Annotated in this window: 59 protein-coding genes and 1 riboswitch (2 of these 60 running past the window's edge); of the genes, 28 read left to right on the top strand and 31 right to left on the bottom strand. The window is 74.0% G+C overall.

Annotated elements, in window-relative coordinates:
* The 4 genes from ACZ7KX_RS31505 to ACZ7KX_RS31490 form a co-directional block, all read left to right on the top strand.
* Positions 1–210 carry the 3' end of an MFS transporter gene (locus tag ACZ7KX_RS31505; protein WP_470329434.1) on the top strand. 1,143 nt of this gene lie to the left of the window's left edge, so only the last 210 of its 1,353 coding nucleotides appear in the window; its start codon lies beyond the left edge, outside the window; its stop codon occupies positions 208–210.
* A 71-nt stretch (positions 211–281) separates the two neighbouring features.
* Positions 282–812, top strand: a complete 531-nt coding sequence (locus ACZ7KX_RS31500) for a hypothetical protein (RefSeq protein WP_470329424.1) — start codon at positions 282–284, stop codon at positions 810–812.
* A gap of 10 nt (positions 813–822) precedes the next feature.
* Positions 823–1,641: a futalosine hydrolase gene (locus tag ACZ7KX_RS31495; protein WP_470329423.1), complete on the top strand. Its 819-nt coding sequence runs from the start codon at positions 823–825 to the stop codon at positions 1,639–1,641.
* On the top strand, positions 1,634–2,488 hold the full coding sequence (locus ACZ7KX_RS31490; protein ID WP_470329422.1) for a 1,4-dihydroxy-6-naphthoate synthase: 855 nt from the start codon (positions 1,634–1,636) through the stop codon (positions 2,486–2,488). The genes ACZ7KX_RS31495 and ACZ7KX_RS31490 overlap by 8 nt, the downstream gene beginning before the upstream one ends.
* 25 nt (positions 2,489–2,513) lie before the next feature.
* Here the strand turns inward: ACZ7KX_RS31490 and ACZ7KX_RS31485 are convergent, their stop codons facing one another.
* Positions 2,514–2,897, bottom strand: a complete 384-nt coding sequence (locus ACZ7KX_RS31485) for a cold-shock protein (protein WP_402225251.1) — start codon at positions 2,895–2,897, stop codon at positions 2,514–2,516.
* Positions 2,898–3,371: 474 nt separating this feature from the next.
* On the opposite strand from ACZ7KX_RS31485, the gene ACZ7KX_RS31480 reads away from it, so the two are divergent.
* Positions 3,372–3,602: a hypothetical protein gene (locus ACZ7KX_RS31480; protein WP_350525124.1), complete on the top strand. Its 231-nt coding sequence runs from the start codon at positions 3,372–3,374 to the stop codon at positions 3,600–3,602.
* Between the two features lie 75 nt (positions 3,603–3,677).
* Here ACZ7KX_RS31480 and ACZ7KX_RS31475 read toward each other — a convergent pair whose 3' ends face one another.
* Positions 3,678–4,301 carry an HAD family hydrolase gene (locus tag ACZ7KX_RS31475; RefSeq protein WP_470329421.1) on the bottom strand — a complete coding sequence of 208 codons (624 nt, stop codon included), beginning with the start codon at positions 4,299–4,301 and terminating at the stop codon, positions 3,678–3,680.
* A gap of 99 nt (positions 4,302–4,400) precedes the next feature.
* On the opposite strand from ACZ7KX_RS31475, the gene ACZ7KX_RS31470 reads away from it, so the two are divergent.
* The 5 genes from ACZ7KX_RS31470 to ACZ7KX_RS31450 all read left to right on the top strand — a co-directional run bounded on the left by ACZ7KX_RS31470 (position 4,401) and on the right by ACZ7KX_RS31450 (position 9,236).
* The gene (locus ACZ7KX_RS31470) at positions 4,401–5,438 is read left to right on the top strand and encodes a FecCD family ABC transporter permease (RefSeq protein WP_470329420.1); all 1,038 of its coding nucleotides are present in this window, start codon (positions 4,401–4,403) and stop codon (positions 5,436–5,438) included.
* Complete coding sequence (locus tag ACZ7KX_RS31465) at positions 5,435–6,502, top strand: FecCD family ABC transporter permease (protein ID WP_470329419.1); 1,068 nt, start codon at positions 5,435–5,437, stop codon at positions 6,500–6,502. Before ACZ7KX_RS31470 ends, ACZ7KX_RS31465 begins: the two co-directional genes overlap by 4 nt.
* A gap of 1 nt (position 6,503) precedes the next feature.
* A complete protein-coding gene (locus ACZ7KX_RS31460) occupies positions 6,504–7,316 on the top strand; it encodes an ABC transporter ATP-binding protein (protein WP_470329418.1) in 813 nt (270 codons plus the stop codon).
* Positions 7,317–7,398: 82 nt separating this feature from the next.
* Positions 7,399–8,391 (top strand): ABC transporter substrate-binding protein, encoded by a 993-nt coding sequence (locus tag ACZ7KX_RS31455; protein ID WP_470329417.1) that lies wholly within the window; start codon positions 7,399–7,401, stop codon positions 8,389–8,391.
* Between the two features lie 113 nt (positions 8,392–8,504).
* A complete protein-coding gene (locus ACZ7KX_RS31450) occupies positions 8,505–9,236 on the top strand; it encodes a VC0807 family protein (protein WP_470329416.1) in 732 nt (243 codons plus the stop codon).
* 1 nt (position 9,237) lies between these two features.
* Here the strand turns inward: ACZ7KX_RS31450 and ACZ7KX_RS31445 are convergent, their stop codons facing one another.
* Entirely contained in the window at positions 9,238–10,035 is a 798-nt protein-coding gene (locus tag ACZ7KX_RS31445) for an AraC family transcriptional regulator (protein WP_470329415.1), read from the bottom strand.
* A 65-nt stretch (positions 10,036–10,100) separates the two neighbouring features.
* On the opposite strand from ACZ7KX_RS31445, the gene ACZ7KX_RS31440 reads away from it, so the two are divergent.
* Positions 10,101–10,688 carry a TIGR03086 family metal-binding protein gene (locus tag ACZ7KX_RS31440; RefSeq protein WP_470329414.1) on the top strand — a complete coding sequence of 196 codons (588 nt, stop codon included), beginning with the start codon at positions 10,101–10,103 and terminating at the stop codon, positions 10,686–10,688.
* Here the strand turns inward: ACZ7KX_RS31440 and ACZ7KX_RS31435 are convergent.
* On the bottom strand, positions 10,685–11,566 hold the full coding sequence (locus ACZ7KX_RS31435; RefSeq protein WP_470329413.1) for a LysR family transcriptional regulator: 882 nt from the start codon (positions 11,564–11,566) through the stop codon (positions 10,685–10,687). The genes ACZ7KX_RS31440 and ACZ7KX_RS31435 overlap by 4 nt on opposite strands.
* Positions 11,567–11,636: 70 nt before the next feature.
* Here ACZ7KX_RS31435 and ACZ7KX_RS31430 point away from each other — a divergent pair, with 70 nt between their 5' ends.
* The gene (locus ACZ7KX_RS31430) at positions 11,637–12,005 is read left to right on the top strand and encodes a nuclear transport factor 2 family protein (protein ID WP_350525134.1); all 369 of its coding nucleotides are present in this window, start codon (positions 11,637–11,639) and stop codon (positions 12,003–12,005) included.
* A gap of 307 nt (positions 12,006–12,312) precedes the next feature.
* On the opposite strand, the gene ACZ7KX_RS31425 is transcribed toward ACZ7KX_RS31430, so the two are convergent.
* Entirely contained in the window at positions 12,313–13,362 is a 1,050-nt protein-coding gene (locus tag ACZ7KX_RS31425; RefSeq protein WP_470329412.1) for a fatty acid desaturase family protein, read from the bottom strand.
* A 156-nt stretch (positions 13,363–13,518) separates the two neighbouring features.
* Here ACZ7KX_RS31425 and ACZ7KX_RS31420 point away from each other — a divergent pair, with 156 nt between their 5' ends.
* Positions 13,519–14,247, top strand: coding sequence for a dienelactone hydrolase family protein (locus ACZ7KX_RS31420; protein WP_470329411.1), 729 nt, complete (start codon positions 13,519–13,521; stop codon positions 14,245–14,247).
* Positions 14,248–14,393: 146 nt separating this feature from the next.
* Here the strand turns inward: ACZ7KX_RS31420 and ACZ7KX_RS31415 are convergent, their stop codons facing one another.
* Complete coding sequence (locus tag ACZ7KX_RS31415) at positions 14,394–15,002, bottom strand: TetR/AcrR family transcriptional regulator (RefSeq protein WP_470329410.1); 609 nt, start codon at positions 15,000–15,002, stop codon at positions 14,394–14,396.
* Positions 15,003–15,083: 81 nt separating this feature from the next.
* On the opposite strand from ACZ7KX_RS31415, the gene ACZ7KX_RS31410 reads away from it, so the two are divergent.
* On the top strand, positions 15,084–15,956 hold the full coding sequence (locus ACZ7KX_RS31410; RefSeq protein ID WP_470329409.1) for an alpha/beta fold hydrolase: 873 nt from the start codon (positions 15,084–15,086) through the stop codon (positions 15,954–15,956).
* A gap of 493 nt (positions 15,957–16,449) precedes the next feature.
* Here ACZ7KX_RS31410 and ACZ7KX_RS31405 read toward each other — a convergent pair whose 3' ends face one another.
* Positions 16,450–17,058 (bottom strand): TetR/AcrR family transcriptional regulator, encoded by a 609-nt coding sequence (locus ACZ7KX_RS31405; protein WP_470329408.1) that lies wholly within the window; start codon positions 17,056–17,058, stop codon positions 16,450–16,452.
* Between the two features lie 125 nt (positions 17,059–17,183).
* A complete protein-coding gene (locus tag ACZ7KX_RS31400) occupies positions 17,184–17,957 on the bottom strand; it encodes an SDR family NAD(P)-dependent oxidoreductase (RefSeq protein ID WP_470329407.1) in 774 nt (257 codons plus the stop codon).
* 157 nt (positions 17,958–18,114) lie between these two features.
* Here ACZ7KX_RS31400 and ACZ7KX_RS31395 point away from each other — a divergent pair, with 157 nt between their 5' ends.
* Positions 18,115–18,750: an NAD(P)-dependent oxidoreductase gene (locus ACZ7KX_RS31395; RefSeq protein ID WP_470329406.1), complete on the top strand. Its 636-nt coding sequence runs from the start codon at positions 18,115–18,117 to the stop codon at positions 18,748–18,750.
* A gap of 108 nt (positions 18,751–18,858) precedes the next feature.
* On the opposite strand, the gene ACZ7KX_RS31390 is transcribed toward ACZ7KX_RS31395, so the two are convergent.
* Entirely contained in the window at positions 18,859–19,674 is an 816-nt protein-coding gene (locus ACZ7KX_RS31390; RefSeq protein WP_470329405.1) for a hypothetical protein, read from the bottom strand.
* A 372-nt stretch (positions 19,675–20,046) separates the two neighbouring features.
* Between ACZ7KX_RS31390 and ACZ7KX_RS31385 the strand changes: the two genes are divergently transcribed.
* The gene (locus tag ACZ7KX_RS31385) at positions 20,047–22,548 is read left to right on the top strand and encodes a helicase-associated domain-containing protein (RefSeq protein ID WP_470329404.1); all 2,502 of its coding nucleotides are present in this window, start codon (positions 20,047–20,049) and stop codon (positions 22,546–22,548) included.
* Positions 22,549–22,596: 48 nt separating this feature from the next.
* On the opposite strand, the gene ACZ7KX_RS31380 is transcribed toward ACZ7KX_RS31385, so the two are convergent.
* A complete protein-coding gene (locus tag ACZ7KX_RS31380; RefSeq protein WP_470329403.1) occupies positions 22,597–22,848 on the bottom strand; it encodes a hypothetical protein in 252 nt (83 codons plus the stop codon).
* Between the two features lie 100 nt (positions 22,849–22,948).
* Here ACZ7KX_RS31380 and ACZ7KX_RS31375 point away from each other — a divergent pair, with 100 nt between their 5' ends.
* Positions 22,949–23,350, top strand: a complete 402-nt coding sequence (locus tag ACZ7KX_RS31375) for a hypothetical protein (RefSeq protein WP_470329402.1) — start codon at positions 22,949–22,951, stop codon at positions 23,348–23,350.
* A gap of 82 nt (positions 23,351–23,432) precedes the next feature.
* Positions 23,433–25,070, top strand: coding sequence for a DNA repair helicase XPB (locus ACZ7KX_RS31370; protein WP_470329401.1), 1,638 nt, complete (start codon positions 23,433–23,435; stop codon positions 25,068–25,070).
* A 39-nt stretch (positions 25,071–25,109) separates the two neighbouring features.
* Here the strand turns inward: ACZ7KX_RS31370 and ACZ7KX_RS31365 are convergent, their stop codons facing one another.
* Positions 25,110–25,271, bottom strand: a complete 162-nt coding sequence (locus ACZ7KX_RS31365) for a hypothetical protein (protein ID WP_350525159.1) — start codon at positions 25,269–25,271, stop codon at positions 25,110–25,112.
* 314 nt (positions 25,272–25,585) lie between these two features.
* Between ACZ7KX_RS31365 and ACZ7KX_RS31360 the strand changes: the two genes are divergently transcribed.
* Positions 25,586–27,688, top strand: a complete 2,103-nt coding sequence (locus tag ACZ7KX_RS31360) for a HelD family protein (protein WP_470329400.1) — start codon at positions 25,586–25,588, stop codon at positions 27,686–27,688.
* A gap of 88 nt (positions 27,689–27,776) precedes the next feature.
* Here the strand turns inward: ACZ7KX_RS31360 and ACZ7KX_RS31355 are convergent, their stop codons facing one another.
* From ACZ7KX_RS31355 to ACZ7KX_RS31345, 3 genes are read right to left on the bottom strand one after another with little or no spacing between them, the layout of a single operon-like run.
* On the bottom strand, positions 27,777–28,463 hold the full coding sequence (locus ACZ7KX_RS31355) for a copper homeostasis protein CutC (RefSeq protein WP_396549354.1): 687 nt from the start codon (positions 28,461–28,463) through the stop codon (positions 27,777–27,779).
* A gap of 54 nt (positions 28,464–28,517) precedes the next feature.
* The gene (locus tag ACZ7KX_RS31350; RefSeq protein ID WP_470329399.1) at positions 28,518–29,498 is read right to left on the bottom strand and encodes a hypothetical protein; all 981 of its coding nucleotides are present in this window, start codon (positions 29,496–29,498) and stop codon (positions 28,518–28,520) included.
* Positions 29,495–29,878 carry a PadR family transcriptional regulator gene (locus ACZ7KX_RS31345; RefSeq protein ID WP_350525163.1) on the bottom strand — a complete coding sequence of 128 codons (384 nt, stop codon included), beginning with the start codon at positions 29,876–29,878 and terminating at the stop codon, positions 29,495–29,497. Before ACZ7KX_RS31345 ends, ACZ7KX_RS31350 begins: the two co-directional genes overlap by 4 nt.
* Positions 29,879–29,941: 63 nt before the next feature.
* On the opposite strand from ACZ7KX_RS31345, the gene ACZ7KX_RS31340 reads away from it, so the two are divergent.
* Positions 29,942–30,577 (top strand): HD domain-containing protein, encoded by a 636-nt coding sequence (locus ACZ7KX_RS31340; RefSeq protein WP_470329398.1) that lies wholly within the window; start codon positions 29,942–29,944, stop codon positions 30,575–30,577.
* 64 nt (positions 30,578–30,641) lie between these two features.
* Here ACZ7KX_RS31340 and ACZ7KX_RS31335 read toward each other — a convergent pair whose 3' ends face one another.
* The 5 genes from ACZ7KX_RS31335 to thrC all read right to left on the bottom strand — a co-directional run bounded on the left by ACZ7KX_RS31335 (position 30,642) and on the right by thrC (position 35,438).
* Positions 30,642–30,998 (bottom strand): hypothetical protein, encoded by a 357-nt coding sequence (locus ACZ7KX_RS31335; RefSeq protein WP_350525165.1) that lies wholly within the window; start codon positions 30,996–30,998, stop codon positions 30,642–30,644.
* A 112-nt stretch (positions 30,999–31,110) separates the two neighbouring features.
* Positions 31,111–32,733: a chaperonin GroEL gene (gene groL, locus ACZ7KX_RS31330; protein WP_045692318.1), complete on the bottom strand. Its 1,623-nt coding sequence runs from the start codon at positions 32,731–32,733 to the stop codon at positions 31,111–31,113.
* A gap of 335 nt (positions 32,734–33,068) precedes the next feature.
* Positions 33,069–33,272 (bottom strand): cold-shock protein, encoded by a 204-nt coding sequence (locus ACZ7KX_RS31325; protein ID WP_030289665.1) that lies wholly within the window; start codon positions 33,270–33,272, stop codon positions 33,069–33,071.
* A gap of 538 nt (positions 33,273–33,810) precedes the next feature.
* The gene (locus ACZ7KX_RS31320) at positions 33,811–34,089 is read right to left on the bottom strand and encodes a MoaD/ThiS family protein (protein WP_470329397.1); all 279 of its coding nucleotides are present in this window, start codon (positions 34,087–34,089) and stop codon (positions 33,811–33,813) included.
* Positions 34,090–34,157: 68 nt separating this feature from the next.
* Positions 34,158–35,438, bottom strand: coding sequence for a threonine synthase (thrC, locus tag ACZ7KX_RS31315; RefSeq protein WP_350525168.1), 1,281 nt, complete (start codon positions 35,436–35,438; stop codon positions 34,158–34,160).
* 16 nt (positions 35,439–35,454) lie between these two features.
* Positions 35,455–35,590: riboswitch (SAM riboswitch) on the bottom strand.
* Between the two features lie 147 nt (positions 35,591–35,737).
* On the opposite strand from thrC, the gene ACZ7KX_RS31310 reads away from it, so the two are divergent.
* A complete protein-coding gene (locus ACZ7KX_RS31310) occupies positions 35,738–36,766 on the top strand; it encodes a glucosyl-3-phosphoglycerate synthase (RefSeq protein ID WP_470329396.1) in 1,029 nt (342 codons plus the stop codon).
* Positions 36,767–36,804: 38 nt separating this feature from the next.
* Positions 36,805–38,289 carry an alpha,alpha-trehalose-phosphate synthase (UDP-forming) gene (locus ACZ7KX_RS31305; RefSeq protein ID WP_470329395.1) on the top strand — a complete coding sequence of 495 codons (1,485 nt, stop codon included), beginning with the start codon at positions 36,805–36,807 and terminating at the stop codon, positions 38,287–38,289.
* On the opposite strand, the gene otsB is transcribed toward ACZ7KX_RS31305, so the two are convergent.
* Both otsB and ACZ7KX_RS31295 read right to left on the bottom strand, forming a co-directional pair.
* A complete protein-coding gene (gene otsB / locus ACZ7KX_RS31300) occupies positions 38,276–39,115 on the bottom strand; it encodes a trehalose-phosphatase (protein ID WP_470329394.1) in 840 nt (279 codons plus the stop codon). The two genes, ACZ7KX_RS31305 and otsB, sit on opposite strands and share 14 nt — an antisense overlap.
* Before the next feature lie 39 nt (positions 39,116–39,154).
* Positions 39,155–39,382, bottom strand: coding sequence for a DUF3263 domain-containing protein (locus ACZ7KX_RS31295; RefSeq protein ID WP_350525172.1), 228 nt, complete (start codon positions 39,380–39,382; stop codon positions 39,155–39,157).
* Positions 39,383–39,483: 101 nt separating this feature from the next.
* Here ACZ7KX_RS31295 and ACZ7KX_RS31290 point away from each other — a divergent pair, with 101 nt between their 5' ends.
* Complete coding sequence (locus ACZ7KX_RS31290) at positions 39,484–39,834, top strand: cupin domain-containing protein (RefSeq protein ID WP_350525173.1); 351 nt, start codon at positions 39,484–39,486, stop codon at positions 39,832–39,834.
* Positions 39,835–39,911: 77 nt separating this feature from the next.
* On the opposite strand, the gene ACZ7KX_RS31285 is transcribed toward ACZ7KX_RS31290, so the two are convergent.
* Positions 39,912–41,192 (bottom strand): extracellular solute-binding protein, encoded by a 1,281-nt coding sequence (locus tag ACZ7KX_RS31285; protein WP_470329393.1) that lies wholly within the window; start codon positions 41,190–41,192, stop codon positions 39,912–39,914.
* A 314-nt stretch (positions 41,193–41,506) separates the two neighbouring features.
* On the opposite strand from ACZ7KX_RS31285, the gene ACZ7KX_RS31280 reads away from it, so the two are divergent.
* Together ACZ7KX_RS31280 and nagA are read left to right on the top strand one after the other, a co-directional pair.
* Positions 41,507–42,454: an ROK family protein gene (locus tag ACZ7KX_RS31280; protein WP_470329392.1), complete on the top strand. Its 948-nt coding sequence runs from the start codon at positions 41,507–41,509 to the stop codon at positions 42,452–42,454.
* Entirely contained in the window at positions 42,451–43,647 is a 1,197-nt protein-coding gene (gene nagA / locus ACZ7KX_RS31275; protein ID WP_470329391.1) for an N-acetylglucosamine-6-phosphate deacetylase, read from the top strand. Before ACZ7KX_RS31280 ends, nagA begins: the two co-directional genes overlap by 4 nt.
* A gap of 107 nt (positions 43,648–43,754) precedes the next feature.
* Here the strand turns inward: nagA and ACZ7KX_RS31270 are convergent, their stop codons facing one another.
* Both ACZ7KX_RS31270 and ACZ7KX_RS31265 read right to left on the bottom strand, forming a co-directional pair.
* Positions 43,755–44,756, bottom strand: a complete 1,002-nt coding sequence (locus ACZ7KX_RS31270) for a carbohydrate-binding protein (protein ID WP_470329390.1) — start codon at positions 44,754–44,756, stop codon at positions 43,755–43,757.
* A gap of 190 nt (positions 44,757–44,946) precedes the next feature.
* On the bottom strand, positions 44,947–46,746 hold the full coding sequence (locus ACZ7KX_RS31265) for a GGDEF domain-containing protein (protein WP_470329389.1): 1,800 nt from the start codon (positions 46,744–46,746) through the stop codon (positions 44,947–44,949).
* A gap of 363 nt (positions 46,747–47,109) precedes the next feature.
* Between ACZ7KX_RS31265 and ACZ7KX_RS31260 the strand changes: the two genes are divergently transcribed.
* Positions 47,110–47,637, top strand: a complete 528-nt coding sequence (locus tag ACZ7KX_RS31260; RefSeq protein WP_470329388.1) for a flavin reductase family protein — start codon at positions 47,110–47,112, stop codon at positions 47,635–47,637.
* Between the two features lie 35 nt (positions 47,638–47,672).
* Here ACZ7KX_RS31260 and arfB read toward each other — a convergent pair whose 3' ends face one another.
* Positions 47,673–48,107: an alternative ribosome rescue aminoacyl-tRNA hydrolase ArfB gene (gene arfB, locus ACZ7KX_RS31255; protein ID WP_350525664.1), complete on the bottom strand. Its 435-nt coding sequence runs from the start codon at positions 48,105–48,107 to the stop codon at positions 47,673–47,675.
* A gap of 114 nt (positions 48,108–48,221) precedes the next feature.
* Here arfB and ACZ7KX_RS31250 point away from each other — a divergent pair, with 114 nt between their 5' ends.
* Together ACZ7KX_RS31250 and ACZ7KX_RS31245 are read left to right on the top strand one after the other, a co-directional pair.
* Entirely contained in the window at positions 48,222–48,719 is a 498-nt protein-coding gene (locus ACZ7KX_RS31250; protein ID WP_402807475.1) for a hypothetical protein, read from the top strand.
* Between the two features lie 136 nt (positions 48,720–48,855).
* The gene (locus ACZ7KX_RS31245; RefSeq protein WP_350525666.1) at positions 48,856–49,431 is read left to right on the top strand and encodes a TerD family protein; all 576 of its coding nucleotides are present in this window, start codon (positions 48,856–48,858) and stop codon (positions 49,429–49,431) included.
* A gap of 79 nt (positions 49,432–49,510) precedes the next feature.
* Here the strand turns inward: ACZ7KX_RS31245 and ACZ7KX_RS31240 are convergent, their stop codons facing one another.
* The 6 genes from ACZ7KX_RS31240 to folP form a co-directional block, all read right to left on the bottom strand.
* Positions 49,511–50,659, bottom strand: a complete 1,149-nt coding sequence (locus ACZ7KX_RS31240) for a hypothetical protein (protein WP_470329387.1) — start codon at positions 50,657–50,659, stop codon at positions 49,511–49,513.
* Positions 50,660–50,781: 122 nt separating this feature from the next.
* Positions 50,782–51,270: a DUF3180 domain-containing protein gene (locus ACZ7KX_RS31235; RefSeq protein ID WP_350525668.1), complete on the bottom strand. Its 489-nt coding sequence runs from the start codon at positions 51,268–51,270 to the stop codon at positions 50,782–50,784.
* 172 nt (positions 51,271–51,442) lie between these two features.
* A complete protein-coding gene (gene folK, locus ACZ7KX_RS31230; RefSeq protein WP_470329386.1) occupies positions 51,443–52,042 on the bottom strand; it encodes a 2-amino-4-hydroxy-6-hydroxymethyldihydropteridine diphosphokinase in 600 nt (199 codons plus the stop codon).
* Positions 52,043–52,085: 43 nt separating this feature from the next.
* Positions 52,086–52,445: a dihydroneopterin aldolase gene (gene folB / locus ACZ7KX_RS31225; RefSeq protein ID WP_030059580.1), complete on the bottom strand. Its 360-nt coding sequence runs from the start codon at positions 52,443–52,445 to the stop codon at positions 52,086–52,088.
* A gap of 245 nt (positions 52,446–52,690) precedes the next feature.
* Positions 52,691–53,170, bottom strand: a complete 480-nt coding sequence (locus ACZ7KX_RS31220) for a nuclear transport factor 2 family protein (protein WP_470329385.1) — start codon at positions 53,168–53,170, stop codon at positions 52,691–52,693.
* A 28-nt stretch (positions 53,171–53,198) separates the two neighbouring features.
* A protein-coding gene (gene folP, locus ACZ7KX_RS31215; protein WP_402808578.1) for a dihydropteroate synthase crosses the window boundary here: on the bottom strand, positions 53,199–54,009 show its 3' portion. It continues 62 nt past the right edge of the window; only the last 811 of its 873 coding nucleotides appear in the window; its start codon lies beyond the right edge, outside the window — the gene reads right to left on this strand; the stop codon is at positions 53,199–53,201.

Genomic DNA, 54,009 nt, shown 5'->3' with positions numbered 1-54,009 from the left:
GCGGTGCGGACCTCGGCCTTCGCCCGCTCGGAGACGCTGATGCAGCTGTCCTGGGTGGCCGGCGGCGCGGTCGGCATCCTGCTGCCGCTGAACGGGGTGCTGGGCCTGTCGATCGCCGCCGCGGTGGTCGGCCTGGTGCTGTTGTGGACGCTCCGCTCGCTCTTCCGGGTGGGTCTGCGACGGCATCCCGCGGCGCCCCGGGTGGCCTGAGCGGGGTGCGGCAACACGCGGTGGCCGACCCCCGCGTAGCGTGATCGGCCAGGCCCGGTAGATTCTGACCCATGAGCCTCAATTCCCGTGCCATCGCCGCCCTCGGCGCCGTCGTCGTGGTCGGCGCCGCCACGGTGGGCACCTCCGTCGCCATCGCGGCCGGCCAGACCGAGCACAACTCGCACCGTGCCACCCTCACGGTCGGCAACTCCTCGACGGTCGCGGACCCGCTGTGCTGGAACAACGGCAGCCCGATCACCGAGGACCTCCAGGACAAGTGCCAGGAGGACGCCAACACCGCCCTGAAGAACGGCACGCTGCCCACCATGGACGTGGTGGCGAGCGACCGGGTCGGCGTCGGCGTCTCCCCGAACGTGGCCGAGTCGGGCTGGTGGGCCTTCAGCAACGGCGGCTCGACCGCCTCCGGCGGGCGCACCAGCCTCTCGGCGTACGCGAAGGGCCCGACCTGGTCGGGTTCCCAGCAGGCGAACAAGATCCTCAACGCCAGCGGCAAGACGCTGATCACGGTGGTCGAGGGCGACAAGAACTCGGACAACCCGATCGCCGTCTGGTACTTCCAGCTGAACACCCAGGACAGCTGACGGTCCTGCGATGACCGCGCACGACGCCGGTAACGGCGCGCACGAGCAGTCGGGCCCCGCGCGGGCCCGACTGCTCGTCGTCGTCGCGGTGCCCGCCGAGGCCGAGGCCGTGCTGCGCGGCCTCCCGGGCGGCGCCACCGCCCTGCCGCTGCCCGGCGGCACGCTGCACCGGTCCGTCGGCGCTCCGGTGGACGTGCTGGCCGCCGGGGTCGGCCCGGCCGCCGCCGCGGCCGCCGCCTCCGCCGCCCTGGCCGCCCACCCGTACGCCCTGGCCGTCTCGGCCGGGATCGCGGGCGGCTTCGCCCCGCACGCCCCGGTCGGCGCCACCGTGGTGGCCGACGCGATCGTGGCCGCGGACCTCGGCGCGGAGACCCCCGAGGGCTTCGCGGACGTCACCGAACTGGGCTTCGGCACCGTCCGGCACACCCCGCCCCCGGCCGCCGTCGCGCTCGTCACGGGGGCCCTGGAAGGCCGGGACGGCACCACCGGCCCGGGCGCCGTCGTCGGCCCGGTGCTGACCGTCTCCACGGTCACCGGGAGCGCCGAGCGGGCCGCCGTGCTGGCCGCCCGCCACCCGGGCGCCGCCGCCGAGGCGATGGAGGGCTTCGGCGTCGCCGAGGCCGCCGCCCGGTACGGCGTGCCGGCCCTGGAACTGCGCACCGTGTCCAATCCGGTCGGCCCGCGCGACCGGGCCGCCTGGCGGATCGGCGAGGCCCTGGCCGCCCTGGAGCGGGCCTTCGCGGTGCTGCCCGTCCACGAACTGGCTGCGCGGCACGCACCGGAACCGGCCGCGCGGCACGAACCGATCGAGGAGGCCGGCCGTGGCTGAACGGCTGAGCATCGCGTACTCGCCCTGCCCGAACGACACCTTCGTCTTCCACGCCTGGGCGCACGGCCTGGTACCCGGGGCGGACGCCCCCGAGGTGACCTTCGCCGACATCGACGTCACCAACGGCCTGGCCGAGCGCGGCGGGCTGGACGTGCTGAAGATCAGCTACGGCGCGCTGCCGTGGGTCCTGGACGAGTACGCCCTGCTGCCCTGCGGCGGTGCGCTCGGGCGCGGCTGCGGGCCGCTGGTGCTCACCCTGCCGGGCGTGGAGTCCCCCGCCGACCTCGCCGGGAAGACCGTCGCGGTGCCCTCCGAGCGCTCCACCGCGTACCTGCTGTTCCGGCTCTGGGCGGCGAAGGCGGTGCCGGGCGGCTTCGGCGAGATCGTCGTGCTGCCCTTCCACGAGATCATGCCCGCCGTCCGGGACGGCCGGGTGGACGCCGGCCTGGTGATCCACGAGGCCCGCTTCACCTACCGGCAGTACGGCCTGCACAGCCTGGCCGACATGGGCGAGGCCTGGGAGGCGGAGACCGGCCTGCCGATCCCGCTGGGCGCGATCGTCGCCAAGCGCTCGCTCGGCGCCGAGCGGCTGCGGGCCGTCGCCGACGCGATCCGCGCCTCCGTCCGGCAGGCCTGGGCGGACCCCGGGGCGAGCCGCGGGTACGTGCTGGAGCACGCCCAGGAGATGGACCTGGACGTCGCGGAGCAGCACATCGGGCTGTACGTCACCGAGTTCACCGAGGACCTCGGCGAGGAGGGCTACGCGGCCGTCCGCGCGCTGCTCACCCGGGCCGCCGCGGAGGGGCTGGTGCCCCCGCTCGACCCGGGTGCGCTCGCGTTCGGGTAGTCCTCCCCCGCTCCGCCCCGCCGCCCTACACGTCGAACTGGTCGGCCACCGCGCGCAGCAGGCCGGCCAGCTTCTGGCCGGTCGGCTTGGCGGGGTAGCGCCCGCGCTGGAGGCCGGGCAGCACCGCGTCCAGGGTGGTGATCAGGTCCTGGACGATCGGGGCCATGTCGTCCGCGCTGCGGCGCTGGGCGGCGGCCACCGAGGGCAGTGCCTCCAGCAGCTGCACGGCCATCGCCTGGTCACCGCGGTGCCCTGCGACCACGCCGAACTCGACCCGCTGGCCCGGCTTCAGCGCGGTGACACCGGCGGGCAGCGCCTTGGTGTGGACGAAGACGTCGCCGCCGTCGTCGCGCGACAGGAAGCCGAAGCCCTTCGTCTCGTTGAACCACTTGACCTGGCCGGTGGGCATCTCGAACAGTCCTCGAATGGGTGTGAGGGATCCCGGCCCTGGCCGGGGATCACTGGGTGGTGGGAAAGATGCTGCCGACCTCGACTCGGCGCCCGCGGGCGCTCATGGTCAGCACACTGTCAGGAGCAGACTAACGGTCCGTGACTGCCTCATCCGCGTTCCGCGAAGGATCCGCGTTCCGCGGCCCGATCGGGGCGGTCGGGGTGCGGCGATCTCGCGGCCACGGGCAACCCGGTACTGGCACGGCCGGGTCGCGGCGCTGCGCGGTCCATCGGCTCACACCCCCGGGTCTGAGGACGCGGGGCGCACCTGTAGCGCCCCTCGGCACACCCTCCATACCCCCGCTCAGCAGGGATCAAAACGTTGAGCTGCCGGGAAACTGCGCAACGTGACGAAGCCGCTCCGGTGGGCGGCCCCGCGGGCCGCTCTGCCAGACTGGGGGCGGTCCGGCCCAGCCCCGAGGAGTGAGCAGACGTGAGCAGCCAGAGCGCCGATCCCGGCGACGTGTACGTCAAGGCCGGGGCGATCGTCTTCGGTCTCGGTGCACTCGCCACCCTGGTCACCTTCGTCCCGCTGTTCCTGCACCTGACGCCGCTCCCGACGGCCGCGTACTGGCTGAGCATGCTGATGCCGGCCGGTTTCCTGGCCGCGCTGACCGGACTGTTCCTGAACGCCCGCGACCAGCGCCGCCGCGTCGAGTCCTGAGCCGAGCCCTGAGCCGAGCCCTGACGGGTCGGGTTCCCCGGCCGGGCGGCGGGGCCCGGGGGCAGGCGCCGGGCCCTAGGCCAGGTGGCGGGCCAGCCAGTCCGGGAAACCGGTGAGGTCCGCCAGGACCACGTCCGCCCCGGCCTCGCGCAGCTCGTCCGCCCCGTACGGGCCGGTGGCCACCGCGACCGCGACCGCGTCCGCGATCCGGGCGCCCAGGATGTCGCCGAGGTGGTCGCCGACGTAGATGCTCGCGCCCTGCTCGCGCAGGGCCTCGCCCTTGGTCTCGGCCCAGAGGTCGCCGATCAGCACGTCCGCCGGCAGGCCGGCGTGCTCCAGGTGGAGGCGGGCGTTCGGCTCGTACTTCCCGGTGATCACGGCGACCCGGCCGCCGTGGGCGCGGACCGCCTCGACTGCGGCGTGCGCGCCGGGCAGGGCCACGGTCGGGGCGAAGGCGTGGTCGCGGTAGAGCTCGCGGTAGCGCGTCGCGGCCCGTTCGACCTCCTCCTCCGGGAACCAGTTGCGGATCTCGTCGAGCAGCGGCGGGCCGAGCCTGGTGACCGCCAGGTCGGCGTCGATCGGAGTGCCGGTCTCGGCGGAGAGCGCCAGGTAGGTGGCGTGGACACCCGGCCGGGTGTCCAGCAGCGTCATGTCGAGGTCGAAGCCGACGGTGAGCGGGGCCTGTGGGGTCGCGGGCATGCCGCCAGGCTATCCAACGGGCGGCCGGGGCCACGAGGCAATTTGCCCCGCCTTCGCGGCGGAACTTAGGTTTACCTGAGTTGTCTGCGGAGAGGGCCCATGACCGACGACACCACCGCACCGCCCGGTGCGCCGCACCGGGCGCCCCGGCGCCGAACGGCGTGGCTCGCCGCCGCCCTGGGCGTCCTGGCCGCCGCGGTGCTGCTGAGCCTCGCGGTCGGCAGCCGGACCGTCCCGTTCGGCGAGACCCTCGACGCCCTGCTGCACGGCGGCAGCACCCCGAACGCCGTGGTGATCCGCGAACTCCGGGTGCCGCGCACGGTCGTCGGCCTGGCCGTGGGGGCGGCGCTCGGCCTCGCCGGGGCCGTCATGCAGGGCCTGACCCGCAACCCGATCGCCGACCCCGGCATCCTCGGCGTCTCCCAGGGCGCGGCGGCCGGCGTGGTGGCCGCCATCTCCGGCTTCGGCGTCTCCACCCTCACCGGGTACGTCTGGTTCGGCTTCGCGGGCGCGGCGATCGCCACCGTCCTGGTCCACGGGCTCGCCGGGCGCGGCCGGGGCGGGGCGACGCCGGTCAAGCTGGCGCTGGCCGGCTCGGCGATGTCGGCCTTCATCGCCTCGCTGAACACCCTCGTGCTGACCACCGACGCGGCCACCATGGACCGGTTCCGCTTCTGGCACGTCGGCTCGCTCTCCGGGCGGACCTCGGACGTGGCCTGGCAGCTGCTGCCCTTCCTGGCCGTCGGCACGGTGCCGGTCGTCGCGGTGGCGCGCGGGCTGGACGCGCTGGCGCTCGGCGACGACACGGCGAAGGGGCTGGGCGCGAGGACCGGCACCGTCCGGGCGCTCGGCGCCCTCGGCGCGACCGTCCTCACCGGCTCGGCGGTCGCGGCGGCCGGCCCGATCGCCTTCATCGGCCTCGCCGTCCCGCACGCGGCCCGCGCCGTCGCCGGCGCCGACCACCGCTGGATCCTCGCATTCTCCGCCGTCCTCGGCCCGGCCCTGCTGCTGCTCGCCGACACCCTCGGCCGGGTCCTGTTCCCGCCGTCCGAGGTCCCGGCGGGCGTGATGACGGCCCTGGTCGGCGTCCCGGTGCTGGTGGCCCTGGTCCGTCGCCGGAAGGTGGTCGCCGCATGAGCGCCGTCTCCTCCGGCGCGGGCCGCGTGCCGCTCCGCGGCTACTCCGTGGTGCGGGCCGGGCGGACCTCCTTCCTGTTGCACCGGCGCTCGGCGTTCGTCGCCGCCGGGCTGCTGCTGGCGGTCGCCGGGGCGGTGGTGGCCTCGCTGTGCCTGGGCGAGTCCACCGTGTCGCCGGCCGAGGTGGTCGAGGTGCTGCTCGGGCGGCCGAGCCCGGACGAGCTGGTGGTCGGCGAGTTCCGGTTGCCGCGGGTGGTGGTCGGACTGCTGGTCGGCACGGCGCTCGGTCTGGCCGGCGCGCTGATCCAGACCGTCGCCCGCAATCCGCTGGCCAGCCCCGACGTGGTGGGCGTGACCTGGGGCGCGACCGCGACGGTGGTCGGCCTGACGGCGTACGGCGTGGTCGGCTCGACCGGTCAGGCGCCGTACGCGGCGGTGGCCGGCGGCCTGGTGGCCGGGCTGCTGGTGTACGCACTGGCCTGGCGGCGCGGGCTGCACGCGCAGCGCTTCGTGCTGGTCGGCATCGGGATCAGCGTCGCCCTGTCCTCGCTCACCTCCGTCTTCCTCACCAAGGGCGACGGCTTCCAGGCGCAGGCCGCGAAGGTCTGGATGACGGGCAGCCTGAACGGCGCCGGCTACGACCAGGCCGGCTGGCTCGCCCGGGTGCTGCTCGCGGCCCTGCCCGTCGCGCTGTGGGCGGCGCGCGCCCAGCGGTCGATCTCCTTCGACGACGCGACCGCCGTGGGCCTCGGCCTGCGACTGGACCGGATCCGGCTGGGCATGGCGCTGCTGGGCATCGTGCTGGCCTCCTGCGCGGCCGGGGCCGCCGGGCCGGTGGACTTCGTCGCGCTGATGGCCCCGCAGATCGCGCTGCGGCTGGCCCGCTCGGCGCAGGTCCCGCTGTTCTGCTCGGCGCTGACCGGCGCGCTGGTGGTCGTCCTCGCCGACCTGATCGCCCGGCGGCTGCTGGCGCCGACCGAGCTGCCGGTGGGCGTGGTGACCGGCATGGTCGGCGCGCCGTACCTGATGTGGCTGCTGATCCGATCCCGCCGTGGAGGTTCCTGAGATGTCCGCCCACCGTCTGGAGGCCCGGGGCCTCACCCTGGCCTACGAGACGCGCACGGTCGTCGAGGGCCTGGACGTCCGCATCCCCGACGGCCGGGTGACGGTGATCGTCGGCCCGAACGCCTGCGGCAAGTCGACCCTGCTGCGGGCGCTCGGCCGGCTGCTGAAACCGGTCCGGGGCGCGGTCCTGCTGGACGGCGAGGAGCTGGCGCGGATCCCGACCAAGCGGATCGCGCAGCGGCTGGGCCTGCTGCCGCAGTCGCCGACCGCCCCGGAGGGCATCTCGGTGGCGGACCTGGTCTCGCGCGGACGCCAGCCGCACCAGAGCTGGTGGCAGCAGTGGTCGCCGGAGGACGAGGCGGCGGTCTCGGAGGCGCTGGAGCGCACCTCGACCGCGGAGCTGGCCGAGCGCAGCATGGACGAGCTGTCCGGCGGCCAGCGCCAGCGCGCCTGGATCGCGATGGCGCTGGCCCAGGGCACCGACATCCTGCTGCTGGACGAGCCGACCACCTACCTGGACATCGCGCACCAGGTGGAGGTGCTGGACCTGGTCCGCCGGCTGAACGTGGAGCGCGGGCGGACGGTCGTCGCCGTGCTGCACGACCTCAACCAGGCGGCCCGGTACGCCGACCACCTGGTGGCGATGCGGGACGGCCGGGTGGTGGCGCAGGGCGCCCCCGGGGAGGTGGTGACGGCGGAGCTGGTGCGCGAGGTGTTCGGGCTGGACTCGGTGGTGGTGCCGGATCCGGTGACGGGCACGCCGTTGGTCGTCCCGGGAGCTCCGTGGGCGGCGACGGCGGTGGTGGACGCCTGATCGCACCCCAAACCGCACTTCGACTGCCATTTCGGACATAATCGACGGCGCCCCGACCACACCCGTCTCCCGAGGACCGCCGATGCCCCGGATCACCCGCCGCACCCTCCTCACCGGCCTCGGCGGGGCCGCGCTCGCGGCCTGTACGGGCGGCACCGAGCAGGCCCCGGCGCCGGGCCCGGCGGCCGCCGGCGGCCTCGACCCGAGCGCCTCGCCGACCGCCGCCCCGGCGCCGCCGGTCACCGTGAACACCGCCACCGGGCCGGTGCTGGTCCCGGCCGAGCCGATGCGGGTGGTCGTGCTGGACACCGACGCCCTCGACTCGGCGCTGACCCTCGGCATCACCCCGGTCGGCGCCGCGCTCCCCGCCCGCGACACCCGCTACCCCGACTACTGGCCGGCCTCCCGGACCACCGGGATCCGGCTGGTCGGCCCCGCCGGTGCGCCCGACCTGCCGACCGTACGGGCGCTGCGGCCGGACCTGATCCTCTCCAACCAGGCGCGCGACGGCGACCGCTACGACCAGTTGCGCGAGCTGGCCCCCACCGTGCTCACCCAGACCACCGGCGCGCCCTGGAAGGCCGACTTCGAGCTGCACGCCCGGGCGTTGGGGCGGGTGGCCACCGGGGAGGCCTTCGCCGACGCCTACCAGAAGCACGCCGGGCAAGTGGCGCAGGCGCTGTCGACGGCCAGACTGTCCGGGCGCCGGGTGAGCCTGGTGCGGTTCGTGGAGGGCGGCGGGGTCCGGCTGTACGGCCGGCAGAGCTTCCCCGGGACGGTGCTCGCCGACGCCCAGGTGGGGCGGCCGGACGCGCAGAACGTCGACCAGTCGGACTTCGAGGTCCCGCCGGACCAGATCGCGAAGGCGGACGGCGACCTGCTGCTCTACGCGACGTACGGCGATCCCGAACAGGCGGGCCTCGACGCGGTACTGGCGAGCCCGGGCTGGCAGGCGCTGGGGGCGGTCAGGGCGCACCGGGCGTTCCCGGTGGACGACCAGTTGTGGTTCCAGGGGATCGGTTACACCGGGGCCAACTACGTGCTGGACGAACTGCAGCGCTTCCTCGGCGCGTGAGCAGCGGCCCGCTCGGGCACGATCGATCACGATTCGGTCCGACGTTAGGCGCTTGACCTGCCGCTCCGTCAGAATGAGCCGAAAAATCACGGCTCACTCCGGGGGACGACACAGTGTCAACTACCGCACCCACCAACGCAGCTCCACAGGCTCCGGCCCGCAAGGGGAAGGCGGCCGCCCTCGGCTGGCTGATCAGCATCGGCTTCAACGTCGTCGCGCCGATCATGATCTACAACCAGCTGCACGACCACGGCTACAGCGAATCCACCGCCATCCTGCTCTCGGGCCTGGGGCCGGTGATCGACACCCTGATCTACCTCGTCTGGCACCGCCGGATCGACGAGTTCGCCGTGGTCTCCCTGGTCTTCGTCGCCCTGACCCTGGTCGTCGCACTGATCGGCCCGCAGGACCCGAAGATGCTGCTGGCCAAGGACTCCTTCGTCTCCGGCCTGCTCGGCGTGCTCTACCTGGTCTCGCTCGCCGCCCCGAAGCCGATCATGTTCTACTTCGGGCGCAAGTTCGCCACCGACGGCACGCCGGAGATGGTCGCCTGGTGGAACTCCATGTGGCAGTACCCGGGCTTCCGCAAGGTCCAGCGCAACCTGACCATCGTGTGGGGCGTGGCCTTCGTCCTGGAGGCCGTGCTGCGGATCGTGCTGGTCTACACCCTGTCGCACGGCACCGTGGTGACCGTCAACAACATCCTCCCGTACGTGGTGCTCGGCGGGCTGGTCTACTTCACCATCGCCTACGCCAAGCGGGCCAGCGCCAAGGGCCGGGCCGCTGCGGCCGCCGCTGCCGCTGCCACCGGGGCCGCCTCCGCCGAGGCCACCGCGGCGGTGTGAGTCAGCGGGCGCCCGCGTAACGGGCCGGGGAGACACCGACCGCGGCGGTGAAGTCGCGGGTGAGGTGGGCCTGGTCGGCGTAGCCCAGCTCGGCGGCGAGTGCGGACAGGTCCAACTCGCCGCCGAGGCGCGCTCGTTCGGCCGCCTCGTGCAGCCGGGCGCGGCGCAGCACCCACTTCGGGGAGGCGCCGACGTACTCGGCGAACAGGCGCTGCAGACGCCGGACGCCGAGGCCGAACTCCCCGGCCAGGTCGGCCACCCGGCACAGGTCCGGCCGGCCGGTGATGCGCTCCACCATCGCCGCGACCTCCTCGGCCACCGGGTCCGGCGCGGGCAGCCGGGGCAGCAGGAAGGCGTCCGCGAGGGCGGCCGGGTCCGCCGCGTCGCCCAACAGCACCGGGTTGAGCCGGTCGGCCGCGGGCCCGAAGAACTCGGCGGCCGGCAGGGTGCGGTCGGCCAGCTCGCCCACCGGGCAGCCCGCGAACGGCCGGAAGGCACCCGCGCGGAACCGGACGCCCAGCACGTGCCCGGCGCCCTCCAGCCGGCGGACGAACAACGAGCGGACCACCCCGTAGACGGTCGCCCGCGGGGCCTCGAACACCAGATGGACGTTGGGGTGGGCGAGCACCTTCTGCTCGTACGCCGGCAGCCCGCGCAGGTCCCAGCCGACCCGCCAGTAGTACTCGACGAACCGCGCCACCTCGGGGGCCGGCTCCAGCCGGTCCACGCTGATCAGCTCGGCCGCCCGGGCCGGGTGCAGCACACCCCGGCCGAGGTCGGGAGGGTCCGCGGCGTCCATGGCGGCCAGGTTAGCGTCGCGTTTCTTCAAGACGGTGCGGCGCGGCGCGGCGGAGGATCGAGGGCATGAACGTCCACCCGATGCACCCCTTCCTGGCCCGCGCCGCCTCCGCCGCGGCCGGAGTCGCCGCCGCCGTCCCGGCCGGCCACCCGCCGACCGCGCCGACGCCCTGCGCGGACTTCGACACCCGCGCCCTGGTCAACCACTGGGTGCTCTACACCTCGCACGGCCTGGAGCACCGGGCCCTGCGCACCGAGCTGCCCCCGGAGCTGAGCGCGCGGGACTTCACCGCCGACGCCGAATGGCGCCCGGCGTACGCGGCCCAGCTGGAGCGCGCCGTCGCCGCCTGGTCCGACCCGGCCGCCTGGGAGGGGGACGTCGACCTCGGCGGCTCCCCGGTGCCCGCACTCGGCATCGCCCGGATGCTGATCCTGGAGCTGCTGCTGCACGGCTGGGACGTCGCCCGGGCGACCGGCGGGGAGATCGAGGTGGACGAGGAACTCGCCCTTCTGGTCGGCGAGATCGTCGCCGAGAACGCCGAGCTGTACCGGCAGTACGAGGGCTTCGCCGGGGCGGTCGCCCTGCCGGACGACGCCTCCGCCTGGGACCGTGCACTCGCCGCCTCGGGGCGCGACCCGCACTGGAAGGCCTAGGGCCGGGGGCCGCCCAGCGCGGCAAGGAGTTCGCCGCGCAGGAGCCGTACCGCCGGGGACTGCTGGTCCCGGCGGCCCGTGAGGCCGAGGCAGGAGCGGACGGCGGCGTCGGCGATCGGGACCGTGCTCAGGCCGGGGCCCTCCACGGAGGACGGGCTGAGGATCGCGACGCCGGCGCCGCGTTCGGCGAGGCGCAGGACGGTCGCCGGGGAGCTGGCGTCGATGTCCACGCGCGGATCGAGGCCCAGCTGCGCGCAGGAACGCTCGTAGGCGGCGCGGATGCCGGTGCCCGAGGAGAGACAGAGGATCTTCTCCCCGCGCAGGTCACCGAGGGTCAGTCCGGGCCGGTCCAACGGGTGCCCGGCCGGGACGACGGCCGCGACCTGCTCGTCGACGACGACGTCGACGTCCAGGCCCGCGGCGACCTCGCCCGCGTAGCCGATCAGGGCGAGGTCGAGGGCACCCGACAGGACCTGCGCCTGGAGCAGGTCGGAGTGCCCCTCGTGCAGGCTCAGTTCGATGCCGGGGTGGGTGCGGCCGAGGTCGGCGACGGTGTCCAGGAACGGCGGGATCGAGCAGCCCATGATCATGCCGAGGCGGACCCGGCCGCGCACCGCGTCCGCGTACTCGGCGGCGGTGAAGCGGATGGCGTCGAGCGTGGCGAGGGCGTTCTTGGCGAGCGGGAGGACCGCCTCGCCCACCGGGGTGAGCCGGACGCCGCGGCCGGACCGGTCGAGCAGCTGCTGCCCCAGCTCCCGCTCCAGCTTGGCGACCTGCGTACTGATCCCCGACTGGCTGACGTGCAGGCGCGCGGCCGCCGCGGTGAAGGAGCCCTCGTCGATCACGGCGGCGAAGTAGCGCAGCTGGTGCATCTCCATAACCAACGATGATATCCGGCATCCGATCCATCTGTTGGACGGATGGATCGGACGGCGGAAGGATGGAGGCATGACGACGACGAAGAACGCACGCGAGCTTGCCGAGACCTACTTCACCGCCTGGGAGGCGGGCGACTTCGAGACCCTCCGGGGCGTGCTGGCCGACGACGTGGACTTCGTGGGGGCACTGGGGACCGCCTCCGGCGTGGAGGAGGCACTGGGCGGACTGCGGGGCCTCGGGCAGGTGCTGGAGAAGATCGACGTGAAGGTGCGGCTCGCCGAGGGCGACGAGGTGATCACCTGGTTCGAGCTGAACACCAGCGTCGCGGAGCCGACCCCGACGGTGAACTGGATGCACGTCGAGAACGGGAAGATCGCCCGGATCCGGGTCACCTTCGACCCGCGCGCCCTGCTCGCCGGGTTCGAGAAGAAGAGCTGAGCCCGGAGGGGCAGGAGCGCAGGAGGGCCGTGACCAGCGGGGGTGGTCGCGGCCCTCCTCCGTGTGCTGCCGTCAGGGCCTGGGCCGAGGCCGTGGAACAACCCCGCACCGCAGCCGAGCTGTCGTCCAGGCTGAGGTCCTTCGAGCCGGGGACGCCCCGGCTTCGAGCGCTTCGGCCTCGCCGTCACGCCCGACGGTCAGACGGTTCGGCTGACTCCCCGGACGCCACGGTGCCTGCCCGGGCTTGAAGACGGGAGTGGGAAGTCGGCCCCGCCGACTTCCCACTCCCGTCCCTCCACCCGCCGCTTCACTCCCCGAGACGGATCGGCTCCCCCGTCCGGTGCAGGTGGGCGAAGATCTCCCGATAGGACCGGAGCGGGCCCGTCTCGTAGTACGGGATGCCCTCCTCCGCGCAGAACTCCCGGGTGATCCGGGCGGCCCGCCCGAGCGCGGGAGTCGGCATGCTGGGGAACAGGTGGTGCTCCACCTGGTAGTTCAGGCCGCCCATCACCGCGTCGATGACCACACCACCGCGCACGTTGCGCGAGGTGAGCACCTGGCGGCGCAGGAAGTCCAGCTTCATCTCCGGGGTCACCATCAGCATGCCCTTGTGGTTCGGGGCGAAGACGCAGCCCAGGTACACCCCGAGCAGCGCCTGGTGCACGGCGAGGAAGGCGACCGCCTTTCCCGCCGGCAGCGCCGCGAACACCAGCCCGAAGTACGCCGCGAAGTGGACGACCAGCAGGACGCCCTCCAGCACCGGGCGCTTCATCGTGGGGCTGCGCAGCGCCCGGAAGCTGTTGAAGCTGAGGTTGAGGCCCTCCAGCAGGAGCAGCGGGAGGAACAGGTACGCCTGCCGGCGGCCGATGAACCGGGCGAGCCCGCTCGCCTGCCGGGCCTGCCGCTCGGACCACACGAGGAGGTCGGGGGAGACGTCCGGGTCCCGCTCCTCGTGGTTCGGGTTGGCGTGGTGGCGGGTGTGCTTGTTCATCCACCAGCCGTAGCTCATGCCCATCAGCAGGTTGGCGGCGATCCGGCCGCCGATCTCGCTCGGCACCCGCCGGGAGAAGACCTGACGGTGCGCCAGATCGTGTGACAGCAGGGCGACCTGCGCGAACACGACGGACATCGCCGCCGCCAGGCCGAGCTGCCACCAGGTGTCACCCAGCGCGAACAGGGCCCACCAGCCGCCGAGGAACGCGGCGAGCACCAGGGCCGCGCGCACGGCGTAGTAGCCGGGGCGCCGGCCGAGCAGGCCCTCGGCGGCCATCCGGCGGCTCAGTCGGGCGAAGTCGCTGCCGGCGCTCTCGGCCTGCGGGGCGGGGGCGACGGTCATCGTCACGGGCTGTGTGGGCATGGCCCCGAGTCTGGTTCGGCGGGGTGGCCCGGAGAACGGGGAAAGCACCCGTCCCGTACGGGTGTTAACCCCCGTCCGGCGAGGGGGGCGGCCCCCGCCGCGGCGACCGTCTACGATGTCCGCCGAAACCATCCGGCCTGCACCACGGGGGAACTGATGACGGGTCACTGGCAGGAGATCGGGACGCCGGGCGGCATCGAGGCCTACGTCCACCACCCGGAGGGCCAGGTCCGCGGCGCGGTCGTGGTCTGCTCCGAGCTGTACGGGGTCAACGCCTACGTCCGCGGGATCTGCGCCGAGCTGGCCGCCCTCGGGTACGTCGCGCTGGCGCCGGACTTCTACTGGCGCAGCACCCGCCGCACCGAACTCGGCTACAGCGCCGAGGAACGCGAGTCCGGTCTCGTCCTGATGCGCGCCCTGGACCGCGACCAGCTGGTGGCCGACGCCGCCGACGCGCTGGCCGCGGCGCGCGGGGCGGCGGACGGCCACGGGGTGGCGTTCCTCGGCACGAGCATGGGCGGCCACATCGCCGTCCGCGCGGCCACCGAGCTGCGCTTCGAGCTGGCCGCCGTGTTCTACCCGGGCTGGATGCTCAACTCCGGCTTCCCGCTGGTCGGCCCGGTCCCGCCGCTGGAGACCGCCGACCGCATCGCCGCCAACGGCGTGTTCCTGCTGGGCTTCAACGGCGACCGGGACCACATCCTGCCGCTCGCCGAGTGGCAGGCGGTCGAGGAGAAGCTCACCGAGGCCGGGGTCGTCCACGAGCTGGTCACCTACCCGGGTGCCGGGCACGGCTTCGCGGCCGACCGCGCCGACGAGCACGACGCCGCGGCCACCGAGGACGCCTGGCAGCGCATCCACCGGGCGCTGGCCAAGCACCTGTAGGCCGTTCGCGGGCCGGCGGCCGCCCCCGTCCGCACGGGCGCGAGACTGCCGGCCCGTCCGCCGGGCGTGGGGGCCGCCCCGTCCGCGCGGGCGCGAGGCGGCCGGCCCGTCCGCCGGGCGTGGGGGCCGCCGTCGGCCCCGGCGGATCAGCCGGCGGTCGGCGCCGACCGGAACAGCTGGTCCAGGTGGTAGGCGAGGATCGCCAGCGCCTCCTCGCCGCCGCGCTGGCCGCCCAGGACGCTCGACCCGAGGCCGTTGACCATCGCCAGCAGCCCGGCCGCCGTGACGTCGGTGTCCCGGCCCGGGTCGATCTCCCCGGCCTCCTGCGCGGCGCGCAGCTGCTTGGCGAGGAAGCCCTCCAGCAGTTCGGGCTGCCGGGCGCCGTGCCGTTCCATCGCCTGCGGGTCGCCGAGCACCAGCGTGTAGTACGCGGTGTAGGTGCGGGTGATCCGGCGGCTCTCCGGGTCGGTCGGCAGGATGCAGGACAGGGCCGCCGTCACCACCTCGCGCGGAGTGCGCGCCTCGCCGATCCACCGCTCCATCCGGGCCTGGAGCTGGGCGCCGAGCCGGGCGAAGGCGTCGAGCAGCAGGCCCTCCTTGGTCGTGAAGTAGTACTGCACGAGCCGCAGCGAGACGCCGGCCTCCGTCGCGACCGCCCGCATGCTGGCCGACTGCAGGCCCTCGGTATCGGCGATGCGCAGCAGGGCCTCGGCGATCTGCCGCCGCCGCTCTTCGTGGTCGACCTTCGCGGTCATGTTCCGACCTCCGTGGCGGGGCCCGACGGTCGGGGCCCTTCTTCTGGTACACCCGTATCATGCATGTGATACACATGTATCATGCGAATCAGCGAGTTCAGCAACGGCAAGGCCGAAGCCCGCTTCCGCACCGCCTACGAGCGCGCGCTGACCCGACTGTGGCCGGGCCCCCGGACGTCGCTCGACGTCCCCACCGGCTTCGGCACCACCCGGGTGCACCGCACCGGCCCCGCCGAGGGGCCGCCGATCCTCCTGCTGCCCGGCTCGGGCGGCAACGCGCTGATGTGGCACGGCCACCTCAACGACCTCGCCCGCCGGCACCCCGTCATCGCCGTGGACACCGTCGGCGAACCCGGCGCCAGCGTGCAGAGCGCCCCCGTCCGGGACGGGCGCGACGCCGCCGCCTGGCTGGAGGACCTCCTCGCCGGGCTCGACCTGCCGGCCGTCCACCTGGTCGGCTGCTCCTACGGCGGCTGGATCGCCCTCAACCACCGGATCCACCACCCCGGACGGACCGCCACCCTCACCCTGGTCGACCCGGCGGGCCTGGCCGACCCCGGTCGCCGCTTCTACGCCTGGCTCATCGCCGGCGGCCTCGCCGCGCTGGCCCCGCGCCCGCTCCGGCCCCGACTGGCGGCGCTGGTCGGCAACAGCGCGATCCTGGAGACCGAGCTGATGGCCCTGATGCGCGCCTCCCTGGGCTTCCGCCGCCGGCTGCCACCGGCCACCACCCTCACCGACGAAGAACTCGGCCGCCTCCACGGCCCCGCGCACTTCCTGCTCGGCGAGCGCAGCGCCCTGCACGACGCCCGGGAGGCCGCCGCCCGGCTGCACCGCCTCGTCCCGGACGCCCGGGTCACCCTGGTTCCGGGTGCCGGTCACGCCCTGCCGACCGACGACCCCGGCGCCGTCCTCGCCGGAATCCTCAGCACGGCCGCCGGGCAGGCCAGTTGACCCTCCGCGTCAACACGGGGACAGCGAGCGGACGGACGTTCAGGTGCATCTGTCGCGCTCCGGCCGGGAGCACCGGGCGGGCGGGAAGCCTCGTGCGTGACGGCCGCTCGTCCCGGGCGGCCGCACCGCACCACGGAGAGTCCCCCGACTCGCCTGTCCCCACGCTCCCCAGCCGCGCTCGCCGGCGCCGTCCCTGACCGTCACCGCCCTGGTCGGCCCGGTTCCGGCCGCCACCGCCGGCGGGCCGGTACCTGAACCTGCACCAGTGCACGTACTACTACGCCGACTACCACGACCACTTCACGACCTTCGCCACGAGCGGGGACGGCCGGTTCAAGGCCGGGACGAACATCTCCGACACCCCCGACACCAAGCCCTCCTGCGGTGCCGGGGACGGTCGGTACCAGCTCGTCCCGGTGCTCCCCGGCGTCAAGGCGCTCCCGCTGCGCTGAGGCCCGGCGCCATGCCGCGCCGCGCCATGCCCCGCCGAGCCCTAACCCGCCGCCGCCTGCCCGCCGAGGGCGGCGCGGACCAGGCGGGTGACGGCGGGAACGGCCGCGGCGGGCCCGTCCCCCGCGGTCGGCTCCACCTCCGCCGCCAGGGCGTCGTAGGTCTCGAAGGCGGTCAGGACGAACAGCAGGCCGGCCGCGTCCGGCGGGGCGGCGGGAAGGCGGCCGGTCAGGACCGCGGCGCCCTCCCGGCGCCGGGCGTCGCGGTCGGCGATGACCCGGCCGACCTCGTCGTCGAGAGCGGCGAGGGCGCGCAGCCGGCGGGTGCAGACCCGGTCGAACGCCCAGAAGCCGCCCATCACCTCGACGAAGCGGTCCACCGCCGCCCACGGGTCGGCCAGGGTGAACGCCTCGGCCAGCCGGGCCATGCCGCCCTGCTCGGCGAGGGCGTCGCAGACCGCCTCCAGCAGGCCCGTCTTGGAGCCGAACTGGTAGTAGACGGTGGCCCGGGCGACGTCCGCGCGGCGGGCGACCGCGTCCAGCGAGAGCCCGCCGGTCTCCGCCAGGTGCACCCGGGCGGCCGCGACGATGCGGGCCCGGGTCTCGTCGACCTCCGCCTGCCGCTGTCCCATCCGGTAGGACCGGGGGCTCATCCCGCTCGCCTCCACTCGTTCCGCGTGTGCCGTCCGCGTGAACCGGAGGTTCCGCGTGAACTGGCAGTATCGCGCGAACCGGCGGGGCCGCCGGCCGGTTCACCCGTGCCGGGACGCCCCGGCACTCACACGATGACCCGGCCGCCGCTGACGTCCAGGGTCTGCCCGGTGATCCAGGACGAGGCGTCGGAGGCCAGGAACAGCGTGGCGGCGGCCAGGTCCTCCGGCTCGCCGAGGCGGCCCAGCGGGTGCGCGGCGGCGACCGCGGCCTGGACCTCCGACGGCATCCGGGCCGCGGTCCGCTCGGTGCGGACGGCCCCGGGCGCGACCGCGTTGACCCGCACGCCCTCGCCGGCGACCTCCAGCGCCAGGTGGCGGGTGAACATCAGCACCCCCGCCTTGGCCGCGGCGTACGCGGCGGACGCCCCGCTGGGCAGTCGGCCCGCCGTCGAGGCCATGGTGACGATCGAACCGCTGCGCCGGGCCGAGAAGCCGGGCAGGAAGGCCCGGACGGTGAGGAAGGTGGCGGTGAGGTTGCCGTCCACGACGGCCCGCCAGTGCTCCTCGCTCTCGCGGACGGTCGGTACGGGGTAGCCGTCGCCGCCGGCGAACGCGGCCAGGACGTCGACCGGGCCGAGCTCCCGCTCGATCCCGGCCGCGGCGGCGTCGAGCGCCGCCGGGTCGGTGCAGTCGGCGACCAGTCCGAGCGCCCTGGCGCCCTCCGCGCGCAGTTCCGCGGCCACTTCCGCCAGCGCCGCCTCGTCCCGGCCGAGGACGGCCACGGCCGAGCCCTGACGGGCGAAGGCCCGGGCGGTCTCCGCGCCGATGCCGCGGCTGCCGCCGGTGATCACGACGACCCGGCCGTCCAGGTCGGGGTACCGCGCCTGTCGAACTCCCATGTCCCATCGCTCCTTCGGGCTTGCACTCGGGGCTTGCTCTCACGGTGTGCTGTGGTTCACTTGATTCATTCATACAGTCCGTCTGAATGAATCGCAAGGGCGAACCGCCGGGGCCGCACGGGCTCGCGGGGAGCCCCGCGATCACAAGGAGGAACCGATGAGGATCGCAGTCGTGGGCGCCACCGGCCGTACCGGCCGCCTGGTGGTCGACCTCGCCCTGGCGGCCGGACACACCGTCACCGCCGTCGCGCGCACCCCCGCCCGACTACCGGAGTTCGCGCACGGCACCCCGCGCACCGCGGCCGCCGACGTCCACGAAGCCGCGTCGCTGCTGGCACCGCTGGACGGCCAGGACGTCGTCGTCGCCGCCCTCGGCACCACCGGCCGCCGGGCCACCACCGTCTTCTCCGACGGCGCCCGGGCCCTGGCCGCCGCCGTCCGGGCCGGCGGCGGCGCACACCTGGTGACCATGGGCTCGGCGGGGCTGGACCCCAGTCGGCTCCCGCTCGCCCAACGGGTGGTGACCAGGCTCGTGGTCGACCGCTTGTACCGGGAGATCCACCACGACCTGGCCCGGATGGAGGAGGTGCTCGCCGAGTCGGACCTCGACTGGACGGTCGTCCGCGTGCCGATGCTCAAGGACGGGCCGCCGTCCGCCCACCCCCTGGTCTCCTACGACCGGCCGCTCCCCCGCGCCGGCACCGCCGCCCGCGCCACCGTCGCCCGCTGGATCACCGACCACCTCGGCGATCCGGCCACCTTCCGCCGCCTCGTCCACCTCGCCGACGGCTGACCGCCCACGGCTGCGCACCGACCTCGCCGACCCACCGACCCCGCCGACCGAGCCGACCCGCCGACCGCGCCCCGCCGCCGGCCGACGGCCCCGGTGGCCGCCGGCGCCTCAGCCCTGCTGCTGCGGCGGCCGGCGGCGCATGCCGACCAGCAGCAGGACCACCGCGGAGATCACCGCCGACAGCCGCAGCACGTTCGGGGCCGACGACCAGCTGATCTGGCCCAGCGGGGAGCCCGACTGCAGACCGCCGCCGCCCTGGGCACCGCCCTGCTTGGCGTGCTGCATGCTGTACAGGGTGGTCGCGCTCATCGTGATCAGCGGAATGCCGAGGATCACGAACTTGCGCATCAGGTCCGAGAGTTGGCGCGACAGGTAGCCCAGGCCCCAGCCGGCCAGCATGACCGGGAAGAGGCCGGTGACGGCGCCGCCGACCAGCAGGGCACTGGAGAGCAGGATCAGCGGGGACGCCTTGCGGGCACCCGCGTCCTTGCCCGCCGCCCCCTTTCCGGCACCCTTCCCCGCGCCCTTCCCGGCTGCCTTCCCCGCCGCCTTCCCGGCCGCCTTCCCGCCCGCGGGAGCCCCGGGCGCGCCGACGGCGGCCTGCGGAGCCGCCGTGCCCTTGGTCAGGCGCAGCTTCCCCGCCCGCCGCGCCGCCTTCGGGTCCGCCCCGGGCCCCGCCGGCTGCGCCGCGGCCCCGGCCTCGGAAGGCCCGTCGGCCGGTTCCGGCGCACGCTGCCCGGGGAGCGGCCCCGGCGCGGGCTCCGGCCCGTCCGAGAAGTCGAACACCGTCATGGTCCACGGGCCGGTGCTGCTCACCGTCGGCGGCGGGATCGCGGACGCCCGCCGCTCGGTCTCGACCGCGTCCGGCGGGTTCAGCGGGACGGAGGGAATCCCGGCCGCACTCGGCGCCGGGGGGTCGTACACGCTGTCAGGATCCGACGCGGGCACGGGCGGCACCGACGGCGCAGGCGGCACGGACGGGGCGCCCGCGGCGGCCGGTACGCCCGCCCCGGCGCCCGGAACGGCACCGCCCGGTGCGGTCCGGTCCTCCGCACCCCCGGCCGGGCGCTCGCTCCACGGCCCGCTCTTGCGCCACCACTCGCCGTCCGTCATCTCCGACACCCCGCCTCGCCCGGCCCGCCCTTGGAGAGCGCGGCCGCCCACCGAACCGCCCTCGGCGTGACGCTACCCACCCCGCCCCCGCCCACGCGAGTCCGACCGCCGGGGCGGAGCGGCCGCCGGTCCGGCGGTGCGCGGGACACCACGCCGTCGGCCCGCCCGACTAACCTAGGTCGAATGACCACACAGCAGGGCCCCCAACGCCGGGGCCGGTCCACCACCGGCCCGCGCACCCTCGCCGAGGAGCTGCGCGCCCGTCCCGACGACGCGCTCGCCGCCCTGCTCCGCTCCCGCCCCGACCTGCTGAACCCCGTCCCCGGCGACCTCACCCAGCTGTCCGCCCGGCTCTCCTCGCGCGCCTCCGCACTGCGCGCCCTGGAGCGACTGGACCGCTTCACCCTGCAGGTCGCCGAGGCACTGGCCACCACCCCGGACGGCACCTCCGTGACCACCGTCCGCTCCCTGCTGACCGGCCCGGCCAAGGTCAAGCCGCACCCCGGCGCGACCCCGCTCACCCCGGCCGACCGGTCCGCCGTCGCCGCCGCCCTGCCCCGCGCGATCGCCACCCTGCGCGACCGGGCACTGCTCTGGGGCCCGGACAACGGCCTGCGACTGGTCCTCGCCGTCCGCGAGGCGCTCGCGCCGACCGCCGCCAACCCCGGCCGCACCGGGCTCGGCCCGACCCTCGCCGACGCCACCGCCGGCACCTCCCCCGCCCGGCTGCAGCAGCTGCTCGCCTCGGCCGGCCAGCCCGCCACCGCGGACCCGGTCACCGCCGTCGCCGCACTCACCGCGCTGCTCACCGACCGCACCCGCTGCGCCGCGCTGCTGGACACCGCCCCCGAGCCCGCGCTGCGGCTGCTCGACCGGCTGGTCTGGGGCCCGCCCACCGGCACCGTCCCGGACGCCGCCCGCCCGGTCACCGCCGAGGACGCGCAGAGCCCCGTCGAGTGGCTGCTCGCCCGCGGCCTGCTGCTGCCCACCAGCCCCGGCAGCGTCGTGCTGCCCCGTGAACTCGCCCTGCACCTGCGCGGCGGCCGCACCCACCGCACCGTCGAACCGGTCCAGCCGGAGCCCGCGCCCGCCGCCACCCCGCGCGATCCACAGGCTGTGGACAGCGCCGCGGCCGGCCAGGCCCACACCGCCGTCAAGACCGTCGAGGAGCTGCTGGACGGCTGGGGCCTCACCCCGCCGCTCACCCTGCGGGCCGGCGGCCTCGGCGTGCGCGACCTCAAGCGCGCCGCCCAGGCCCTGGAGACCACCGAGCAGCAGGCCGCCTTCTGGCTCGAACTCGCCTACACCGCGGGTCTGCTGGCGCCCGACGGCGAGGTGGACGAACGCTGGGCCCCGACCCCCGGCTACGACACCTGGCTGCAGCTCGACACCGCCGAACGCTGGTCCGTCCTCGCCACCGCCTGGCTCGCCGCCACCCGCGTCCCCGCCCTCGCCGGCAGTCCGGACGGCAAGGGCAAGGCGCGCGCCGCCCTCGGCCCCGAACTCGACCGCACCCTCGCCCCGGCCGTCCGCCGCGCCGCCCTCGCGCTGCTCGCCGAACTCCCGCCCGGCACCCCGGCCACCGCCGAGGACCTGCTGCCCACCCTGCGCTGGCAGCGCCCGCTGCGCGGGGGCCCGACCGGCCAGGACGGCCGCGAGCTGCGCGACGACCTCACCGCCTGGACCCTCGACGAGGCCGAACTGCTCGGCGTCACCGGCCGCGGCGCCCTCGCCGCCCCCGCCCGCGCCCTGCTCACCGCCGAGGCCGACCCGGCCGAGGTGCTCGCCCCGCTGCTCCCGCAGCCGCTGGACCACGTGATCCTCCAGCCGGACCTCACCGCGATCGCCCCCGGCCCGCTGCTCACCCCGCTCGCCCACGCCCTCGCCCTGTGCGCCGACATCGAGTCCAAGGGCGGCGCCACCGTCTACCGGTTCACCCCGGCGTCCGTCCGCCGCGCCCTGGACGCCGGACGCACCGCCGCCGACCTGCGCGCCTTCCTGGAGCAGCACAGCCGGACACCCGTCCCGCAGCCGCTCGCGTACCTGATCGACGACGTCGCCCGCCGGCACGGCATCCTGCGGGTCGGCGCCGCCTCCTCCTACCTGCGCTGCGACGACCCGTCCCTGCTGAACGAGGTGCTCGCCGACCGCCGCTCCGCCGACCTGCGGCTGCGGCTGCTCGCCCCCACCGTCCTCGCCTCCCAGGCCGCCCCGGACGTCCTGCTCGCCGCGCTGCGCACCATGGGCTACGCGCCGGCCGCCGAATCCGCCGAGGGCGACGTGCTGATCACCCGCCCGGACAGCCACCGCACCCCGCCCCGGACGGCGCCCGCACCCGTCCCCGACGGCCCGCCCACCCCCGACGACACCCTGCTCGCCGCCGCCATCAAGGCCATCCGGGCCGGCGACCGCGCCGCCACCGCCGCCCGCCGCGAGCCCACGCCCGACCCGCTCCGGCTCCCCCGCACGGCCGCCGCCGAGACCCTGGCCGCCCTCCAGACGGCCGTCCTCCTCGGCGAGCGGATGTGGATCGGCTACCTCAACGCCGAGGGCATCGCCAGCCAGCGCATCATCGACCCGGTCAAGGTCGAAGGCGGCTTCGTCACCGCCTTCGACCACCACGCCGACGAACTGCGCACCTTCGCCCTGCACCGCATCACCGGCGTCGCCGAGCTGCAGGAGTAGCCGCCGGCCGCCTGCGGACCGCCGTGCGGGGACGCGGGCGACGGCGCATCAGTGCCCCTGCGACTCCTTCACCTTCTCCTTGACGGCCTTGTCCGCCAGGCTGCCGATCTGCCCCTGCCCGACCGGCAGTTCACCCCCGGTGACGGTGTCCGCGAGCAGGAAGCCCGGCGCCGCGAGCAGGCCGCCGGGCCCCTCGCCGATGCCCGCGAGGGCGTGGGCGGAACCGGCCGAGGAGGCGGTGGCGGCGAAGGCCGTGCCCATCAGGGCGAGGGCGGTGAGAACGCGCTTCGACTTCTTCATGACCAGCTCAACGAGCGAGTGCGCACGGTGGTCACTCGTAGCGTTGCCGGGCCCCTGGTGCGGGCGCAGTCTGGAGTGGGGGATTCCGGAAGGAGGCATCATGCTCGGCGATCGGATAGCGGAGCTCACCACCACGGAAACCGGCCGACGGGTCCTCGCCACGGTCGGCGGTCCCGCGCTGGAGGTCTCGATGACCGGCACCGGGCAGCTGCTCGGCCACCAGGTCCGGGAGTTCGTCAGCTACGAGTCCGAGCTGCGGCCCGACGGCTCGCTGTTCGGCGAGGGCCAGGGCGTCGGCATGACGGACAAGGGCGAGACGTACAGCTGGCACGGCAGCGGCATCGGCCACTTCACCGAGGGCGGCGCGGTCAGCTGGCGCGGCAGCATCTTCTTCGAGAGCACCGCCGACGCGTTCCTGCGCCTCAACGACCTGGTCGGCCTGTTCGAGTTCGACAACGATCCCCAGGGCAACGGCAAGGCCGTCCTGTACGAATGGAAGTAGCCCGTCCACGTTCCCGGCGGAATGCGCGACACTGGAGGGTCTGCGTCAATCCACCCTGTCAGCCAGTGGAGGGCTCCCCCGCGTGAACGACGGACCGCTCATCGTCCAGAGCGACAAAACTCTTCTCCTGGAGATCGACCACCCCAAGGCCGCCGACTGCCGCCGCGCCATCGCACCGTTCGCCGAGCTGGAGCGGGCGCCCGAGCACGTGCACACGTACCGGGTGACCCCGCTCGGGCTGTGGAACGCACGCGCGGCCGGCCACGACGCCGAGCAGGTGGTGGACGCCCTGGTGACGTACTCGCGCTACCCGGTGCCGCACGCGCTGCTGGTGGACGTGGCCGACACCATGGGCCGCTACGGCCGGCTCCAGCTGCTCAAGCACCCGACGCACGGACTGGTCCTCGCCACCACCGACCGGCCGGTGCTGGAGGAGGTGCTGCGCTCCAAGAAGATCGCCCCGCTGGTCGGCGCCCGGGTCGACCCGGACACCGTGGTGGTGCACCCCTCCGAGCGCGGGCAGATCAAGCAGGTGCTGCTCAAGCTCGGCTGGCCCGCCGAGGACTTCGCCGGGTACGTGGACGGCGAGGCGCACCCGATCCACCTGGAGGAGGACGGCTGGCAGCTGCGCCCCTACCAGGCGCAGGCCGTCGAGGGCTTCTGGCACGGCGGCTCCGGCGTCGTCGTGCTGCCCTGCGGCGCCGGAAAGACGCTGGTCGGCGCGGCCGCGATGGCGCACGCCAAGTCGACCACGCTGATCCTGGTCACCAACACCGTCTCGGCCCGCCAGTGGAAGCACGAGCTGGTCAAGCGCACCTCGCTCACCGAGGACGAGATCGGCGAGTACAGCGGCACCAGGAAGGAGATCCGCCCGGTCACCATCGCCACCTACCAGGTGATGACCACCAAGAAGAAGGGCGTCTACGCGCACCTGGAGCTCTTCGACGCCCGCAACTGGGGCCTGGTGGTCTACGACGAGGTGCACCTGCTGCCCGCCCCGGTGTTCAAGTTCACCGCCGACCTGCAGGCCCGCCGCCGGCTCGGCCTGACCGCCACGCTGGTGCGCGAGGACGGCCGCGAGGGCGACGTGTTCAGCCTGATCGGCCCCAAGCGCTTCGACGCGCCGTGGAAGGAGATCGAGGCGCAGGGCTACATCGCGCCCGCCGACTGCTGCGAGGTCCGCGTCACCCTGACCGACTCCGAGCGGCTCGCCTACGCGACCGCCGAGCCGGAGGAGCGCTACCGCTTCTGCGCCACCACGGCGACCAAGCGGCGGGTGGTGGAGGCGCTGGTCAGGAAGCACGAGAAGGACCAGACGCTGATCATCGGCCAGTACATCGACCAGTTGGACGAGCTCGGCGAGGCCCTGGACGCCCCGGTGATCAAGGGCGAGACCAGCAACGCCCAGCGCGAGAAGCTCTTCGACGCCTTCCGGAACAAGGAGATCGGCGTCCTGGTGGTCTCCAAGGTCGCGAACTTCTCGATCGACCTGCCCGAGGCCACGGTGGCCATCCAGGTCTCCGGGACCTTCGGCTCCCGCCAGGAGGAGGCCCAGCGGCTCGGCCGCGTGCTGCGCCCCAAGGCGGACGGCCACGCGGCCCACTTCTACTCGGTGGTCGCCCGGGACACCGTGGACCAGGACTTCGCCGCCCACCGGCAGCGCTTCCTGGCCGAGCAGGGCTACGCGTACCGGATCATCGACGCGGACGACGTGCTGTAGCCGGACGGCCCGGCAGCGGACGGCCCGGCAGCGGGCGGCTCAGTAGCGGACACCGTCGCGCCCGAGGAAGATCACGCGCGCGGCGGTGTCCAGGGCGATGCCGACGTTGCGGACGGCGGTGCTCAGCGGATTGCGGTGGCGGCCCTGGACGGCGGTCGCGCCGGCCGGGCCCGAACGGGAGGTGCGGTTCTGGGTGCTCATGTCTTCAACGGTAGGCACCCGACCGGCCGAGGGCATCACTCCAAAGGCCGTACCCGTCGGGACGGAGGTCGTCCTCCGGGTGTACGGGCGACCCCGGGGCCGGGGTAGGGGCAACCCCGAGACCTGCCCGGCTGGAACCCCGGACCGGACGGGTCTAGGATCGTCCGTCTGCCCCCTCCCGAACCGTGGTACCTGCTGGAGTCCCGCAGGCAGCCGGGGGAGGCGTCGACCGTTCGGCAACCGGTCGGCTGTACCCCACCGTGAGCTCCATCGATCCGCTGCGCCCGCCACCGGGGCAGCCGGGAAGGTTCGCTGTGCCCGCCACCCCCACCACCGACCCCCTCCAGCGCGAACGCGAGCACCTGGCGTCGTCCCGGGCAGCGCTGCGAGCGATGCGCGAGGACGTCGAGTCCCTGGACCTGCGCGACGTGACCGGCACCTGGGTGTCCGCCGTCGTCCTGCAGAACCAGATCGAGGCCAGGATCGCCGCCCTGGCCGACCTCTCCCACACCCCGCTGTTCTTCGGCCGCCTCGACTACCTGCACGCGATCAGCGAGGAGCTGAGCGAGGGCGGCACGGGAGGTACCGCGCGAAGCGCGTCGGACGAGGGTGGCGGTGGGCGACGGGAGGGAGAGAACTTCTACATCGGCCGCCGCCACGTCCACGACGCCGCCGGCGACCCGATGGTGATCGACTGGCGCGCGCCGGTCTCCCAGCCGTTCTACCGGGCCACCCGGACCGATCCGATGGACGTCGAGCGCCGCCGCCGCTTCGGCTACACCGGCGGCGAGCTCACCGCCTACGAGGACGAGCACCTCACCGACCCGGCGGAGGAGGAGACCTCCTCCGCCCTGCTCGCCGCCGAGATCGAGAAGCCCCGCGTCGGCCCGATGCGCGACATCGTCGCCACCATCCAGCCCGAGCAGGACGAGATCGTCCGCTCCGACGTCACGGGCACCATCTGCGTCCAGGGAGCGCCGGGCACCGGGAAGACCGCCGTCGGCCTGCACCGCGTCGCCTACCTGCTGTACGCGCACCGCGAGCGCCTGGCCCGGACCGGCACGCTGGTGATCGGGCCGAACAACGCCTTCCTCTCCTACATCGAGCAGGTCCTCCCGGCCCTCGGCGAGCTGGACGTCGCCCAGGCCACCGTGCAGCAGCTGGTCGGACACGTCGAGGTGCGCGGCGAGGACACCCCGGAGGCGGCCCGGCTGAAGGGCGACGCCCGGATGGCCGAGGTGCTGCGCCGGGCGGTGCGGGCCGGCATCACGCTGCCCGCCGAGCCATGCGTGGTGATCCGCGGCTCCCGCCGCTGGCGTCTCCCCGTGCACGAACTCACCGAGATCATCGAGGAGTTGAAGGGCCGCGAGGTGCGCTACGGCGCCGCCCGCGACGCCCTGCCGCAGCGCATCGCGCACGCCGTACTGCTGAAGATGGAGCAGGGCGGCGAGGCCCCGGACGACCGGGTGCAGGACGCGGTGGCGCGCAACGCCGCGGTCAAGGCGGTGGTCAAGGAGTGCTGGCCCGCCGTCGACCCGGCGAAGCTCGTGCTGCGGCTGCTCTCCGAGCCGGCGTTCCTGGCCGAGTGCGCCGAGGGCGTGCTGACGCCCGAGGAGCAGCAGGCGGTGCTGTGGCCCAAGCCGGGCCGCTCGGTGAAGACGGCCCGCTGGACTCCGGCCGACGCCGTCCTGGTGGACGAGGCCACCGACCTGGTGCAGCGCACACCCTCGCTCGGCCACGTCGTGCTGGACGAGGCGCAGGACCTCTCCCCGATGCAGTACCGCGCGGTCGGCCGCCGCTGCACCACCGGCTCGGCCACCGTCCTCGGCGACCTCGCCCAGGGCACCACCCCGTGGGCGACGGAGAGTTGGCCGGACGCGCTGCACCACCTGGGCAAGCCGGAGGCGCACATCGAGGAGCTGACCAAGGGCTTCCGGGTGCCGGAGGAGGTCATCGCGTACGCCTCGCGGCTGCTCCCGGAGATCGCCCCGGGCCTGGCCCCGGCCACCTCGGTCCGCGAGACGCCCGGTTCGCTGGCGATCCGCCACGTCCCGGACGGGGAGCTGTCGGAGGCGGTCGTCGCCGCCTGCCGGGAGGCCCTGGAGCGCGAGGGCTCGACCGGTCTGATCGCCGCCGACGCCAGGATCCCGCTGCTCGCCGAGGCGCTGGCCGCGGCCGGCCTGCCGCACCTCTCCCCCGGCACCGAGACCAGCGCCGAGGCCCGGCTGACGCTCGTGCCGGCCTCGCTGGCCAAGGGCCTGGAGTACGACTACGTGGTGCTGGACGAGCCCGCCGCGGTGATCGCCGGCGAGCCTGACGAGCGGTCCGGCCTGCGGCGGCTGTACGTGGCGCTGACCCGCGCCGTCTCCGGGCTGACGGTCCTGCACGCCGAGCCGCTGCCGGACCGGCTCCGCTGACGACACGGAGAAGGGCCGGGCCGTGAACGGCCCGGCCCCCTTCTCCGTGCGACGGGCACCGGCCGCCCGGCTGTCGGCGCTTCCACGCTCAGCCGTCGATCCGGGCCCGCCACTCGGCGACCTTGGCCGCGTCCACCGGCGTGTGCCAGCCGTCGACCCGCACCGCGCCGCCGACGTGGAAGGCGTCGAAGCCCTCGGCCCGCAGCTCCGCCAGGTGCTCGGCCCGCAGGCCGCCGCCGATCAGGATCCGCTGCCGGTGGCCGGGCTCGCCCGCCCGGGCCAGCTCGGCCGAGAGCACCCCGCGCCCGGCGTCCACCCCGGCGGCAGCACCCGAGGTGAGGAAGGTGTCCAGCCCGGGCAGGGCGCCGACCGCGGCCCGCAGGGCGGCCCGGTCGGCGCTGTGGTCGATCGCCCGGTGGAAGGTCCAGCGGCAGCCGGCCACCGCCTCGGCGACGGCCGCGGTGGCGGCCAGGTCGACGGCGCCGTCGGCGTCGAGGAAGCCGAAGACGAACTCCTCGGCGCCCTCGGCCCGCAGCTCGGCGGCCCGGGCGCACAGCCCGTCCAGGTCGCCGGGGGCGAAGCCGTCCCGGATCCGGAGCATGACGCGCAGCGGGATGCCGACGGCGGCCCGGATCCGGGCGAAGTCCTCGACGGCCGGGGTGAGCCCGTCGGCGGCCATGTCGGTGACCAGTTCGAGCCGGTCGGCGCCGCCCGACTCGGCGGCCTGGGCGTCCTGGGGCGTCAGCGCGATGACTTCGAAAATTGGTCTAGACATATCGACAGCCTGCCACATCCCACCGGACCCGACGAGACCGCCCCGGGCCGTGGGTCACGCCGCGGCGCGCTCCCGACCGGCGTCGCCGCCGGCCCCCGGACCGCCCGCGCCGCCCCGCCCGATCCGCTGCACCGCCACCGCGACGATCACCAGCAGCCCCACCGCCGGCAGCGCGATCGGCAGCAGGTGCGAGATCCCGCGCGACTCCCGCCAGATGTTGAACAGGCTCGCGAACGTCGTCAGCGACAGCACCGCGACGCCCACGGCGGCCGGCAGCTCCCGCCCGCGCAACGCGGTGAAGGTCAGCAGCAGCGGTACGAGCAGCAGCACCGCGAACCACGGCGCGTCCAGCGGGAAGGTCGTGTCGTCCCAGCGCTGCAGCGCCACCAGCATCCCGCCCCCGGCCACCGAGCCCAGCACCAGCGCCCCGGTGCGCCAGGTCGGCCGTGGCAGCAGTTCCGTCGGCGCCGCGAGCAGCAGCACCGCGGCGAACGCGGCCGGCAGGGTCGCCATGCCGACGTACCCCATCCACCACCAGTCGATGAAGTTCGGCCGACCGAACGCCTGGGCCAGCACGGTCAGCCCGAGCACCGCCTGCAGCAGCGCGATGACCCGCACGGCCGTCCAGCGCCCCAGCACCGCCGCCGCCCCCAGCAGCATCGCGGTCACCGGCGGCGCGAGGATCGTGGCGTACGAGGTGTACGAGCGGTCCCAGGTCAGCCGGAACGCGGCCCGGTCCGGGTCGGCGATCCAGGGCACCAGCCCCGAACCGGCCAGCGCGCCGGCGACCATCGGGGCGGCCAGCGCGAGCACGCGCCCGAGCGCCGAGGAGCCGGTCAGCCCGAGCCGCACCCGCAGCCCGTACGCGGCCAGGTCGAACACCTCCCGGGCGACGGCCGAGCGGTCCGCCTCCGCCGTGACATCGGCGAAGACCGCCACCATCTCGTCGCCGTTCTCCCGCCGGTAGCCGGCCGGGAACAGCTGGAGCACGGCCCTCAGCGCGGCCGGGGGCGCTCCGATCGTCGGCGTGGTCATGCGAGACCCCCTCCCCCCAGGGCCCGCCCCTCGGGCCCCGGCTTCCCCTTCAGCACCGAGCGGAGCGCGGCGAGCCGGCGTTCCGCCTCGGTGGCCACCGCCCGCAGCCGCGCGGCCTCGGCGGCCAGCGCACCGCGGCCGGCGTCCGTCAGCGCGTAGGTGCGCCGGGCCCGGCCGTCCACCACCTCCTCGGCGGCGACCTCGATCAGGCCCTGGCCCAGCAGCCGGTCGAGCGCTCCGTAGAGCGTGCCGGTGCGCATCTTGACCCGGCCCTCCGAGATCACGGCGATCTCCTGGATGAGCGCGTAGCCGTGCCTCGGGGCATCGGCGAGCGCGGTGAGCAGAAGCAGTGTCGGCTCCTGCATGGAGCGTTCTGTCATGGTCCACATATATCGCCCGACGGCATATACCGTCCACCTGAACCGCCGGACAGAATGGAACCCATGACGATCTCCGAGGAACTGCTCCCCGCCTGGACCGCCCTGCTGCACCGCTGCGGCGCCGCGACCGACCCCGAACCGTACGGCCGGGAGCTGCTGCGCCGCTGGTCGGAGCCGCAGCGCCGGTACCACACCCGGGAACACCTGAGCGCGGTCCTGCGGCACGTCGACGACCTGGCCGGGCACGCCGCCGACCCGGATGCCGTCCGCCTCGCGGCCTGGTTCCACGACGCCGTCTACCGGCCCGACCGCAGCGAGAACGAGGAGCGCAGCGCCGCCCTGGCCGTCCGGGCCCTCACCGCCGCCGGCCTGCCCGCCGCCCGGGTGGCCGAGGTCGAACGGCTCGTCCTGCTCACCGTCACCCACGACCCCGCACCGGGCGACCGCGAGGGCGAGGTGCTCTGCGACGCGGACCTCGCCGTCCTCGGCGGCACCCCCGAGGCGTACGCGGCGTACGCGGCCGCCGTCCGGGAGGAGTACGGCTTCGTCCCCGAGCCGGACTTCCGCGCCGGCCGCGCCGCCGTGCTGCGCGGGCTCCTGGCACTACCCGCGCTCTACCGCACCCCCGCCGCCCGCGAGCGCTTCACGGACGCCGCCCACGCCAACCTGGCGGCCGAACTCCGCCGCCTGGAGGGTTGAGCAGCCCCCTCGGACCGGCCCCTCGGACCGGCCCCTCAGACCAGGCCCTTCGGACCGGCCCCCCTCAGACCAGCTTCCCGACCGGCGCCACCACCGCGCCCTGCTTGCCGCACACCCAGTGCGGCTCCGGCCCCAGCTCGGGCTCCACGCTCAGCGCGTGCGGGTCCCCGTCGGCCGCGCACCCGGTGCACAGCGGCCAGCGCCCGTACGCCTCCAGCAGCGCGTCCTGGACGTCCTGGGCGACCAGCCCGAGCACGTACTCGGTGCCGTCCGGCCACTGCTCCAGCCACCAGCGGCGGTGCGTCACCGCCTGCTCCACCAGCGAGACGACGGCGGCGTCCGCCACGTCCCGCGCGGTGAGGTCGGCCAGGATCAGTGCCCGCGCGTTGTGCAGGGCGGTCTCGATGTCGTCAGCTGCCATCCGTCCATTCTCCGTCGGCGCGCCGGAACGCGGAAACGCCGCGTGGGCGGCTCCCCGAAGGGAACCGCCCACGCGGACGGGGAACGAACCGATCCGATCGAAACGATCAGGATCAGAAGTCCATGTCACCGCCCGGCATGCCGCCGCCGGCGGCCGCAGCGGCCTTCTCCGGCTTGTCGGCGATGACGGCCTCGGTGGTGAGGAACAGCGCCGCGATGGAGGCGGCGTTCTGCAGCGCGGAGCGGGTGACCTTGGCCGGGTCGATGATGCCCGCGGCGACCAGGTCGACGTACTCGTTGGTGGCGGCGTTCAGGCCGTGACCGGCGGGGAGGTTGCGCACCTTCTCCACCACGACGCCACCCTCCAGGCCGGCGTTGGTCGCGATCTGCTTGATCGGGGCCTCCAGCGCGACCTTGACGATGTTGGCACCGGTGGCCTCGTCGCCGTCCAGCTCCAGCTTGTCGAAGGCGACACCGGCCTGCAGCAGGGCGACGCCACCACCGGCGACGATGCCCTCCTCGACGGCGGCCTTGGCGTTGCGGACGGCGTCCTCGATGCGGTGCTTGCGCTCCTTGAGCTCCACCTCGGTGGCCGCGCCGGCCTTGATGACGGCCACGCCGCCGGCCAGCTTGGCGAGGCGCTCCTGGAGCTTCTCGCGGTCGTAGTCCGAGTCGCTGTTCTCGATCTCGGCGCGGATCTGGTTCACGCGGCCCGCGACCTGCTCGCTGTCGCCGCCACCGTCGACGATGGTGGTCTCGTCCTTGGTGATGACCACCTTGCGGGCGGTGCCCAGCAGGTCGATGCCGGCGTTCTCCAGCTTGAGGCCGACCTCCTCGGAGATCACGGTGCCACCGGTGAGGATGGCGATGTCGCCGAGCATGGCCTTGCGGCGGTCGCCGAAGCCCGGGGCCTTGACGGCGACGGACTTGAAGGTGCCGCGGATCTTGTTCACGACCAGGGTCGACAGGGCCTCGCCCTCGACGTCCTCGGCGATGATGACGAGCGGCTTGCCGCTCTGCATGACCTTCTCCAGCAGCGGGAGCAGGTCCTTGACCGAGCCGATCTTGGAGTTGGCGATGAGGATGTACGGGTCCTCGAACGTCGCCTCCATGCGCTCCAGGTCGGTGGCGAAGTAGGCGGAGATGTAGCCCTTGTCGAAGCGCATGCCCTCGGTGAGCTCAAGCTCCAGGCCGAAGGTGTTGCTCTCCTCGACGGTGATGACGCCTTCCTTGCCGACCTTGTCCATGGCCTCGGCGATCAGCTCGCCGATCTGGGTGTCGGCGGCGGAGATGGAGGCGGTGGAGGCGATCTGCTCCTTGGTCTCCACGTCCTTGGCCTGGGCCAGCAGCTGGTCGGAGACGGCCGCGACGGCCTTCTCGATGCCGCGCTTCAGGGCCATCGGGTTGGCGCCGGCGGCGACGTTGCGCAGACCCTCGCGAACCAGGGCCTGGGCGAGCACGGTGGCGGTGGTGGTGCCGTCACCCGCGACGTCGTCCGTCTTCTTGGCGACCTCCTTGACGAGCTCCGCACCGATCTTCTCGTACGGGTCTTCGAGCTCGATCTCCTTGGCGATGGAGACACCGTCGTTGGTGATCGTGGGGGCGCCCCACTTCTTCTCCAGCACGACGTTGCGGCCCTTGGGGCCGAGCGTGACCTTCACTGCGTCGGCGAGCTGGTTCATGCCACGCTCAAGGCCGCGGCGAGCTTCCTCATCAAAGGCGATGATCTTGGCCATCAGAAGTGGTCCTCCGGGACACGGTCGACTGCTCGGACCAAGGGGTGCCCGCGACGGACGGCCCTGGTGTGCGGGGGTCTTTTCCCCTACCGCTCCCGGGGGCCTCACCGACCCGGTCCGCTGTCACTCTCACGCTGTGAGTGCTAACGCCAATGATTAGCACTCCGGGTGGTCGAGTGCAAGCCCAATCGCCAACCCGCGAGCCGCCGCTGGGACCACCCCCGGGGGCCGCCCGGGAACGGCGACGGGCCCGTACGACGCGTGTCGTACGGGCCCGTCGAGAAGCGAGCGGTCACCAGCCGTGGGCCGCGCCGAGCTCCTGGAGTCGGAAGGGGTCAGACCGCCGCGCGAACCATGTCCGCCTGCGGGCCCTTCTGTCCCTGGGAAATCTCGAACTCGACCCGCTGGCCCTCCTCAAGGGTGCGGTAGCCGTCCATCTGGATCGCGCTGTAGTGGACGAAGACGTCCGCACCACCGTCGACCGCGATAAAGCCGTAGCCCTTCTCCGCGTTGAACCACTTGACGGTGCCCTGAGCCATTCCGAACTCCCCTAGTGCTGTGCTGGCCCTTCACGCGCCCGCAGGTCGCGGGCCCGGGTTGGTTGACGGCCCGCCCGGGGAACCCCCCCTGGGCGCAGCCGTGCACGCCGCAACCGTCCGCACGGAACGCCCAACGGGCTCCGGTGAGCGGGTGATTGCGTCGACCGCCGCTGAATGTATCCGGACCGAAGCCCTCTGCAACAGGGTCAACCGCCGGTAATTCCGCCCCGGCAGCAAGGGACAGGACGGGCCGAACCGGAAAAATCTCGGCATTCCACGCGGGACATAGCGGACGAATTACCCAAATCCCCGCGGTAATTCTGACATCGGCCTGACATGTTTCACGGCCCGGTCCCATCGGCCGGGCCCAGCCCGGCGGAACGCCGCGAACGGCCGAGAGGGAACCCCTGTTCCCAACCGAGCGACACTCTACTCCGACTCGACCCGCAAATATTCCCGCCGGAATGCAACCGGCCGCCCGTACATACGGAGAGCGGAATTCCGTACGCACGGGCGGCCGAATGGCGCGCGGGACGGCTCAGCAGCCGCCGGCCACCGCCGGAATGATCGAGACGCCGGCGCCGTCCTCGATCTCGGTCGCCAGGCCCTCGGCGAAGCGCACGTCGTCGTCGTTCACGTAGACGTTGACGAAACGGCGCAGCTTGCCGGTGTCGTCCAGGATGCGGGCGGAGATGCCCGCGTGGTTCTTCTCCAGGTCGGCGATGACCTCGGCCAGGGTGGCGCCCTCGGCGGTCACCTCGGCGGCGCCGCCGGTGTAGGTGCGCAGGATGGTGGGGATGCGGACGTTGGCGCTCATGACTCTCCTTGCGGGGGTGCGGCCTTGCGGGGCAGCGGTCGGGGCGGGCACGGGGCCGGCGGCGTGGTTCAGGCGGACGCGAGGCCGGCAGCGCGGAACGCGTCCAGCGTCGGGCGGATGACGGCGCTCATCCCGGCGTCGGAGACGGCGTCCAGGGTCTTCAGGCCGTCGCCGGTGTTGATCGCGACGGTCTCCTTGGCCGGGTCCAGCTGCCCGGTCTCGACCAGCTTCTTCAGCACGCCGACGGTCACCCCGCCCGCGGTCTCGGCGAAGATGCCCTCGGTCCGCGCCAGCAGCCGGATCGCCGCCACGACCTCGGCGTCCGTGACGTCCTCCACCGCGCCGCCCGTGCGGCGGGCGATGTCCAGCACGTACGGGCCGTCGGCCGGGTTGCCGATCGCCAGCGACTTGGCGATGGTGTCCGGCTTGACCGGCTTGATCACGTCCCGGCCGGCCTTGAAGGCGGCCGACACCGGGGAGCAGCCCTCGGCCTGGGCGCCGAAGACCCGGTACGGCCGGTCCTCGACCAGGCCGAGCTTGATCAGCTCCTGCAGGCCCTTGTCGATCTTCGTCAGCTGGGAGCCCGAGGCGATCGGGATCACGATCTGCTCCGGCAGCCGCCACCCGAGCTGCTCGCAGATCTCGTACGCCAGCGTCTTGGAGCCCTCGCCGTAGTACGGCCGCAGGTTGACGTTGACGAAGCCCCAGCCCTCGCCGGCCGGGTCCCCGATCAGCTCCGAGCAGAAGCGGTTCACGTCGTCGTAGTTGCCCTCGATGCCGACCAGCTCGCCGCCGTACACCCCGGCCATGACGACCTTGCCCTGCTCCAGGTCGTGCGGGATGAACACGCAGGACCGGAAGCCGGCCCGGGCGGCCGCCGCGCCCACCGCACCGGCCAGGTTGCCGGTGGAGGAGCAGGACAGCGTCGTGTAGCCGAACGCCCGCGCCGCCTCGATGGCGCAGGCCACCACGCGGTCCTTGAACGAGTGCGTCGGGTTCCCGGAGTCGTCCTTGATGTGCAGCTGCGCGGTGAAACCGAGCTCGCGGCCCAGGTTGTCCGCCTTCACCAGCGGGGTCCAGCCCGGGTTCAGGTTGGGCTTGGAGGCGACGTCGGCCGGCACCGGCAGCAGCGGCGCGTACCGCCAGACCGAAGTCGGGCCGGCCTCGATCCGCTTGCGCAGCTCCTCGGCGCCCTCGCTGCCGAACTCGTAGGCGATCTCCAGCGGGCCGAAGCACTCCAGGCACGCGAAGCTGGGACCGAGCGGGAAGCGGGTTCCGCACTCCCGACAGGACAGGGCGGCGGCGGGGCCGAGGTCCACGGAAACAGGTGCGGCAGTGTCGATAGCCATGACGGCGAGGCCTCTCTCCTCATCTTCCCCGCAGCGCGGACGCGCCACAGGCCGGAATTGGCACCTGTCCCGCCGGGGCCTGTCGTCGACAGCCGCGCGAGAAGGTTGCCGGGACGTCAACGGGCCGTTCCCTCAGTCCCTCTGGATGAGCTTGTGAAATTGTGGTGGTGCTCGACGGCGACCCCGGCGTGCATGGGTCCTACCGCTGTACGAAGACTGTATCCGAAGGCGCCAATCCTGAACGGGACCGTCCGCCACGCGAGATGACCCGTCCCACCCGACCCGCCGAGGAGACCTCCGTGCCCGCCGAACCGACTCCCGAGCTCCTCCCGCAGGCGGCGTCCTGGCTGCGCCGCCGCTCCTGGAGCGCGGCCGACCGGCCGGTCGACACCCTCCTCGCGGCCAAGGAACGCACCGGCCGCACGATCAGCGTCGTCCTCCCCGCCCTGGACGAGGAGGCCACCGTCGGCGACATCGTCCGCACCGTCCGCCGCGAGCTGATGGAACGCCTCCCGCTGGTCGACGAACTGGTCGTGGTCGACTCCGGCTCCACCGACGGCACGGCCGAGGCCGCCGCCGAGGCCGGTGCCCGGGTGGAGCACCGCGACGCCATCCTGCCCCGGCTGCCCGCCGCCCCCGGCAAGGGCGAGGTGCTCTGGCGCTCGCTTCTGGTCACCCGCGGCGACATCGTCTGCTTCGTGGACGCCGACCTGCGCGAGTTCGACCCGGCCTTCGTCTCCGGCATCGTCGGGCCGCTGCTGACCGACGAGTCCATCCAGCTGGTCAAGGCCATGTACGACCGCCCCCTCGAAGTCGCACTGAGCGGCTCCGCCGCGGGGGACCGCGCCGCCGTCCTCCCGGCCGGCGGCGGCCGGGTCACCGAACTCGTCGCCCGCCCCCTCCTCAACCTGCACTGGCCGGAACTCGCCGGCTTCGTCCAGCCCCTCGGCGGCGAGTACGCGGCCCGCCGCTCACTGCTCGAACGGCTGCCCTTCCCCACCGGCTACGGCGTCGAACTCGGCCTGCTCGTCGACGCGTTGGAGCTGGTCGGCCTGGACGCCCTGGCCCAGGTGGACGTCGGCGTCCGGCACCACCGCCACCAGGACGGCCAGGCCCTCGGCCGGATGGCCGCCACCATCTACCGCACCGCGCTCGAACGCCTCGACCGCGCCCACCGGCTCAAGGCCTCCGCCGACCTGGTCCGCCCGGAGCTCACCCAGTTCGCCCGCGACCCGGAGACCCGCGCCTTCCTCGCCCACACCCACCCGGTGACCGCCCTGGAACGCCCCCCGATGCACACCGTCCCCGAATACGCCACCCACCGATGACGGGTTTGCCACGCCGGGCGCCCGGCAACATGCCAACCATGGGCGATCTCACGACCGAACGTTCGAGTGCGACCGGCACCGCCCCCGTCCTGGTGGCCTCCAACCGGGGACCGGTGTCGTTCAGCACCGCCGACGACGGCACGCTGACCCTGCGGCGCGGCGGCGGCGGCCTGGTCTCCGGCCTCTCCGCCATCGACGACCCGAACGCCGTCTGGGTCTGCGCGGCCCTCGGCGCCGCGGACCGCAGAGCCGCCGCGGAAGCCCCCGACGGCCGCCTCGACCTGGCCGGCCACGACGTCGGCGGGCAGGCCGTCCGGATGCTGGACATCGACCCCGAGACCTTCGCCCGCGCCTACAACGGCGTCGCCAACTCCACCCTCTGGTTCGTCCACCACCTGCTGTACGCGACCCCCACCGCCCCCGCCTTCGACGCCGACTTCCGCACCGAATGGGCCGCCTACCGGGCCTACAACACGGCCTTCGCCGAGGCGCTGGCCACCGAGGCCGCCCCGAACGCCGCCGTCCTCGTCCAGGACTACCACCTGTCCCTGGCCCCGGCGCTGCTCCGCGCCGCCCGCCCCGACCTGCGGATCGGCCACTTCTCGCACACCCCCTGGGCCCCGCCCGAGTACTACCGGATGCTCCCCGACGACGTCGCCCGCGCCGTCCTCACCGGCATCCTGGGCGCCGACCGGGCCGGCTTCCTCACCGAACGCTGGGCCCGCGCCTTCGCCGCCTGCTGCGCGGACCTCCTCGGCGCCGACGTCGACCACGAGGCGCTCACCGTCACCCTCGACGGCCGCACCACCGCCCTCGGCGTCCACGCCCTCGGCGCCGACGCCGACTTCCTGCGCGAACGCTCCCACCGCCCCGACGTGGACGAACGCCTCGCCGCCCTGCGCGAGGCCGTCGGCGAGCGGCGCACGATCGTCCGGGTCGACCGCACCGAGCTGAGCAAGAACATCGTCCGCGGCCTGCTGGCCTACCGGCACCTGCTCCGCACCCGCCCCGAGTGGCACGACCGCGTGGTCCACATCGCCTTCGCCTACCCGTCGCGGACCGACCTGGCCGAGTACCGCAACTACACGGCGCAGGTCCGCGAACTCGCCGACGCCATCGACACCGAGTTCGCCACCCCGGACTGGCAGCCCCTGATCCTGCACGTCAACGACGACTTCCCGCGCTCCCTCGCCGCCTACCGCCTGGCCGACGTCGCCCTGGTGAACCCGATCCGGGACGGCATGAACCTGGTGGCCAAGGAGGTCCCGGTCGTCTCCGACCGCGGCTGCGCCCTCGTCCTCTCCCGGGAGGCCGGCGCCCACGCGGAGCTCGCCGACGACGCCCTGACGGTCAACCCGTACGACGTCATCGCCACCGCCGACGCCCTGCACACCGCGCTGACCATGCCCGAGGAGGAGCGCGCCGGCCGCACCAAGCGCCTCGCGGCGGCGGCCACCGCACTCCCCCCGCAGCAGTGGTTCCTCGACCAGCTCAACGCGCTGGCCCCGCTCAACTCCCCGTGAGAGCCTCCCCCAACGCCGCCAACAGCTCCACCACCCCGGCCGGCCCCGCGACCACCAGGTCCGCGCGGTCGGCCAGCTCCTTCACCGGCGCGTCCCCGACCGCCGCGCTGCACACCAGCAGCCCGGCCAGCCCGTCCGCGCGCAGCTCTTCCACCGCCGCGAACGCCGCCACGTCCCCGAGGTCGTCCCCCGCGTACAGCACCGACCGGGCGCCGCGCTCCCGCAGGAACCCGGTCAGCGCCGCGCCCTTGTCCACCCCCGGCGGCCGGAGCTCCAGCACCAGCCGTCCGGGCTCCACCACCAGCCCGTACTCGGCGGCCAACTCCGCCACCGGCGCCCGCAGCAGCTCCAAGGTCCCCTCGGGCTCCGCCGTACGCCGCGTGTGCACCGCCACCGAGCGCCCCTTGTCCTCCACCCACACCCCCTCGGGTGCCCCCACCCGTGCCGTCACCAGCGGCAACGCCTCCCGCGCCCCGGCCACCCCCGGGTGGACCTCCGGCGCCGTCACCTCGCCGTCCTCCCAGCGCTCGGCCCCGTAGTGCCCGAGCACCACGACCCCCGGCACCCCGGCCAGCCCGCCGTACTCCACCGCCAGCGCCGCCGGCCGCCCCGTCACCACCACCACGGCCCCGACCGCCGGGGCCAGCACCCGCAGCGCCCCCGCCACCCCCGGATGCGCCCTCGCCTGCCCGGGGTCGGCGACGATCGGCGCCAACGTCCCGTCGAAGTCCAGCCCGATCACCGCGTCCCGGGGCGCCCGCAGGATCGCCCGCACCCCGTCCCGCCCGGCCTCGGTCCCCGGCACCCACGTCTCTTCGAATCCCATACCGAGGCCCATACCCCCCGGCCGCCCGCAGCCCACCCCCTAGCGGGCCGCCCGTCGAGCGGCCCGGATCCGCCGCAGCCGATTGACCAGCACCGGTGCGTGCGCCAGCGCCTCCTCCCGGTCCAGCAGCGCGTTCAGCAGCTGGTAGTACCGCGTGGAGGAGAGCCCCAGCTCCTCCCGGATGGCCCGCTCCTTGGCCCCCGCCGTCCGCCACTGCCGCCCCTCCAGCGCCAGCACCGCCCGGTCCCGCTCACTCAGCTCGCCCACCGCGCACACCTCCGCCGACCACTACGGAGTGTCATTCTCCCGCGCGACCCCGACACACAGTGCTCGCCCCACCGCTCTCCGGCCCCGGCTACCGTCACCCCATGACCACGCCCAGCTTCGTCCTGAACATCCCCGCGGCCGACCTCGAACCCGACCCGCTCGACCCGTCCCAGATCGTCTCCGGCACCCCCGAGGTCACCGGCAGGGTCCTCTCCGAGTCCGCGGACGGCCGCCAGCTGCGCGGCCTCTGGCAGATCACCCCCGGCGTGGTCACCGACGTCGAGGCCGACGAGATGTTCGTGGTCCTCAGCGGCCGGGCCACCATCGAGATCGAGGGCGGCCCGACCCTGGAGGTCGGCCCCGGCGACTGCGCGGTGCTGCGCGAGGGCGACCGCACGACGTGGACGGTCCACGAGACCCTCCGCAAGGCCTACGCGATCACGCTCCCCTGAGCGGAGACGCACCGAGGCCCGGCCCCGAACCACCGGGACCGGGCCTCCGCGGCACGGCGGGGCCGGACGACGGGCCCCTACTTGCGGACCCGCGCCGCCTCCTTCACCGCCGCGTCCTGCAGCCCCCCGAGCACCTGCTTCGGGTCCCCCGTCACGGCCTGCCCGATCCCCGCCTTGATCCGGTTGCTGACCTCACCCCAGGCCGGGTCCCCGAACGGGTAGAAGCTCGCGTTGGTCAGCCCGACCGCGAACTGCTTGAGGTCGGCGTGCTTCGGGTCCGTCGTCATCTGGTTGAACGCGTCCTGGGTGACCGGCAGCAGGTTGTACTGCTCGTCGAACTTCAGCTGGTTGTCCCGGTTGTAGACGAACGACAGGAACTTCTTGATCTCGTTCTTGTGCGCGTTCGCCTTGAACGCCATCATCCAGTCCGCGACGCCGAGGCTCCCCGTCCGGCCCACGCCGTCCTTCTTCGGGATCGGCGCCGTCCCGAAGTCGACGTTCCCGGTGGTCGCCATCCGCAGCAGCGTCGGGTGCCCGTTCAGCATCGCGACCTTCCCGGCGGCGAAGTCCTGGAACACCGGGGTGCGGTTCATCTTCCCCGGGTCCGGGTACGTCAGCCCGGTGCTCACCAGGTTGCTCTTCAGCCAGCCGAAGGTGGCCTGGTTCTGGACGCTGTCGATGGTGTAGTTGCCGACGTCGTCGGAGATGCTCCCGCCGCCGCTCAGCGTCCACAGCATGGACTCCGCGGGCGCCTCCTCCGGCCCCAGCGGAAGCCCGTACGGGGTCACCCCCGGCACCTTGGCCTTGATCTTCTCCGCGTCCTGCTTCAGCTCGCTCCAGGTGGCGGGCGGCTGCGCGATCCCCGCCTGCCGGAACACCGCCTTGTTGTAGAAGAGCACCCGTGACGAGGACACGAACGGGATCCCGTACTGGATGCCGAGCACCTGCCCGGCGTGCGCGAAGCCGTCCAGGAAGTTCGCCTGGGCGTCCATCGTGAGCACGTCGGACGCCGGGTACAGCCGGTCCGCCGCGACCTGGTCGGCGAAGCCGCCGGTCTGCAGCAGGTCCGGCGACTTGCCGGCCGCGATCATGTCGTCGACCTTCTTGCCGATCTCGGTCCAGCTGTCGACCTCGACGCTGACCTTGATCCCGGGGTTGGCGGCCTCGAAGCCCTTGGCGACCGCGTCCCAGTAGCGCTTGGAGCCGGTCTCCTGGTTCTCCCCGTAGTCCGCGGCGACCAGCTTGAGGGTGACGGTCCCGTCGCCCTGCCCGCTGCACGCGCCGACACCGGTGAGTGCCACCGCTCCGGCCAGCACACTGCCGAGCACACGGGTGGGAACGTGGACGCGCCTGTTCAACGCGGGTACCGCCTTAGGGGAAGAACTGCCGCCGGAACGAGGGATTCCGGCAGGGGGGAGGCGCCACACTGCCAAACCGGCGGAGCACTGGTCCACACCACTGGGCCACTCCGCCGCAATGGTTACCGAAGTGCCCGGGGTCGTTGCGCGATGCGCAACACCGACACCCCCGAGCACCTCCCGGACACCCCTCGTACGCCCCCGCCCAAAGCCCCGCACACCCCCGCAGCTGCGACAAAGCTCACCCAGTATGGACCAGACCAATCCGACAACTGGACTAGACCTCTTCTATCCGCCAAGGGAAACTGTCCTCCGTGAAGCACGTCATCGCACTCGATGTAGGCGGCACCGGCATGAAGGCCGCGCTGCTCGCCCAGGACGGCTCCGTGCTGTTCGAGGCACGCCGACCGACCGGGCGGGAGCACGGCACGGACGCCGTCGTCGCCGCCATCCTCGACTTCGCCACCGACCTGGCCGAGGAGGGCCGCCGCCGCTTCGGCGTCGCCCCGCTCGCGGCCGGGGTGGCCGTTCCGGGCACGATCGACGAGAAGAACGGGATCGCGGTCTTCTCCGCCAACCTCGGCTGGCGGGACCTCCCCCTGCGCACGCTCCTCGGCGGGCGGCTGGCCGGTCCCGACGGCACCGCGATGCCGGTGGCGCTCGGCCACGACGTGCGTTCGGGCGGCCTGGCCGAGGGCCGGCTCGGTGCCGGCCGGGGCGTCGACCGCTTCCTGTTCATCGCCCTCGGCACCGGCATCGCCGGCGCCATCGGCATCGGCGGCCGGATCGAGGCGGGCGCGCACGGCTACGGCGGCGAGATCGGCCACGTCGTGGTCCGCCCGGGCGGACCACCGTGCGGCTGCGGTGCCCGCGGCTGCCTGGAGACCCTGGCCTCCGCCTCCGCCGTCTCGCGCGCCTGGGCCGAGGCCAGCGGCGACCCCGACGCCGACGCGGCATCCTGCGCCGCCGCGGTGGCCGCCGGGGACGACCGCGCACTCGCGGTCTGGCAGCGGGCGGTCGACGCCCTGGCGGACGGCATCGTCCTCGCCCAGAGCCTGCTCGACCCGTCCACGGTGATCGTCGGCGGCGGGCTCGCCGAAGCCGGCGACACCCTCTTCACACCGCTTCGCTCGGCGGTCACCGAGCGTCTGACCTTCCAGATGCCCCCGAAGGTCGTTCCGGCCATGCTCAAAGACACCGCCGCGTCCCTGGGCGCGGGCCTGCTCGCCTGGGACCTGCTCTCGATGGAGGTGACCGCGTGACCACCGCGGACCGTGACCGTACTGTCCTGGCCGGTGCCCGGCTGGTCCTGCCCGGCGGTGTCGTCGAGGGCGGCCGCCTGACCGTCCGGGGCGACCGGATCTCCGCCCTCACCGACGGCACGGGCGGCGGCCCCGCCGAGCCCGGTGACCTCGACCTGACCGGTCACACCGTCGTCCCCGGCTTCGTGGACCTGCACGTCCACGGCGGCGGCGGAGCCTCCTACGCCTCCGGCATCGCCGAGGAGGCCCTGCTCGCCGCCCGGACCCACCTGCACCACGGCACCACCACCACCGTCGCCTCCACCGTCACCGGCGAGATCGACGAACTCGCCCGCCAGGCCGCCGTCCTCTCCGAACTCGTCGAGGACGACGTGCTGGCCGGCATCCACTTCGAGGGCCCCTTCATCTCGCACAACCGCTGCGGCGCCCACCGCCCCGACCTGCTGCGCGAGCCCGACCCGGCCCTCGTCCGCAAGCTCGTCGACGCCGCCCGCGGCCACGCCGCCATGGTCACCCTCGCCCCCGAACTCCCCGGCGGCCTCGACTCGGTGCGCATGCTCGCCGACCTCGGCATCATCGCCGCCGTCGGCCACACCGACTCCGACTACGCCACCACCCTCCAGGCCATCGACGCCGGCGCCACCGTCGCCACCCACCTCTTCAACGCCATGCCGGCCATCGCCCACCGCGCCCCCGGCCCGATCGTCGCCCTGCTGGAGGACGAGCGGGTCACCGTCGAGCTGATCAACGACGGCGTGCACCTGCACCCCTCCGTCCTCGACCTCGCCTACCGCACCGCCGGCCCCCACCGCGTCGCCCTGATCACCGACGCCATGGGCGCCGCCGGCATGGGCGACGGCCTCTACCCCCTCGGCCCCCTCCAGGTCCGGGTCAGGGACGGCGTGGCCCGGCTGGTCGAGGGCGGCGCGATCGCCGGCTCCACCCTCACCCTGGACGTCGCGTTCCGCCGCTCGGTGACCGTCAACGGCCTGACCCTGAACCAGGCGGTCGAGTCGCTGTCCGCCACCCCGGCCCGGCTGCTCGGCCTCGACGACCGCATCGGCTCGCTGGAGACCGGCAAGCTCGCCGACCTCGTGGTGGTCGACTCCGGGAGCTTCGAGCTGGTCGCCGTCATGCGCCGCGGCCGCTGGGTCGTGGGCGCCGACCGGTTCTCCACCGTGAAGCCGGCCTGACCGAACCGCCCGGGCGAGCTGGCTGAAGGAGCCGCCCGGACAAAGCCGACGGCCGCCCTCCCCGCTGCGGGGAGGGCGGCCGTGGTGCGTCCGGAGGGCGGTCGGGCTCAGCCGCCCGGTTCGATGGTGATCTGGTCGATCAGGATCGACGCCCCGGCGGGCCCCGTGAAGGTCACCGAGTTCTGGCCGGCCTGGAACTGCGGCAGTATCCAGGTGGTGTACCAGGCCGACGCCTGGTCCTTGGGAGCGGGACCGTAGATCTTGTAGGTCACCCCGCTCGGCCAGTCCTTGCCGTTCACCGCGGCCGTGCCCTTGAGGTCGCCGCCCGAGTAGTTGTAGTGCACCGTCAGCTTGTACGTCCCGGCCGTGGCGATCTCACCGCTCCACGTCACCGAGCCGCCGGGCTGGAGGGTCAGGTAGCTGCCGTCGGCCGACTTGGCGCCCTTGACGGCATTGCCGGAGGGCGCGTTCTGCGCCTGCAGCTGGCTCGCGTCCACCGTCGACGGGCCGGTGATCGGGGTGGCGCTCGCCGAGGGGCCGCCGCCGGCGGTCGAGGCGGTCGCCCCCGGGGTGGCGGGGCCGGGCGCGGCGGTGGTGGCGGCGCCGCCCTTGGCGTTCTTGTCGCCGCCGCCCGGGTCGCCGCCCGTGGAGAGCGCTATCCCGGCGCCGATCGCGATGGCCGCGACCACGGCGACCGCGCCGATCACCGCGCCCTTGCTCCGGCCGCTGCTCGGCCGCTCGTCCCCCGGCTGCGGCCGGGAGTGCTCGGCGTAGCGGTTCTGCTGGGTGGGCGCGCCGCCGTACTCGGCCTGCTGCGGCACGCCGGGCTGACCGTACGGGGCCTGCGGCTGACCGCCCGGGTACCCCTGCTGCGGCATGCCCTGCTGGCCGTACGGCTGCTGCTGCCGCGGCGGGTAGCCGTAGCCGTACTGGGCGCGTCCGACCTCCATCGGCCGGTTGTAGGACGTGCGGGGAACACCCTGCTGCGGCTCGGCCGGCTGCCCGGTGGAGCCGTCGGCCGGGCGGTAGAGGTAGCCGAACGGGTCGTCGTCCTGCGGGGCACCGCCCCCCTGGCCCTCGGGCACTCCGTTGCTGCCGGCGGTCGTCACGGTGGTCTGTTCCCCCATCCGGTGCGCGCCGCCGGGCTGCGGGCGGCGCAGATCATGGACGCTGTCGTACCGGGCACCCTACCTGCCGCACGTGACAGCAGGAAAAGAACCCTTGACAACTCGCGGGTAACCGGGAACCCACCTGCGGCGCCGGGGGCGCCGGGGCCGTGTCGTCCGCCCGCGTCCGGTCTCAGCCCGCGCGCCGGTGCGAGCGCTCTCCGCGCGCCCCGCGCACCGCCCCGCCACGGGCGCGCTTCTCGTCGTACATCCGCTCGTCGGCGGTCTGCAGCACCTCCTCGATGCTCATCCCGCAGCCCGCCCAGCCGATCCCGAGGCTCACCCCCACGCGCATCGCCCGGCCGTCGATCCGCATCGGCGGGATGATCGCGTTGCGCAGCCGGTGGGCGAGGTCCTTGGCCTCCTCGCGGCCGATGCCGTCGGCCAGCACCACGAACTCGTCGCCGCCGAGCCGGGCCACCGTGTCGCCGTCCCGGACGGCCTGGCTCAGCCGCCGGGCGACCTCGACCAGCACCGCGTCGCCCGCGTTGTGGCCGAACCGGTCGTTGATCGACTTGAAGCCGTCGAGGTCGCAGAAGAGCACCGCGAGCCCCTTGTCCACCGCGGCCGCGCCACCGGAGCGGAACGGGGCGGACCAGGCGTCGCCGCCCGGCCCGTGGTCGGCCGGGACGACCGCGTGCACGTGCTCCCCGTAGCCCTGGCCGAGGCCGGGCGGCGGGACGCCCTCGGGCAGCCCGTAGCCGTGCACCGCCCCGGCGTACGGGTCCGCGCCCTCCAGCCCGTCGTGGGCCGCGTGGGCGCTGTAGGAGCTGTAGGAGTCGGCGGGGTAGCCGTACGCCGGCGAGTAGGCCGCCTCGGCGGGGCCGGGCGCGGCGCCGACCGGTTGCGGCTGGGCGCAGAGCCGGCGGGCCAGCCGGGCCTTGAGCTCGGCGCCGTTGGGCAGGCCGGTGAGCGCGTCGTGGCTGGCCCGGTGGGCGAGCTGGAACTCGTGCCGCTTGCGGTCCTCGATGTCCTCGACGTGGGTGAGCAGGAAGCTGGGCCCCTCGGCCGCGTCCGCCACGATCGAGTTGCGCAGGCAGACCCACTGGTAGCCGCCGTCCCGCCGGGACAGCCGCAGCTCGGCCCGGCCGCTCTCGGCACTGGTGCGCTCCAGCAGGGCCCGGTCCTCGGGGTGGACGAGGTCGGCGAAGCTCTGCTGGCGCAGCACCGCGCGGGGGCGGCCGAGGAGCCGGCAGAGCGCGTCGTTGACCCTGGTCAGCTGGCCGCGCCCGGCGCCGTGCAGCTCGGTGATGGCCATCCCGCTGGGCGCGTACTCGAACGCCTGGCGGAAGCTCTCCTCGCTGGCCCGCAGCGCCTGCTGCTCCTTCTCCAGGCGGGCCAGCGCGCGTTGCATCTCGGCCCGCAGCCGGGCGTTGCCGATCGCGATCGAGGCCTGCAGCGAGAACATCTCCAGCGCCTCGCGGGTCCACGCGCCGGGGCGCTTGCCGCTGCGCGGGCGGTCCACCGAGAGCACCCCGAGCAGGTCGCCGCCGGCGCTGTACATCGGGGCGAGCAGCCCGTCGGCGGGGTGCCAGTCGTTGGCGTACACGGGCAGCGGGCCGTCCCCGATCCAGCGCGGGATGTCGCTGGCGACGGCCCAGCCGCGGTCGAACGGCAGGAAGCGCAGGGTGCCCCAGTGGTCGCTGACGCCGAGCAGCCGGTCCCAGGACTCCCGGGAGCCGACCTGGCCGAGCAGCACGGAGGGGCCGCCCATCGGGCTCTCCTCCAGCTCCCAGACGGCCGCCACCACGAGGTCGCCGTCCGGGCGGACCAGGCTGACCGCGGCGGCGTCGAAGCCGAGCCCGTGCACCGCGCCCTCGACGACGGCCTGCAGCGTGCCCGCCAGGCTGCGGGCAGCGTTGAGGTCCGCCACGACCCGGTGCAAGGTGCGGAGGGTCGCGAGACGGACGTACGGCTCCGACTCGGCTTCCATGCGGGGGCTCCCCGGCTGCTTCGGATAGTTCTTGATTGGTTATCGTCCGATTGCCAGAAGAACTGAATCACAGGGAGCACAGCGTTCGGCACGCTCGGTCAGCAATAGGGCGTCACTTGTGACTTAAATCACACGACACTAATGCGCCCGTAATCAGTTCATCCGTCCCATAACGGGACACAAAGTTCCATCCGGACCTTTTCTCCTGGTCGACCGCACCGGCCGCGGGCTGAAGCCGGCTGCACCCGCCGGTCCGTCCGCTTCACTCCTGCGGGTGAGCAACCGCGACCCCGCGGGCGCGCCGCCGGTCCTACGACCAAGGCCCGATGCCGTTTCCCGCGGGTGACGACTACCGTGCGGTACGTGTACTCGTCCCCGCAGCCCGAAGCTGCCCCCCACGCCACGCCCGACGAGTTCCGGGCAGCACTCTCCCAGCTCGCCGCCGGAGTGAGCCTGGTGACCGTCCACGACCCGGAGGACGGCGAGGACATCGGCATGACCGCGACGTCCTTCCTCTCCGTGTCGCTGGAGCCGCCGTTGGTGCTGATCTCGGTCCGCGAGGACTCCCGGATGGACGAGGTGCTCTCCCGGGTCGACACCTGGGCGGTCTCGGTGCTGACCGAGGGACAGAAGACGCTCGGCTCGCGCTTCGCCATGAAGGGCCGGCTCAGCGACCGGCTGCTGTTCGCGGACACCGCGCACCACCGCGGCCCGCGCACCGGCGCCCCGCTGGTCGAGGGCGCGCTGGCCACCGTCGAATGCCGCACCGAACAGCGGATACCCGCCGGCGACCACACCCTGCTGCTCGGCCGCGTCCTGGAGGCCGTGGTGCCCGACCCCGGCGGCCGTCCGCTGCTCTACTTCCGCGGCAGCTACCGCGCCCTGGGCTGAGCTGCGCCGTACCGGGCCGGGCCGAGCGGGCCCGGCTACTCGCCGCCCCGCGGCACCCGGCGGCCCTGCTTGACCTCGGAGCGGTGCCGCTTGTTGAACAGCCGGCGCTCGACCATCCCCCGGCTCGGCTTGGTCGCCCGCCGGGTCTTCGGCGGCGGCGCGCACGCCTCGGTCAGCAACGCCGACAGCCGGGCCGCGGCCGCCTCCCGGTTGCGCCACTGCGAGCGGAACTCCGAGGCCTGGACCACCAGCACCCGGCCGTCCACCAGCCGCCCGGCCAGCCGCTCCAGGGCGCGCTCGCGCCACACCTCGGGCAGCGCCCCGGTGGACGCCACGTCGAAGCGCAGCTCGACCTTGGAGTCGGAGGTGTTGACGTGCTGGCCACCGGGGCCGGAGGAACGCGAGAAGCGCCAGACGAGCTCGGCGTCGGGGACGACCACCGACCCCCGTACGCGGATGGGCTCGGGCATGCGCCCATCATCCCGCGCTCGGCCGTCCGGGTCACCCGGTTAATCAGGCCCGTCTCCCGAGCCAGGCACCCGGGCCGGGCACCCGGTTACCCGCACGCGCCGCGAGCCCCGACAATGGCGTACGTGATCGAGCTCGGCTACTCCCTCTCCAACCGCTTCCCCGACCCCCCGCAGACGGACTACCGCACCGCGTCCGTGCACGCCCTGCGCTACGACCTGTTCTGCGGCGACGTCTACCTGGACGCCGAGGGCGCCGAGCTGTCCACCGCCTGGGGCTGGGTGCCGGTGCTCGACTTCGCCTGGGCCCTGTGCGACATCGCCGAGCACCTGGACCGCGACCCGGACGGCAGCCGGGCCGCCCGGGTGCAGACCGCCGACCTCGACTTCACCCAGAACACCGAGCTGCTGCGCTTCGCCCGCCGCTTCAACTGGGTCGAGGTCACCGCGACCTGGCTGCCGGACGAGCCGCCGGCCGTGGTCCGCCACAGCGACCTGCGGCGCGAGGCCCGGGACTTCCTCCAGGACACCCTCGCCGACCTGTTCGACATGCACCCCGACCTGGCCGACAACCCGAACGTCTGGTCGCTGCAGGGCCGGTTCCGCCGGATCTGACGGCCGTCTTTGCCAGGGCTTTGCCCCCGTGAATCACCCGCGCGAAGAATTCACGGACCCTGCGGAACCAAGCCGCCCGGGTATTGCGTTGTCCCGGGGAAAAGCGCACGAAGCGAACGAAGGGACAGCAAACGCCATGCCAGTGAGCCTCTCCAAGGGTGGCAACGTCTCGCTGACCAAGGAGGCCCCCGGCCTGTCCGCGGTCACCGTCGGCCTGGGCTGGGACGTCCGCACCACGACCGGCGCCGAATTCGACCTCGACGCCAGCGCGATCGTCCTGAACGCGGACGGCAAGGTGCTCTCCAACGCCCACTTCGTCTTCTTCAACAACACCAGCACCCCGGACAACACCGTCGTGCACACCGGTGACAACCGCACCGGCGAGGGCGCGGGCGACGACGAGTCGATCAACGTCAACCTGGCCGGTCTGCCGGCCGAGGCCACGAAGATCACCTTCCCGGTCACCATCTACGACGGCACCGCCCGCGGCCAGAGCTTCGGTCAGGTCCGCAACGCCTACATCCGCGTGGTGAACGCCGCCGGCGGCGCCGAGATCGCCCGCTACGACCTCTCCGAGGACGCCGCCACCGAGACCGCGATGATCTTCGGCGAGCTCTACCGCAACGGCAGCGAGTGGAAGTTCCGCGCCGTCGGCCAGGGCTACGCCTCCGGCCTGGCCGGCATCGCCCAGGACTTCGGCGTGCAGATCTGACGCACCCCTCCTGACAACGCCGCGGCGCGGGAAGCCGGTCCGTCCGACTTCCCGCGCCGCGGCGTTCGTGCGACCCGGCTCAGCGCGAGGCGCGCAGCTCCGGCAGCTGGATCAGCTCGGTCTCGTCCTCCGGCGTCAGGTCCACCACGGTCGGCTCGCCCTGCTCCGGCTCCCGCGCGTCCCCGCGCACCGCGGTCGACTCCGCCGCCCGGGCCTCGGCCTCGGCCTTCGCGGCCACGGCCTCGTCGCCCACCACGTCCGCCAGGTCGGCCCGCTCCCCGAGTTCGGCGATGCTGCCCACCGCCGACACCGGAGCCGCCGGGCGGCCAGGAGCGCCCGCGCCGCGGCCGAAGAAGCTGAACCCCTGCCCGCGCGCCTGCCCCGACTGCGCCGGGCGCGGCCGCTGCCGCTCCGCCGGTACGGGCGCGGCGACCGGCGCGGTCTGCGCGCCGCCGAGCTGACCGACCGTCGCCGTCAGCGCCGGACGCAGCGGAGCGGGTCGCACCGCCGGCTCGGCCACCGGCGCCGGGGCCGGAGTGGGCACCGCGGGCGCCACCGGGGCGGGCACGGCGACCGGCGCGGGCGCCGGCGCGGCCTGGGCCACCGGGGCGGCCGGGCGGATCCGCGACGGAGCCGCGGAAGCCCGCAGCGCGACCTCCGCACCCGCCGTCCGCGCCCGCTGCGCCTCCTGCTCCGCCGCGCGGCGCTCCAGCAGCCGCAGCACGGCCGCAGCACGCACGTAGGCGGCCGGGCTGGCCGGGTACTTGGGACGGCTCGCGGCGAGCGCCCGCTGGGCCGCCTCGGCCTCCTTGAGCGCCTGCTCGGCCACCGTCACGGCCCGCTCGCGCAGCAGCCGGGCGATCTCGGTCTCCGCCTTGGCCAGCCGCGACTTCTCCGCGGTCAGCCGGCGCCCGAACCGGGTGGCCCGCTCCTCGGCGACCTCGGCCGCGTACTCGGCCTCCGCCAGCTGCTCCTCGAACCGCTCCTCGGCCCGCATCCGCTGCGCCGCGGACATCTCGGCGGCCGCCCGGGCCGCCTTGTCCCGCTGACGCAGCAACAGCGCGAACCCGAGTGTGGCGATCAGTGCGGCGATGCCCACCGACCGCACCAGGATGGTGTCCTGACTGAAAAGCAGTGCGGCCAGAGCGGCTACCAGCAGTACGCCGGCGGCGGTGGGGGGAAAGACCCGGCCGAGGACGGAGGAATGACGGTGGCGTCCGCGAGACATGCCAAGAAACTAGCGTGCGAATTGGGGCTCTGTCAGCCCAGGGTCCCCTTCCGCCCTTGACAGGGGGCGGTTTTTACCGCACGTGCCCGGATTCTCACTCAAGATCACGAAGAAAGCCCTGCTCAGCGGTGGGACGCCGCCGGACCGCTCGGACCGTCGTGATTCTCGGGCAACTTGCAGACGTGCTGGAGCCAGAGCGCCGCGGCGATCACCGCGATCCCGGCCAGCACCGCGAAGCCCGCCGTGACGGCCTGGTCCTGGCGGGCCGGCACGTCCAACTCCCCCAGCAGGTAGATCCCGGTGCCCGCGTAGATGCCGGTGACGACCGCGGAGACCAGCGCGCTGGCCTGCCCCAGCACCAGCGCCCGGGCCGCGAGCAGCGGGTCGACCCCCTTCGCGCCGGGCTGGCGCTCGCGCGCCGCCTTCAGCCGGGAGCGCAGCGACAGCGCGGTCGCCAGCAGGATCACCGCCACCGCCGCCAGCACCACCGGCGCCGCGCCCGGCACCGCCGGCAGCGTGTCCAGGGAGGCCCACAGCTTGGAGCCGGCCCAGGCCAGCGCCGTCGTGGCGGCCGTGATGCCGATCAGCAGGCGGAGGCGAAGCAGCTTCACTCGGAGGAGGTCCTTCCCGGGATTCCAGAGCCGGCCGACCGCCCGGTGACCCGACGCGGCGGCGCCAGGCCACCGTACCGGGCCCGGCCGGGCGGACACCCGCGCGAACGGCGGACACCTACTGGTACGGCCGGGCCCCCGGTCGAGTTCCCTGATCAACGGCCCCGGGCGCCTACTCCGGCAGCGTCAGCCGGATGTCCTCGCGGCGCTTCACGCCCTGCGCGTCCGGGCCGCCGAGCGCCGCCAGCAGCGCGTCGACCCGCCCGTGCCCGGGCACCTCGGCCTCCGGCTGCGCGTCCAGCCACGGGGCGAGCACGAAGGCCCGCTCGTGCGAGCGCGGGTGCGGCAGCAGCAGCTGCGGGTCGTCGCTGAGCTCGCCCTCGTAGGACAGGATGTCGACGTCCAGGGTGCGCGGCCCCCAGTGGACCGTCCGCACCCGCCCGAAGGCGTCCTCGATCGCGTTGCCGCGCTCCAGGAGGTCCCGCGGGGGCAGCGAGGTGCGCAGCACGACGACGGCGTTGTAGTAGTTGGGCTGCTCCTCGGGGCCGCCGACGGCCTCGGTCTCGTAGACCGCGGAGACGGCCTTGATCTTCAGCCCGGGGGTGTCCGCGAGCGCGTCGACGGCGCCCTGCAGGGTGTCCAGCCGGTTGCCCAGGTTGCTGCCGAGCGCGATCACCGCGCAGCGCTGGCTGTGCAGTGTGGTGTCAGCGGAGTCCACCCGGCTCTCCAGGTCGAACGCGTTCGGCGTGGCGGTCGGGTCGCTGCTACTCATCGAAGTCTTCCCTCTGCATCGGATACCGGGCGCGCGGTGGGGGTCACGCGCGGCCCCGGTGGATGGTCACGGTCACGTCGTCGAACGGCACGGTGATCGGGGCGTCCGGCTTGTGCACCGTGACCTCGACCTCCTCGACCGCTTCGTGCTTGAGGCACTGGTCGGCGATGCGCTGGGCCAGGGTCTCGATCAGGTCGACCGGCTCCCCGGCGATGATCGCGGTGACCTCCTCGGCCACGATGCCGTAGTGCGCCGTGCGGGTGAGGTCGTCTCCGGACGCGGCGGGGCGGGTGTCCAGGTACAGCACGAGGTCGACGACGAAGGTCTGCCCCTCGACGCGCTCGCGCTCGAAGACGCCGTGGTGGCCCCGGGCTCGCAGCCCCCGCAGGGTGACGCGGTCCAGCAAACGAATCACTGCTCCCAGTCGGACGGGCCCCACCCGGAGAAAGGCATGGACGGGCAGGGCGAAGGCGGGCAGCGCCCGCCACTCCGTTTCGAATCTACCCGCGAGCACGGACAACGCCCGACCGTCCTACCCGGCAGGAAACGGCGCCACGCGCACCGGAATGGCGATTGACGTGAACGTTCGGTGACCACTCCGGAATTCCCGGGCGACGAACCGCCACCGCATTTCCGCAGCGGTCGGAATCAGTCCTCGTCGTCCTCGTCGCCGCTGGTCAGAACGGGTGAACCGTGGTGCGACCAGAGCTTCCACCCGGCCGGGGTACGACGGAACAGATTCGTCGACACGACCTTTCCGCCGACCAGCGGTCCGAGTTCGCCCTCCTCCTCCGCCTCGCCCCCGGACAGGATGTTCTCGGTGCACGTGACAAGGGCCACATCACCGTGGACCTCGGCCTCGACATCGGTCAGGAAGAACTGGATGTACTCCGTGTTCATCATGATCAGCATGTACGAACGGGTCACCTGGGCCCGGCCGCGCAACACCGGCCAGCCGGGGTGCACGCACACCACGCCACCCTTGTCGTCGGCGTCCGCGGCGCCCAGCCAGGCGTCCTCGACCGCCTCCAGGTCCCCCCGTTCCAGCGCCTCGTAGAGCGCCCGGTTCGCCGCCAGCACGGCCTCCAGGTCCGCCTCGCGCGCCTGCCCGGCCGTTCCGCCGCTCAACCTGCCGTCACCCGTCACAGACCCTCCCTCACCCCAACCGCGCCGCGTGCTGCCACGCCGCGACGACCCGTACGGCGTCCGCCGTGCCGGACACGTCGTGCACCCGCACCGCCCAGGCTCCGGCCCGGGCCGACAGCACCGACACCGCGGCCGTCGCGTCGTCGCGCTCCCGGGCCGGGCGCAGTTCCCCGGTTGCCGGGTCGGCGAGCAGCGTACCCAGGAACCGCTTGCGCGAAGCGGCCACGAGGACGGGACGGCCGAGCGCGGTGAGCGCGTCCAGCCGGGCGAGCAGCGCCCAGTTGTGCTCGGCGGTCTTGGCGAAGCCGAGCCCCGGGTCGAGGATCAGCTGGTCCTCCTTGACCCCGGCCGCCAGCAGCGCGTCCACCCGGGCGGTGAGCTCGGCGACCACGTCCCGCACCACGTCGTCGTAGACGGCCAGCCGGTCCATGTCGGCGGACTGCCCGCGCCAGTGCATCACCACGAAGGGCGCGCCGGTCTCGGCGACCACCCGGGCCATCGCCGGGTCCGCCAGCCCGCCGGAGACGTCGTTGACGATCGCGGCGCCGGCCTCGACGGCCCGCTCGGCGACCGAGGCGCGCATGGTGTCGACGGAGACGGTCACCCCGGCGTCGGCGAGCTCGCGCACCACCGGGACCACCCGGCGCAGCTCCTCCTCCTCGGGCACCCGCTGCGAGCCCGGCCGGGTGGACTCGCCGCCGACGTCCACCAGGTCCGCGCCGCGGGCCCGCAGGGCGAGCCCGTGCGCGATCGCCTTGGCGGGGTCGTGCCAGAGCCCGCCGTCCGAGAAGGAGTCGGGCGTGACGTTGACCACGCCCATC

It is taken from the genome of Kitasatospora sp. NPDC038210 (assembly GCF_055600605.1).
The sequence above is the reverse complement of the archived record's forward strand: the minus strand, read 5'-3'. Positions and strand labels throughout refer to the sequence as shown.

Coding starts and splice junctions, on each gene's coding strand:
- ACZ7KX_RS31500 (WP_470329424.1), top strand. CDS start 282: ATGAGCCTCAATTCCCGTGCCATCGCCGCCCTCGGCGCCGTCGTCGTG.
- ACZ7KX_RS31495 (WP_470329423.1), top strand. CDS start 823: ATGACCGCGCACGACGCCGGTAACGGCGCGCACGAGCAGTCGGGCCCC.
- ACZ7KX_RS31485 (WP_402225251.1), bottom strand. CDS start 2,897: ATGCCCACCGGCCAGGTCAAGTGGTTCAACGAGACGAAGGGCTTCGGC.
- ACZ7KX_RS31475 (WP_470329421.1), bottom strand. CDS start 4,301: ATGCCCGCGACCCCACAGGCCCCGCTCACCGTCGGCTTCGACCTCGAC.
- ACZ7KX_RS31470 (WP_470329420.1), top strand. CDS start 4,401: ATGACCGACGACACCACCGCACCGCCCGGTGCGCCGCACCGGGCGCCC.
- ACZ7KX_RS31465 (WP_470329419.1), top strand. CDS start 5,435: ATGAGCGCCGTCTCCTCCGGCGCGGGCCGCGTGCCGCTCCGCGGCTAC.
- ACZ7KX_RS31460 (WP_470329418.1), top strand. CDS start 6,504: ATGTCCGCCCACCGTCTGGAGGCCCGGGGCCTCACCCTGGCCTACGAG.
- ACZ7KX_RS31455 (WP_470329417.1), top strand. CDS start 7,399: ATGCCCCGGATCACCCGCCGCACCCTCCTCACCGGCCTCGGCGGGGCC.
- ACZ7KX_RS31445 (WP_470329415.1), bottom strand. CDS start 10,035: ATGGACGCCGCGGACCCTCCCGACCTCGGCCGGGGTGTGCTGCACCCG.
- ACZ7KX_RS31440 (WP_470329414.1), top strand. CDS start 10,101: ATGAACGTCCACCCGATGCACCCCTTCCTGGCCCGCGCCGCCTCCGCC.
- ACZ7KX_RS31435 (WP_470329413.1), bottom strand. CDS start 11,566: ATGGAGATGCACCAGCTGCGCTACTTCGCCGCCGTGATCGACGAGGGC.
- ACZ7KX_RS31430 (WP_350525134.1), top strand. CDS start 11,637: ATGACGACGACGAAGAACGCACGCGAGCTTGCCGAGACCTACTTCACC.
- ACZ7KX_RS31425 (WP_470329412.1), bottom strand. CDS start 13,362: ATGCCCACACAGCCCGTGACGATGACCGTCGCCCCCGCCCCGCAGGCC.
- ACZ7KX_RS31420 (WP_470329411.1), top strand. CDS start 13,519: ATGACGGGTCACTGGCAGGAGATCGGGACGCCGGGCGGCATCGAGGCC.
- ACZ7KX_RS31415 (WP_470329410.1), bottom strand. CDS start 15,002: ATGACCGCGAAGGTCGACCACGAAGAGCGGCGGCGGCAGATCGCCGAG.
- ACZ7KX_RS31410 (WP_470329409.1), top strand. CDS start 15,084: ATGCGAATCAGCGAGTTCAGCAACGGCAAGGCCGAAGCCCGCTTCCGC.
- ACZ7KX_RS31405 (WP_470329408.1), bottom strand. CDS start 17,058: ATGAGCCCCCGGTCCTACCGGATGGGACAGCGGCAGGCGGAGGTCGAC.
- ACZ7KX_RS31400 (WP_470329407.1), bottom strand. CDS start 17,957: ATGGGAGTTCGACAGGCGCGGTACCCCGACCTGGACGGCCGGGTCGTC.
- ACZ7KX_RS31395 (WP_470329406.1), top strand. CDS start 18,115: ATGAGGATCGCAGTCGTGGGCGCCACCGGCCGTACCGGCCGCCTGGTG.
- ACZ7KX_RS31385 (WP_470329404.1), top strand. CDS start 20,047: ATGACCACACAGCAGGGCCCCCAACGCCGGGGCCGGTCCACCACCGGC.
- ACZ7KX_RS31380 (WP_470329403.1), bottom strand. CDS start 22,848: ATGAAGAAGTCGAAGCGCGTTCTCACCGCCCTCGCCCTGATGGGCACG.
- ACZ7KX_RS31375 (WP_470329402.1), top strand. CDS start 22,949: ATGCTCGGCGATCGGATAGCGGAGCTCACCACCACGGAAACCGGCCGA.
- ACZ7KX_RS31365 (WP_350525159.1), bottom strand. CDS start 25,271: ATGAGCACCCAGAACCGCACCTCCCGTTCGGGCCCGGCCGGCGCGACC.
- ACZ7KX_RS31355 (WP_396549354.1), bottom strand. CDS start 28,463: ATGTCTAGACCAATTTTCGAAGTCATCGCGCTGACGCCCCAGGACGCC.
- ACZ7KX_RS31350 (WP_470329399.1), bottom strand. CDS start 29,498: ATGACCACGCCGACGATCGGAGCGCCCCCGGCCGCGCTGAGGGCCGTG.
- ACZ7KX_RS31345 (WP_350525163.1), bottom strand. CDS start 29,878: ATGACAGAACGCTCCATGCAGGAGCCGACACTGCTTCTGCTCACCGCG.
- ACZ7KX_RS31340 (WP_470329398.1), top strand. CDS start 29,942: ATGACGATCTCCGAGGAACTGCTCCCCGCCTGGACCGCCCTGCTGCAC.
- ACZ7KX_RS31335 (WP_350525165.1), bottom strand. CDS start 30,998: ATGGCAGCTGACGACATCGAGACCGCCCTGCACAACGCGCGGGCACTG.
- groL (WP_045692318.1), bottom strand. CDS start 32,733: ATGGCCAAGATCATCGCCTTTGATGAGGAAGCTCGCCGCGGCCTTGAG.
- ACZ7KX_RS31325 (WP_030289665.1), bottom strand. CDS start 33,272: ATGGCTCAGGGCACCGTCAAGTGGTTCAACGCGGAGAAGGGCTACGGC.
- ACZ7KX_RS31320 (WP_470329397.1), bottom strand. CDS start 34,089: ATGAGCGCCAACGTCCGCATCCCCACCATCCTGCGCACCTACACCGGC.
- thrC (WP_350525168.1), bottom strand. CDS start 35,438: ATGGCTATCGACACTGCCGCACCTGTTTCCGTGGACCTCGGCCCCGCC.
- ACZ7KX_RS31305 (WP_470329395.1), top strand. CDS start 36,805: ATGGGCGATCTCACGACCGAACGTTCGAGTGCGACCGGCACCGCCCCC.
- otsB (WP_470329394.1), bottom strand. CDS start 39,115: ATGGGATTCGAAGAGACGTGGGTGCCGGGGACCGAGGCCGGGCGGGAC.
- ACZ7KX_RS31290 (WP_350525173.1), top strand. CDS start 39,484: ATGACCACGCCCAGCTTCGTCCTGAACATCCCCGCGGCCGACCTCGAA.
- ACZ7KX_RS31265 (WP_470329389.1), bottom strand. CDS start 46,746: ATGGAAGCCGAGTCGGAGCCGTACGTCCGTCTCGCGACCCTCCGCACC.
- arfB (WP_350525664.1), bottom strand. CDS start 48,107: ATGCCCGAGCCCATCCGCGTACGGGGGTCGGTGGTCGTCCCCGACGCC.
- ACZ7KX_RS31250 (WP_402807475.1), top strand. CDS start 48,222: ATGGCGTACGTGATCGAGCTCGGCTACTCCCTCTCCAACCGCTTCCCC.
- ACZ7KX_RS31245 (WP_350525666.1), top strand. CDS start 48,856: ATGCCAGTGAGCCTCTCCAAGGGTGGCAACGTCTCGCTGACCAAGGAG.
- ACZ7KX_RS31240 (WP_470329387.1), bottom strand. CDS start 50,659: ATGTCTCGCGGACGCCACCGTCATTCCTCCGTCCTCGGCCGGGTCTTT.
- folK (WP_470329386.1), bottom strand. CDS start 52,042: ATGAGTAGCAGCGACCCGACCGCCACGCCGAACGCGTTCGACCTGGAG.